Source organism: Desulfuromonas sp., assembly GCF_002868845.1.
In the GTDB taxonomy this organism is placed as follows: domain Bacteria; phylum Desulfobacterota; class Desulfuromonadia; order Desulfuromonadales; family BM501; genus BM501.
In genome coordinates this window covers 40,361-81,010 of the sequence record NZ_PKUB01000026.1, presented here as the reverse complement: position 1 = coordinate 81,010, position 40,650 = coordinate 40,361, and the positions used below count along the sequence as shown (strand labels likewise).

Sequence of the window (40,650 nt, the reverse complement as noted above, 5' to 3'; positions counted from 1 at the left end):
CCGTTGCGCTTGATGAACTCCTTGGTCCCGTCGAGGGGATCGACCAGCCAGAAGCGCTCCCGGTCCTTGCGCTCCTCGTAGGGGATGTCCTTCCCCTCCTCCGAAAGGATCGGGATCTCGGGGAAATGCGCCTGGAGTCCCGCCATGATCGCCTCGTGGGACGCCTTGTCGGCAGCCGTCAGCGGAGACTTGTCGTCCTTGAATTCAACGGCGTGATCGCCGTCGTAGATATCCATGATGGCCGCGCCGGCCTCGCGGGCGATGGCGCAGACCTTCTCAATGTCGATGTTCATACGAATCCTTCGGCTTCGTAGCTTTCAGTTGTCAGTTGCCAGTTCCAGTGGCCAGTTTTGATCTTAAGTTTCTGGGCTTAGGCATTAACCTTTTGGAGTGTGCCGCTGATAGCTGATAGCTGGATACTGATAGCTGATAGCTGGATACTGACAACTGACAGCTGCCCTTACCCCCACAACTCCCGAACAATCTCCTCCGCCAGTTCCTCGGCCGTCTTCTCCCCGGCATCGAGGATGATCTCGGGATTCTCCGGCGCTTCGTAGTCCGAGTCGATCCCGGTGAAGTTCTTCAGCTGGCCGGCGCGGGCCTTCTTGTAGAGCCCCTTGGGGTCGCGCTCCTCGCAGACCTCCAGCGGGGTATTGACGAAGACCTCCACGAACTCTCCCGTCTCCAGCATCTCCCGCGCCATGTCCCGCTCGCTCTTGAAGGGGGAGATGAACGAGACCAGCACGATCAGGCCGGCATCGACGAAAAGTTTGGCGCTCTCGGCGACGCGGCGAATGTTCTCCACCCGGTCGGCGTCGGTGAAGCCGAGATCGCGGTTGAGGCCGTGGCGGATATTGTCGCCGTCGAGGGTATAGGTATGCTTGCCGAGGGAGTGGAGCTTTTTCTCCACCAGGTTGGCGATGGTCGACTTGCCGGCCCCGGAAAGGCCGGTGAACCACAGCACCCGGGGCTTCTGCCCCATCAATTCGGCGCGGGTGTGCTTGTCGATGTCGAGGGACTGCCAGTGGATGTTGGTGGCCCGGCGCAGGGCGAAGTCGATCATGCCGGCGCCGACCGTGGCGTTGCTGAACCGGTCGATCAGGATGAAATTTCCGGTGGCCCGGTTCTCCCGGTAGGGGTCGAAGGAGATCGCCTTGCTGACGCTGATGTTGCAGACCCCGACCTCGTTGAGTTCCAGGGTCTTCCCGGCCTCGCGTTGCAGGGAATTGACGTTGACCTTGTATTTGAGGTCGCTGACCTGGGCGGGGATCGTCGTCGCCCCGGTCTTGATCAGGTAGCTGCGCCCCGGCAGCAGGGCGTCCTCGTGCATCCAGACCAGGTGCGCTTCGAACTGGTCGGCATGGGCCGGCCTCGCCAGGGGGGCGGCGAGCAGATCTCCACGGCTGATATCGATCTCGTCGCTCAAGGTCAGGGTCACCGCCTGGCCCGCGAAGGCCTCCTCCAGGTCGCCGTCCATGGTCACGATCCGCTCGACCCGGCTGGTCTGGCCGGAGGAAGGGACCACGACCTCGTCGCCGGGACGGATGACGCCCGAACCGACCGTGCCGCAGAAACCACGGAAATCGAGGTCCGGCCGGTTGACCCACTGCACCGGCATGCGGAACGGCTTTTCGCAGGCGTCATTGGCCACCTCGACGGTCTCAAGGTAGGCCAAGAGGGTGGGACCGTGATACCAGGGGGTCCGGGCGCTGGGCTCGATGATGTTGTCGCCCTTGAGCGCCGAGATGGGGACACTGGTGATCTTCTCGAAACCGAGATCGGCGGCGAAGGCTTCGTACTCCTCCTTGATGGCCTCGAAGCGCTCGGCGGAATAGTCGACCAAGTCCATCTTGTTGATCGCCAGCACGACGTTGCGGATTCCCACCAGCGACACGAGGTAGCTGTGCCGCTTGGTCTGGGTCAACACCCCTTTGCGGCCATCGATCAGGATAACAGCGACCCCGGCGGTTGACGCCCCGGTGACCATGTTGCGGGTGTACTGCTCGTGGCCGGGGGTATCGGCGACAATGAATTTGCGCTTGTCGGTGGAAAAGAAGCGGTAGGCGACGTCGATGGTGATCCCCTGCTCCCGCTCGGCCTGCAGGCCGTCGAGCAGCAGAGCGTAGTCGATGTCATCCCCCTGGGTGCCGACCCGCTTGCTGTCGGCCTTGAGGGCGGCGAGCTGGTCCTCGAAGACCAGCTTGGAATCCCACAGCAGGCGCCCGATCAGGGTGCTTTTGCCGTCGTCCACGCTGCCGCAGGTGATGAAGCGCAGCATCCCCTTCTCTTCCTGGGCCTTGAGGTAGGCGTGTATATCTTCAGCGATCAATTCAGATTGATGAGCCATTTTGAAATCTCCGATTTCAAAAGCTTTAAGCTGCAAGCTCTAAGCTGTAAGTTTAAATCAATTTATTAAGGCAAAAAAGGCCAGTGGAGAAGGGAGGTTTAATCCCGCAGCTTTTTGACTAGCCCCATGAGCATGGCGCTGATCTCTTTGGTTTCCCTAACCCACTTTCTGCCAACATCCTCTGGTATGTAGCCAATTGTTATTCCAATATATGCCTGGGTTCGTAATTCTGCGCAAGACCCATTGGCTATATGCAAAAACCTGATCTTGTCATTCGCTGTCGGCCGCACCATCCCTTCAGAGATGTTACTGGCAACCGAAAGCGAGGATCTTGTAATTTGGTCCTTAAAACCGAAATCCTTTAGTTCTCGTAGGGTTTGATAAATTTCTACGGAAATCCGGCACGCTCGCTTCCAGACTTCCAACTTCTCAAAATCCATCCGCCCCTACCTTCTCTTCCAGCTTAAAGCTTTCAGCTTCCAGCTGCAAAAGAAGCAGGAAGGTTATTCTAAAAATATCCTTCCTGCTTCTTCTTCTCCATCGATCCCGCCTGATCATGGTCGATCAGTCGGCCCTGCCGCTCGGAAGTGCGGGTCAGGAGCATCTCCTGGATGATCTCCGGCAGGGTGGCGGCGGTCGACTCCACGGCGGCGGTAAGCGGGTAGCACCCCAGGGTCCGGAACCTGACCGATTTCATCTCCACCTTTTCCCCGGGATGAAGCTTCATGCGATCGTCATCGACCATGATCAGCATCCCGTCACGCTCCACCACCGGTCGCTTTTTGGAGTAATAAAGGGGCACGATGGGAATCTCTTCCAGGTAGATGTACTGCCAGATATCGAGTTCGGTCCAGTTGGAGAGGGGGAAGGCGCGGATGCTTTCGCCCTGCTTGACCTTGGCGTTGTAAAGGTTCCACAGCTCGGGGCGCTGACTCTTGGGGTCCCAGCGGTGGTTGGCGGTGCGGAAGGAATAGATGCGCTCCTTGGCGCGGGACTTCTCCTCATCCCGCCGCGCCCCGCCGAACGCCGCGTCGAACTTGTACTTTTCAAGGGCCTGCTTGAGCCCCTCGGTCTTCATCACGTCCGTGTACAGGGCGGAGCCGTGGGTGAAGGGCGACATCCCCTGCTTGGCCCCCTCCTGGTTTGTGTAGATCAAAAGGTCCAAGCCGTGCTCGGCCGCCATGCGGTCGCGAAATTCGATCATCTCGCGGAACTTCCAGGTGGTATCCACGTGCATCAGCGGGAAGGGGGGCTTGGAGGGATAAAAAGCCTTCCGCGCCAGGTGCAGCATGACGGAGGAGTCTTTGCCGATGGAATAGAGCATCACCGGGTTTTCGAACTCGGCGGCCACTTCGCGAATGATGTGAATACTTTCCGCCTCGAGCTGACGGAGATGGGTCATGTCCTGAATCATTGTCATCACTGTCCGGAGAAAAAGTTTTAGGTTTTATGTCTGAGGTTTTAGGTGTTTAAGAACCTGGTTTTCACGGATCAATCCCGAGGTTTCTCGGCATTATCCGTGTTCATCCGTTCGAATTCGCGTCCCAACGGGTTTCAACGTTTCCCCTTGAGGCCTTTATCGCCAGATGGCATTCAGAGGGATTCCGTACGGCTTGGGACACTATTTGCCTTGATTAATCACATTCTTTTTCAGGAAGGATACTATTTTCTGGGCCGCCTCGTCCATGCCTATCTCATCGACCTCGATGACAACCTCGGGCGACCTCGGCTCTTCGTAATCCACGTCCACCCCGTGGAAATCCCGATAGATGCCCTCCCGGGCTTTTTGATAATGCCCCTTGGTGTCGCGCCTCTCGCAGGCCTCCGGGGTCGTCTTCAGGTAGACCTCCACGTAATTCTTCGCCACCCCTCGAACGAATTCCCGGCTCTCCCGGTAGGGCGAAACGAAGGAGGCGACGACGATGACGCCGTTCTTCTCCAGCATGGCGCAGAGGTGTCCCGCCCTCTTGACGTGCTCGTTGACATCTTCGCGGGCAAAGCCGGTCTCCGGGAAGAGGGGCCTCACATCGAGACTGTCCAGCCGCTCCGCCTTGAGCTTGTCCTTGAGCAGTTGCCGGTAGACGCGATCGGCAAGCTCCTTCTTGCCCGAGGCGGGCAGCCCCGTGAACCAGAGGATAAAGGACGGGATCTCCTTCTTCCCATAGCCAATCCGGTGCCACATCCGCTCATGGATGAAATAGAGCCCCATCTTGGCGACGACCTCGAGGAGGCCGACGGTAATGGCGAGAGTCAACTTGCCGGTGAAGATAAGAACGATGACCGCCGTGGTGATCGTCGCCCAGGTGCGCCAGGAAATCGCCTTGAGAATGGAACGTCCCTTGGTTTCGTACTGCATGGTCGTTGGCCTCAGAAAACCCAGAAAAGGAGATGTCTTACCGCTGTCATCAGATTTGATCAGACTCGATCCGTGGCCCAAACATGCCTATTCGAAATACTCGGCGTCCCGGAAATGCGGAGCCGCCCCATCCTTACCGGACAGCAGCGGTTCGCCGACGAAGGGCCACTCAATGGCCAGGTCCGGATCGTTCCAGAGGATCGCTCGCTCATGCTCCGGGGCGTAATAATCGGTCGTCTTGTAGAGAAACTCGGCAAAATCCGAAAGGACCAGAAAACCGTGAGCAAAGCCTTCCGGCACCCAAAGGTGGCGCTTGTTCTCCGCCGACAGATGAATACCGACCCACTTGCCAAAGGTCGAAGAACTTCTCCTGACATCGACGGCCACATCGAAAACTTCGCCGGCGACGACCCGCATATACTTGCCCTGAGGTTGCCGAATCTGGTAGTGCAGGCCCCTCAGAACGCCCTTGGCTGAACGCGAGTGGTTGTCCTGAACGAAACAGGAGTCCAGACCGGTGGCCTCCCGCCAGGCACGCTCGTTGAAGCTTTCAAAGAAAAAACCGCGATCGTCTCCAAACACCTTCGGCTCGACGATCAGCACTTCGGGAATTTCAGTGGGAATAATATTCATAGCTTAAAGTCCGTGACTGGTGACTTTGATAGAGTTTAGAAACTTACAGCTGACAACTGACAGCTTATAGCTGCCCTTTAGACCCCATCCTTCACGACCCTTTCAAGGTATTCCCGGTAGCTCGACTTCGGGGTGTCCTGGATGATCGCCTTCATCTTCTCCTTATCGATGAATCCCATGTACAGGGCGATCTCCTCCAGGCAGGCGATTTTCAGCCACTGCCGAGCCTCCAGGGTGCCGATGAAATGGCTCGCTTCGAGCAGGCTCATGTGGGTCCCGGTGTCGAGCCAGGCGATGCCCCGGCCCAATTTCTCCACCCGCAGATCCCCTGTCGCCAGGTAGGAGAGGTTGAGGTCGGTGATCTCCAACTCCCCCCGGGCCGAGGGCGTGAGTGCCTTGGTCCGCTCCACAACCGTCCCGTCGTAGATGTAGAGTCCGGGGACGGCATAGTGGGATTTCGGGATTTCGGGTTTTTCCTCGATACTCAGGACTTTACCCGACGCGTCGAACTCCACCACGCCGTAACGCTCCGGGTCCTGGACCGGATAGCCGAACACCCGGGCGCCGCCGTCGAATTCCTGGCCAATCCTGTCGAAACGCATTTTCCCGTAGAACAGGTTGTCTCCGAGAATCAGCGCCACCGGGTCGTTGCCGACAAAGTCCTCGCCGACCAGGAACGCCTGGGCAATTCCCTTGGGCTCGGGCTGCACCGCATAGGACAGGCGGATGCCGAACCGGCTTCCGTCGCCAAGCAGGGCCTCGAACCGCGGCGTGTCGTGCGGGGTGGAGATGATCAGGATGTCGTTGATCCCGGCCATCATCAGGGTCGACAGGGGATAGTAGATCATCGGCTTGTCGTAGACCGGCTGCAGCTGCTTGCTCGCCACCAGGGTCAGGGGGTAAAGACGGGTCCCCGCTCCACCGGCGAGAATTATTCCCTTCTTAATCATTTCAGTCTCCTCCTTCTTATGGGACACGGATTACACGGATGCACACGGATAAATCAAAAAAACGGAGGTTGCTAAAGCCTGTGAGATCTATTCCTGATCCGTGTCAATCTGTGTTCGTCCGTGTCCAAAAGCATTTATTTTAGAGAATTGTACAATACTTTGCGTTTTATCTCAGGTGTTGGCCCAAAGTTCAACAAAAGTCCTACCTCAACATCGGTTGCCTTAAGATAATTCAGCAATTGTGCTTCGTGCTCCCGAAGGACATTTTTAACCGCCTTTATCTCCACGATTACTTTGTCCCCAACCAAAATATCAGCAAAATATTGGCCGACAATATTCCCCTCATAAGAAACATTAATCCCCGATTGAGCAACAGCCATAACATCAGATTTTTGCAACTCAAGCATCAAGGCATTTTCGTAAACCTTCTCCAAAAATCCATAACCAAGTGTATTATAAACGTTGTAGAACAAACAAATAATCTGGTCCGTTAGTTCTTTGTGTTTCATAAAGTCATTTATTTCTGGGACACGGATTCACACGGATCCACACGGATAATGCTTGAAATCCTCTGGCTTGATTCAAGATTTCAAAAATCCGTGTTCATCAGATTTGATCCGTGTCCCATTCAAGGCTTATTGCCGGTTTGAAATGTATTTCTTCAAGCTCTCACGCCACTCCGGTATGGCAGCCCCCGTCGCCTGCATATATTTGTTTTTCGAAAAAACAGAGAAAGCGGGCCGCGCCGCCGGCAAGGGATACTCCTCGGTGCGGATCGGCAGGATTCTTTGACAGGCGATCTCCTCGCCGGATTGTTTCAGTTCCTCGACGATCGCCTCGGCAAAGTCGTACCAACTGCAGGAGCCGGCGTTGGAGAAATGGTAGATGCCGTAAGGCGGTGACGGGTGACGGGTAACGAGTGACGACTTTTGCCCTGACTCCTTACTCGTCACTTGCAACTCGTCACCGCCCTTAAAGTCATTCGTCACCGTCTTCAACAAGTTGAAGACTCCTTCCGCCAAATCCTCCGTGTAGGTCGGCGTGCCGACCTGGTCGGCGACGATGCGCAACTCCTCGCGTTCCATCGCCAGGCGGACGATGGTCTCGACGAAGTTCTTGCCGCCGGGCCCATAAAGCCAGCTGGTGCGCAGGATGAAATATTCCTCCAGGCCGCTCTCCAGGATGGCCCTCTCCCCGGCGAGCTTGGAGCGGCCGTAGGCCGACTGGGGGGAAACGGGATCATCCTCCGTATAGGGCTCCATCTTCCGCCCGTCAAAAACGTAGTCGGTCGAGACGTGGAGCAACGCCGCACCAAGCGCCTTCGCCGCCTCGGCCAGGTAGCCCGGCCCGTCCCCGTTGACCCGGGTGGCCGCCTCCTCCTCCGTTTCGCAGCCGTCAACGTTGGTGAAAGCGGCGCAGTTGACGATCAGCTCCGGCTCCAGCGCGGTCATCGCCGCCAGCACCTGCTCCCGGTTTGTCAGGTCGAACTCCGGCAGATCATAGCCGAACACGTCATACTCCGCCGGCGCAATCCTTCGCACCGCCTGGGCGAGCATGCCGTTGGAGCCGATGAGGGCGAGTTTGGCGGGTGACGCGTTACGCGTCACGAGTCCCCCCCTCCATACTGCTTTTCATAATACTCCCGATACGATCCGTCCAGCACCGCAGCCACCCAATCCGAATGCTCCAAATACCACTCGACAGTTTTTCGGATCCCCTCCTCAAAGGTCATCGAAGGCTCCCAGCCCAACTCCTCCTTGATCTTCGTGGCATCGATCGCATAGCGCCGGTCGTGGCCGGCCCGGTCCTTAACGAAGGTGATCAGGGAGCGACGCGGCTCACCGTTTTCGAGAGGAGACGCCTTCTCGTCGAGCAGGTCGCAGAGAGTCTGGACGATCTCGATGTTCTGCTTCTCGTTGTTGCCGCCGATGTTGTAGGTCTCGCCGGCCTTGCCCTTCTCCAAAACGGCCAGGATCGCCTCGCAGTGGTCCACCACGTAGAGCCAGTCGCGCACGTTCCTGCCGTCGCCGTAGACGGGAAGGCTTTTCCCATTGAGGGCGTTGTTCAAAATCAGGGGGATGAGCTTTTCCGGTAACTGGAAGGGACCGTAGTTGTTGGAGCAGTTGGTGATCAGCACCGGCAAGCCGTAGGTATGGAAATAGGCGCTGGCCAGGTGATCCGAAGAGGCCTTGCTTGCCGAATAGGGGGAACGGGGATCGTAGGGGGTGGTCTCCTTGAAGAGACCCGTCTCCCCAAGGGATCCGTAGACCTCGTCGGTGGAGACGTGAAGAAAGCGGTGACGAGTGACGGGTGACGAGTGACCAGTTTTTGAATCATCTTTACTCGTGACTCGTGACTCGTCATCCGTCACTGGCTGCCATGCATTTTTGGCAGCCTCCAACAACGTGAAGGTTCCATTGATATTTGTGCGGATGAACTCCCCCGGTCCGGTGATGCTGCGATCGACGTGCGACTCGGCGGCGAAGTGGATTACCGTGTCAATCTGCTCTTCTTCAAAAAGCCTGGCGACCAGTTCAGCGTCGCAAATATCCCCCTGGACAAAGCGATAGCGAGGGTCGCTCTCAATATCCGAGAGATTGTTGGGGTTACCGGCATAGGTCAACTTGTCCAGGTTGACCACACGGGAGTTGGGACGTTTTTCCAGGGCGAGGCGCACGAAGTTGGACCCGATAAACCCGGACCCGCCGGTGACAAGAAGAGTTTGCATGTTGATTCCTCAAAAGTGATCTGTTTAATAAACTATGGAGAAATTTTCAACGTACACCATACCCTAAAGACAATAAAGTCTCACCCATTATTGAATGCATCAGATCGATCTCTTCCTCGGCGAAAGCATCTCTCCATCCACCCGTTGAGGCCGCGCGATTGAACTTGCCGGGACCCTTTTCCGAAGTTGGAATATTCTTGAAATCGTGCTTGTCAACTCTTTGGGAGACTTCCTTATCTGAAGCGTCAACACCAATAAATTCAAAAATATTTTTCAGCTCTGCGAAGGTGTCGCTTTTCAGCTTCTCATATTTCACAAGCAATCTCAAATCTTCATCGTGATTTTCAAATGCCTTTTTAACAACCTCCGTTTGGAGCCTCCATGACTTGGAGTAATTTGCGATACTGCTCAGCCTTTTTTGTTTCGTGTCCAAGGTTGGCCTTTGGTTCCATGAACCTTTTCTGTGCAGGTCAACGAGGGAATCAACCACATCCCGGCCATCCCTCAGAAGAAAAATCATCTTGGCATTCGGGAGCGCCTCCATGATTATGTCGGCGGCCTGACTACCGTTGGGTTCCTTAAAGACGATCTTTTTTGAAAAATCGCTGCATTGGGCAAAGGCTCTATACAGGATCATCTTGTTCAAGCCAGCCAACCAATATTTTTTATGTTTATTGGAAAAAAAGTAATCCTCCGTTTCAGCAAACTTGTCGTGAACTCTTTGCAGTGTCATTTCACCCGTAAGAGGATCCTTTATGCTTCGGTTTGTTCCAAGCAAATTCCCGAGATACGGTTCCTGCCAATTGGCGATGCCCTTATGGTCTTTGAGAAGCCGCTGCCCGAGCCAGGTCGACCCGGTCCTCGGGGAGCCGAAGATGCCGACAATGTTTTTCTCCAGAAGTTGTTCCCCTGCCCCGTCCAATTCGGGGATGGTGAAAAGAACCCTCGGCGGACGTTTTTTCAAATCGTCAAAAGTCTCAGGCAGGCCCTCGACCTGCCGAAGACAATTCTCCGACAAATCGGGGAGGGCCAATGACAAGTCAGACTTATCAGCCCCTTCGACATTCCCCCGATAGCCCAGCACGGCCTTGTGAGCCATCTCGGGAACGGAGAAGACGAGAGAGTATTTTTTCGATTTTCCACTGAAATCGTCGACCCACTTGATAAATCTCTTTATTTCTTTGCCCGCCTCATCGAGGATGCAAACGCAGAAATAAAAAGAATAAGGACTGCCATTCACCCCTTTTATGCTTAATTTGACAAGGCACTCCTTGCCACCTGAAACTTCAAATCCTGCTGTATTGAAAATATAGTTCTCTTCTTTCGAAACGTTTATTTTTTTCATCAAACAAGACCTTTCAATTCCCCACACGTCTTTGAAGGAAAGTTTTCATATACCAACAGAGCAAAGGCGCGGCCCAGCGAAACAGGGTGTTGGCCATTGCACTGAAACAGAATACCAGTTCAAGATTATTCAGTGTCTCTTTGCGCTTCCAAACCTTGAAATGAATCCGGAACAAACCTGTTGCGGATCTTGTTCTTTGAACAAGTCGCTGCGAAGAGGCGTTCAGCCGGCGAAGCAATGCTGTTTCCGCAAGGGTGTCAATATGTTTCCCATGGGTATGCTTGAAGTGGTAGAGGCCTATGACAAGACACGGTATCGCCTTAAGGCACAACAGAAGTTTCTTAAAGAGTCCTTGGTGTTGTTTTTGAATGTCATAGGCCTCGCGAACATAGTCCTTCGCGACCGAGAAGAGGGACCGACGGCCGAAGTCGGTGTGACCTATGACATTGTTGTCATATTGAACATACTCATAAAGGGGCTCGTCAACATACCGGATGCCGCCATTCCCGGCGGCCATGATGGCCAGCCATTGATCATGAAAAACCTCCCCGTAACGGGGGGGGAAAGGCAGCGCCAGGTCGAGCAGTTCCCGCCTGAAAACCGAGGCCGCTCCCGTGACCGTATTGGCAAGTGTCAGCAGGTCGATGTCCTTCGACTCGTAGTAGTTTTTCCTGTTCCTCCAGTAGGTGTCGCACAACACGTTTCTGTCTTTGTCGACAACCTTCATGTCGCTGTAAACCAGCATGGTCGACGCATCGAATTCCGCAAGACAACTGCTCAGCTTGTGCGGATACCAGATGTCGTCCTGGTCGGCGAGTGCAACGAACTTTGCTTCGGCGGGGGCGAGTTCGAGGCAACGTTCGAAGTTGCCATAAAAGCCCGCGTTCTGATCGTTTTCCACCAGAAAGAACCGGGGGTCGTCTTTGACGGCCTCCTTGATCAAATCCCTGCTGTCTTCCGACGAGTTGTCGTCGCAAATGATGCAGATCCAGTCCTGGTGCTCCTGGCCGATGATGCTGTCTATCTGCCTTTTGAAGTAGGGGCCGTCCGGATTGTAGGTCGCCATGCAAATGGCCAGGAGGTTGTCCTGGTCGATATGCGGCGGAATCTCGAAGGTTCGGACTTCCTTGGCATAGGGACCGATGGAAACGGTTCCGATTTTTTCCTTCAGGGAGGAGCCGTCGGCAAAGGCACACTCCAACATGACGGCATGCTCTTCGGCGGCCTCGACGGGGCCGACAACGACGGGGATGGAGAAACCCGGGAAAAGGGTCTGAAAAGACTTTTCTTTCGCGAAGAAGGAGGTCCTGACGTCGGGGCGGTACAACTCGACATCTTTGGAGGCGAACGTTTTGCCACCGACCCTGATTCGGATATAGCTGATCCTCGATCCGCCGGCAACCCAACCCTCTACCAGGTAACGATTGATATTCTTCGGGGCCAGCTTATCGGGCAAACTGTTTTCGATTTTGAATTGAATCATAGCAAGGTCTTTTTCGGAGTAGCCTTCAAACGCTCTCGTTCCCCTTTTGGGTCAGGCGTTGTGCCGCGCCAGGGCGGCCGGCGTGTAGACGATCTTCATCCCCAGCACTTGACGGACGTAATCGCACAGAATGCGCTCCGGCGAGACGGGGCAATCGCCGTCGGCGGCCAGCCCGCCGCACCGGTCCCAGACCTCCCGCTTGATGTAGACGCAGGAGAAGGGGGCATAGTCCAACTCCACCCGCTCCCCGTCGTGAAACGTCCCGACCCGGGCGACGTTGCGATGGCGAAGCGACAGGCTGACGTCGCAGGGCAAGGCGTCCAGCGTGTCGGGCACATGCATCCCGGCATCGGCATGACCGGCGGGCACTACGATCTGCGGGACCGAAATCGCGACGTCGGGCGATGCATAGACAGCGGCCTGCAGCGCCTCGACCGCTCCCCGTCCCGGAAGAGATCCGGCGCCCAGGAACAGGATATCCGCCCCGGGCCGCGCCAGCGCCGCTCCCTGGTTGGCCGCAGACGGAAAGTCGCAGTCGAGGTCACTGAAAACCAGCCCGACCCCCATCGGCCGCAGGCTCTCGAGGTAGTCCCGCACGGGGGCGGAGGAACCGTTGTCCACGACGATCAACTCCACGTCGGCCCGGGAATAGGTCCCACAGAGATCGTCCACAAGGGCGTGCAGGGGCTCGAGGCCCTCGCGGTTCACGACGACGACCGCCACGGGCCCTGCCAGGGGGGCAGGCGGATCGACGGCGACCGGTTCGGCCAGCCTCTTGGTCATGACCTCGAGCGCCGGGGCAAGGGTCTCGGTCCGGGTGATGGTATTGTCGGCCCGGTCGTGAAAGTAGTTCGATTGCAGCACCGGCACCGACACCATGGGACACGAACGCGAGATGCGCAGGATCAGCTCCCAATCGACAAGCCTCGTCAGGGTCTCGCAGAACCCCCCGCCGGCCCGCTCCAGCGCCGAACTTCGGTGCATAAAGCAATTCAGGTCGATGTAATTGTGGTTGCGCAGGAGCGACTTGTTGTAGCTGCCGAAACGCACCGCGACCGGCTCCGGCTCTTCTGAGCGGCAGATATACTGTCCGCTGTAGGCGGCCTCGATTTCGGGCGATTGCAGGAAGGCGCCGACCATCGCCCCGAGGTAGTCGGGCAGCCAGGTATTGTCCGAATCGAGATAGGCGATCAACGCGCCCTTTGCGAGGGCGATTCCCCGGTTGCGCGCCGCCGAGACGCCCCGGCGCTCCGGGCACCTCTCGACCCGCACCCTCGGGTCGGCGGCATGGGGCAACGCCGCCGAAACCGTTCCGTCCGTGCTGCCGTCATCGACCACGATCAGCTCGAAACGGCCATAGCTCTGTAGCAATACCGACGCAATGGCCTCGGCGATGACCGTCTCGCGGTTGAAGGCCGGCATGACGACCGAAACGAGGGGCGCCTCACTGTCGGGGCAGCTCAGTGCGCGCTCGGCCAGCTGGGCGCCGATCCGGCCCATGACTGCGAAACTGCAGAGGTCATCCTCCGAGAAGGGGGCCTTGACGAGAGGCTGCAGCAGGCTGTGGCGGAGAAATTCCGAAAAATTCCGATAAGGTTTCCTGTCGAAACCGTCCCTCTCCCTCCCTGCCGGGCCGGTCGCCCGCCCCTCGTCCCTGCCGTGGCGCAGGTAATGAAGCAAGGGGTTCATCCCCGCACTGGCCACATCGGGATACCGCCCCCAATACCCGCAGGTGCTGAAGCCCGGTCCCGGGTCGTAGCCGAGGGCCGCGCCGTTTTCCAGGTAGTGCGAAACGGGATCAACCCCGGCCATGGCCGCATCAGGATAGTGGTTCAGATACCAGTCCTCGCGGAACAGGCCGCTCTCGGCAACCTCTGCCCGATCAACGCTGGACACGCCCCTGCCAGCGGTCGTCGATGCGGACTCCGGGGGTTTCTTTCGGAATGGGTTGAAAAGCAACGGGACGAGAACCTCCGCTTTATTGCCGGGACCGCCAGTGCAAAGGTGACAAAGACCGAGGAACCGGCCAATCCCAACTCTTGTATTTTACTCCAACCGGGTCAGGATATCCCACCCCTGCCGGGCGCCGTCCCTGCAGCCCGGGTCACGGCGGGCAGATAGGCGCGGGTGTTGTCGTGAACGGCTGGGTCAACGCTGACTTCATCGACCGGCCACCAGCGGTAGCGCTCATGCTGGGCTCGAGGCAGTCCGTTCAACGACTCTTTGTCCAGCCTCAGATGGTACCCCAGGACAACGTAATGGGTGCTCGGCCCCCCGTCAGGGGCGGCACTGAACACGCTGTCGGCATAGAGGTGTTCATAGACACCCAGGAAGGACGCCTCGCTGCGCCTGCGGCAAAAGCCCAGCTCGTCCTCGGTCAGCCGCTCAAAGGCGCCGTCCAGGGTCTCGTCCTTCAGCACCCTTCCACCCGGCACGAACCAGCATCCCTGTGCCGGGCGGTTGACCCTTCGCCCCAGCAGAATCTCCCCCCCGGGGTTCTGAACCACCAGGTCGATCGATATCAGAGGGGTGCTGGCCACCACCGTGCGAAAGGTGTCCGGGTCGAGAAACACCGTCACGCCCTGAAATCGTGCCGATGGTCCAGGAACCACTGATAGGCATTTCTCAACCCATCCTCAAGGCCGGTCGACGCTTGCCAACCCAGGACTTTGAGGCGGGAAACATCCATCAACTTGCGCGGGGTTCCGTCCGGTTTCGACGTATCGAAGACCAACCGCCCCGAGTAGCCGACAACGCCCTTGACCGTTTCGGCCAGCTCCCTGATGGTGACGTCCACCCCCGTGCCGAGGTTGACAAAATTGGGCTTCGGGTAGCTGCACAGTTCGGCGTCCAGAACGTCATCGGGCAGGGTCAGCACATGCAGGCATCCGTCAGCCATGTCGTCGACGTAGATGAATTCCCGCATCGGCGTTCCGGTGCCCCAGACCACCACCTCCGGCAGCCCCGCCTCCTTCGCCTCATGGAAACGGCGGATGAGCGCCGGCAGGACGTGGGAATTTTCCGGATGGAAATTGTCCCCGGGGCCGTAGAGGTTGGTCGGCATCATCGCCACGAAGCGCGTGCCGTACTGGCGGTTGTACGACTCGCACATCTTCAGCCCGGCGATCTTGGCGATGGCGTACGGCTCGTTGGTCGGCTCGAGCAGGCCGGTGAGCAGGTGCTCCTCCTTCATCGGCTGGGGGGCGAGCTTGGGATAGATGCACGACGAGCCGAGAAAGAGCAGCCGCTTGACCCCGTTCAGGTAGGCCTGGTGGATGACGTTGTTCTGGATCATCAGGTTCAGGTAAATGAACTCGGCAGGGTAGGTGTTGTTGGCATGGATCCCACCGACCTTGGCCGCGGCGAGAATGACGTACTCCGGCTTCTCCTGCTCGAAAAACCCCTGGACCGCCGCGCTGTCGGTCAGGTCGAGCTCGTCGATCTCGGGGGTGACGAGGTTCGTATAGCCGCCTTTCTCCAAACGACGAACGAGGGCAGAACCGACCAGGCCGTTGGAACCGGCGACAAAAATCTTGGAATTTGTATTCATCATATTAACCGCAAAGGCGCAAAGAGCGCAAAGAAGGATTACAGATTGTGGACGATACGCCTGATGCCATCCCGCATCAGCGGGACATTAAAATTCAGGAGAAGTCCGAGCTTAAGCTCGGACATCTTGAGATAAGTCAACATTTGAGCTTCATGGATAGGCTCAATTTTATGCACTGCTTTAAGTTCTATGATCACTACATCTTCAACCACCAAATCAAGGCGATACCCGCAATCGAGAAGAAAGCCCTTGTAGGTCACCGGAAGCGCCCGTTGGCGATCGACGCTTAGCCCCAGAATTTGAAGTTCCCGGAAAAGGCATTCTTCATATGCTGACTCGAGCAACCCTGGCCCAAGAGCCCTGTGAACCTCAATTGCAGCAATAAGAATTTTGTTGGAAATCTGGTCTTCGAACTTCATTCCGGTCACCGCCCGTTCGCCTCGCTCACTCAAGACGCAAAGTTCGCAAAGAAATCATAGGCAAGGCCTTCTGATTTAAGCCAAAAACATGGATTTTCTGTTTATTCCACTGCGTTCTTTGCGCCTTTGCGGTGGCAATAGATACAGATTTACCGCCCGTTCACTTCGTTCACTCAAGGCGCAAAGTTCGCAAGGAGACCACAGGCAACGTCTTCTGGTTTACACCAAAAACATGACCCTTCCGTTTCTCCCTGCGTTCTTTGCGGCTTTGCGGTGACAATGGATACAAATTCACCGCCCGTTCACTTCGTTCACTCAAGGCGCAAAGTTCGCAAGGAGACCACAGGCAACGTCTTCTGGTTTACACCAAAAACATGACCCTCCCGATTCTCCCTTTGCGTTCTTTGCGGCTTTGCGGTGACAATGGATATAAATTCACCGCCCGTTCGCTTCGTTCACTTAAGGCGCAAAGTTCGCAAGGAAACCATAGACAAGGTCTTCTGGTTTACACCAAAAACGTGGACCTTCCGTTTCACCCTTTGCGTTCTTTGCGACTCTGCGGTGAACTGTCCCTATTCATGGTAATCAAAAGTCTGAAAGCCATGAGTCTTGCACAACTCGTCCCGCTGGGCCGCTTCCAAGTCCGACCGGACCATCTCGCTCACCAGCTCCTCGAAAGTGGTCTTGGGCACCCATCCCAATTTTTCCTTGGCCTTGGTCGGGTCCCCGAGGAGGGTTTCGACCTCGGTGGGGCGGAAATAGCGCGGATCGACACGGACGATCACATCCCCCTTGTGCAGGTGGCCCGTGCCGCCCCCTTCGGTCTTCGTCCCGTGGGCGTCCACGCTCTCGACGATGCCGACTTCATCGACCCCTTCGCCTTCCCAACGCATGGTGATGCCGAGCTCCTTGGCGGCCGAATTGACAAAGTCGCGCACCGAGTACTGCACACCGGTGGCGATGACGAAGTCCTCGGGCTGCTCCTGCTGCAGCATCAGCCACTGCATCTCCACGTAGTCGCGGGCGTGGCCCCAGTCACGCAGCGAGTCCATGTTCCCCAGGTAAAGGCAGTCCTGCAGACCGAGAGCGAGTCGCGCCACCGCGCGGGAGATCTTGCGGGTCACGAAGGTCTCGCCGCGGATCGGCGACTCGTGATTGAACAGGATGCCGTTGCAGGCGTAGATCCCGTAGGCCTCGCGGTAGTTGACCGTGATCCAGTAGCCGTAGATCTTGGCCACCGCGTAGGGGGAGCGGGGGTAGAAAGGCGTCGTCTCCTTCTGCGGCACTTCCTGCACCAGCCCGTAGAGCTCGGAGGTGGAGGCCTGGTAGAACCGGGTCTTCTTCTCGAGCCCGAGGATGCGGATGGCCTCGAGGATGCGCAGGGTGCCGATGCCGTCGGCGTTGGCGGTGTACTCGGGGGTATCGAAGGAGACCGCCACGTGGGACATGGCCGCCAGGTTGTAGATCTCGTCGGGCTGCACCTGCTGAACGATGCGGATTAGGTTGGTGGAGTCGGTCAGGTCGCCGTAATGGAGGATCAGGTTGCGGTTCTCCACGTGCGGATCCTGGTAGAGGTGATCGATCCGGTCGGTGTTGAAGAGCGATGCCCGGCGCTTGATGCCGTGGACGACGTATCCCTTCTTCAGCAGGAACTCGGCGAGGTAGGCACCGTCCTGGCCGGTAATTCCGGTAATCAATGCAACTTTGTTAGACATTGTTCAATCCTCCAGATCGAAAAAAGTTATTAAAGAAAAACTATGTCCCTCAAAAACATACGAATCGCGACGAACGGAACTTGCAAAAAAAAGCTACCCCGGCAACATTGGCGCCAACACTTCCAACTTCGGCACCTATTTTTTTGCACCCTCGTACAATTCCAGATCAATTTCATGCTTTTTTTCTAGTTCCAAAAGTATTTCCTTTGGAATATCTTCGACTTTAAAAAGCCTTCCCGCTCCGGCATGTGTCTTTGATGTATTCTGTACTTCAACATTGCCCATGATAAGGTTATGTTTTTCGGCAAAATACTCCTTGAACCCATCGATAGAATTTTCCATCGAGAACACTTTGAATTTTTCCAGTATTTTTTTCGGAGAATCAAAACAATCCGTTTTTAAGTACTCAAACTGATAGTTCCCCGGTTGATACTTTACGAAATTGCCTAAAGGCGTCTTTTTCATTTCCTCATGATGAGGATGTTCGGCATTGTAATATAAATAGTTATACAGACTAACAATTCTTTCAAAGGGGTGACGCACGGAAGTTATTATGTCGACGACCCCTTTTTCAAAAAGGCTTTCCCCAAATCTGTTTTCCATGAAAGAACCTACGGGGAGGTGGCCCACTACTGCAGAAATCTCTCTAAAACTGGACTCCTCAAGCCCCTTGAACCCTTCGACATCGACATCCGCACCAAAATTTGGCCAAACCTTTATACAACCTTGCTGCCCAAAGGCTTTATAAAAAATTTGTTTCAACGTCGTGCCACCGGCCTTTGGGATATGTGAAAAGAAAGTAATCATATGCTTCTCCTCAATTAATACAATGACGAACTATAAATCTATTACGCTCAGGCTATTTTAAAAACTACTCAACATTCCAATGAGCACAAATTAAAGACTACAGGCTTCGAGATCAACACTCAGAAATCCATTGTTTTCGTTACTGTTATCTTTGATTTTGATAGGAGGGTGAGGCCAACGGTTTGCTTTGAAAAATTCAAGCTTTGCATTCTTGGACTTTGGTGTAGATACAGAAATCTTCACGTAATCCCCGGCCATGGCAAGGTCATATATTGGCAGATACTTGCGCTTTCCGTTCAAGGAAAAACCTATGCGGTACTTTGGATTTTTGTCGACACGAAAAACCAAATTGATCGCTTGCTTTTTTGGATCAATCTCGCGGCACTTAACTCCGCCCAGAGTAACGACATCCTCAAATTGAACTTCATTCTGGATCAGGTTCGAACCTTCAAGGAACTCCTTTGCCGAATCCTGATCGATGATGTCATAAGCAATGCCTTTCGAGGGTGAAAAGGCAATGGATTCGTTGACGAATTCGACTGGCATGCCGTCTTTCAAATAGTCGTAATAGGACTTCAGGCCGCTCCCGCTAGCCATCTCAACCACTTCACCACCCGGAGAACTCACATCGTAGAGCCTCCACATAATTCTCGGCCCACTGGCCAATTTCGAACTGGTGGTGCTCAGCAACAACTTCACCCTCTCCAAGCCGGCCTTCTTGTCTTTCGCGAAGACAAAAAGCGGTTTATCGGGATCGATGCCTCGCATCCTTTTGCTCCAACTGAATTTGGAGAAAAGATCCGCGGGAAATTGATCCTTCCCAATCATCCCCCGTAGGTCCTCGCGGTTAAATATCCAGATAAAAATACCCGAATTGGAGACCGTCAATCCCTGATTGAAGGCGGAGAACCCTCCCAACGTCACGATCTGGGAGTTGGGCGGAAAGGAATACTGGCCGAGATTGGACCTGAGAAGATGGATGTCCTTTTCGTACTTGGTGTATGCGTGGCTCGTTTTGACGTATCTATACCCCCCCGTGAAACAGATCAACAAGACGGCTAGAACCCAATAGACAGGCTTGTGCTTAAGGAAAAAGGTGAAGGGGTATAAAATGGCTCCGGCGACAAAAAGGGTGCCGGTCAGCATCAGAAGGGAAACACCAAAATTGGCGACATAGGAATAGGTGTCAATCCTGAAATCGGGAGACACCGTCAGATAAACAGCAATGTTTGACACGACCCACAAAGCAGGCCAAAGAGCGACAAGAACGCCATAATACAGGTTGTTTACGTTTTTGAAATGATCCGGCTTTTCGACAAACCTCCTGTGAAAAAACAAAAGGACCAGCACGCCGACCAGCATCAGAGATGGCACAACGATTTCAACATATGGAAATGTTTTAGGCAGAGGAGTACAGACCTCGAAAAACCGATGCAGCCTTTTGACAAAAACCGCCTTTTCAAAAGCGACCGGTGCCTTCGAGCCAAGGTGGGCCTGTTTATAAACTTGCCATGCCCCGAAGGAGACGAAAAAACCGAGGCATACAGATAGATAATACTTATTTGCCCTCACAAAGAAGAGGCAAAACAGGAGAACATTTGGAATGAGGAAAATTCCTGCTGACGAAAAGTTAAGGCCAGCCACAAACAGCAATAAGGACAAAAGAGACAAGAAGACAAATTTCACCTTCTCAGCGAAAATGGCATATCTCAACAATATCAGACAGGACAGGGTCGGGATCAAGCTCCAAACGGCATAAGTATTGTTGAGCCCAATCGGTATACCTATAAGACTCGGAAGAATGTTTGGCACAACGGCAGAGGCAAAAGAGACTGATTTTCGAATGCCAAATATTTTGTTGTAAATGATATAGAATAGAACAGATGAGAGAGCTAAAATGCAGACATATATTATTCTCGCGAATGGCACCCCGAGATAAAACAAAGAAAACGAATAGAAATAATCCTTCAGAGGGACCAGAAATGCGGTCTTTGCTCTCCAATCCTGGTAAATCGAGTCGGTCGCCGCACGGTAAATCCATGTCTGGTCATCATGCCAAAGCAGGTCCACAAAGGGAATGTGCGCGTTAAAAACAACAACCGAGAAAAACACGGAGAAAAGCAAGAGCGTTTCGCTCTTGCTTGAATTTTCCTTAATTTTTCCAGACGAACACATCGTTTATTCCTTCAGCCTCTTGATTGTAACCGAATTTCTATATTTTGCTAAAAACGACCTTTGTTTGAAAAAAATCGCCCATTGTGGGGTATTGAGCCACACAGATCGAATTACCGCGGCAGACAGAGGCCACATCCCCGTCTAGGGTCTTTGCCCCCAAAGGGGAAAAGCCCGAACCGGAACCTAATCGATGACCTCAAATTCGGCTACGATCTCCCCAACAATTCGCCGGCGCTCCCTTGCCAAATTCATCGAATTCGAAAACACCCCATGGAGCATAAACTGCGCCTCCAGATACCGATCCAGGAACTCCTTGTCGGGACGGAACCCCTTTAGCCTTTCGATAGCCGCATCGGGGTTCAGGCCATAGAGGTTGACAAACGACCCCGGCGGAACGAGGCGCATAACGCCGTGATCTGCGCTGGCAAAATAGAGAGGTACGCCTTGAACGGCAAAAGCGTCGAAAATCTTCTCCGACACGTAATTCCACTGATGAGTGTTCTCAAGCCCCGAAGCGAAAAAGACTCCCCGATCCAAGGCCGCCAGCTTATCCAGATGCCAATCGGGCAACTGCTGGCGACGGACCGTTTCGCCCCACCCCTGTCCGACCCGGGCGACCCCTGCACCCGCCATCCCTTTCGCCACAAGCGTTCGGTAGCGGCTCAGTCCCCAGACATCGAGGGAAGAGAAATGGACGTCATACTGGGGGTTGTCGCGGTTCTCCGCGTAAAAGGCCGCCCTCAGGGAAGCCTTCCCCCACAGGGCAGTCAAGTCCGACCCTTTCAAATTTCGATTTCTGGAAAAAAGGTAGGAATACCTCGCGAAATAATCATCGGATGTTGTCACGAAGTACGGTATTGATTCGTAATCATATATCGAGGTCGTAAAATGATTGAGCACTACGACGGGATGCTCACGATCACCGAGCAATACTTTTGATTTTTTCGACAGGAACTCTCCGCCCCACACCGTATCCCACAACGGCTCTTCAGACAAAATAACCAATCGCATATCGGGGCGCTTTGAAAGAAGATCGTTGACCTCTTCCATATTTTCGAGCATATCGAGCTTAAAGCTGAAGACGAGAAAATCGGCGTCTTCCGGTTTTGGCGTATATTCGAAATATCTTTGGGCTATTTTTTTATACTCAGGATAGGAGAGCGGCGTGCGATGGGCGCGCTTCCCCATAATATGGATTTTTTTCATGCTTTCCCTCGAAATCATTTCAATTCAACGTCTCTGACCTGAAGCACTCTCTCCAAGTTTTCGACATGTTTGATGTCGCAAGAAGCGAGGGCATGCCTGTAGGCCCTTCGCAGCTCCTTGCTTTGATTGTATTGTTGCACGAATTCACTGCTATTGATCATCAGGCGCGTGCAGCATCCCAGGACAAAAGTCCTCAGCAGCGGTGCATCACCCGCACCCTTATCAAGGACCGCTTGCGCCATGCGAATAAGGTAGTCGTGTGAGGGGGATTGCCGTGACACAGTACGGTCGGCGGCGTCTCCCGACAGAGATATGAACAGTTTCTGGATGTCATAAACAAAGTGGTCCGGGCCATACAACATCCAAAGCTGCCGCAGGGCTTTTCGCTTCCTCTCGAGGAGAGCCTCGTCGCGAGAAAGGGCCTCAAGCCGGTCGGGAAGGGCCAGAATATCCTCCAGCTTCTCCGCGCAAGACACCGTGGCCTCCTCCCACAGAGCCTGGTCCCCCGGAGGGAGGTAGGTGTCTGCGAGGACGACGGGAATCACCCCGGAACCGAAAGACTCCCAAAGCCTGATGGAGTTGGGCCCCGAGCCTGAAGGGCAGAGCGAAAACAGGCTGAGGGCCATCGCATTTTTGAACTGCTGCGAAGCGTCATTGTCGATCAGGTCTTTATCGTCAGCACCCGACCTTTTGAAAATCTGGTGCTGATAGACAACGCCCTCATAATGCCATTTCTCTCTTCCAACGACCAGCCCTCTTTCATCCTGACCAAGGTGTTCAAGTATCAGTTCTCTGGAATTGGTCAGATACCAATCGTTCGCCTTCGCGCCGATGAAGGAGAAAAGGTACTTTTTCTGACTCGGATCGATTTGCGAACCACTGTCGAGAGCCTGCACCGGGAAAAGTGGAAAGGGATGAATCCTGACGTCACTATTCTTGCTTAGAGACTCCTGTCCCTTTACAGCATGGGTCCAAAATATATCCGTGACGCCCAAGTCGATAAAGAGGTCCTGAAAGTCGAGCATCAAAATGTGCTGGCACACGGTCACCACTCTTTTAAACTTCTTCAACTCCGAGCGAAATCCGTAAAGAGTGTCCTTCAAAACTTCCGCGTCGGCGGTCCCATTCGCCAACCGGTCTATCAGGGTCGCCCAGGGAAAGCCGAAATAGACGACGCCGGGCACTTCCGGCAGCAATTCAACCGCCTTGGTGTAGGCCTGCTTCTCCGTTATCGCCGGAAACTGCCAATCGGCATCGTAACCGACAACGGCCGCTTCTGAGTCTTGCGCAGAAGGCGGCCCACTGGAAGCAACTGCCTTATCCGGGGTCTTGGCGCTCTCCTTGGCCGGGGTCTTTGCACTCTGTTTTTCCTCGACGGGCTCGGAGGACTCCTCGTCTTCACCGAACACCCTTTTCACCCAGTACTTCACCTCATAATCGATGGGCCATTGGGCGATGGAGACGGCCTTTGACGCCCAGTGGGTTTGAAGTACCAGCTGCTCCCCCCGGCCGGCATGGCTTAACACCCTCAGGGCCTCCACCCGCTCCTTCACGCTGACAGTCGAATTGATTTCTTCATCGTATTGGTCGCGGCAGGACTGGGAGATTTGTCCCTCCCTTTTAAAGAACTCCCCGAGGGGGAACTGGGTCTGGTAGATGCGGTAGCTTTGCGCAAACGAGCGCCACAGGTTCCAGTCCCCGGCGTACTTGTAGCGACTGAAATCCTCGTAACTGTCGATGGCTTCCCACAAGCTGTTGCGGAAAAAGGTCCCTTCCTGCTGAACAAAGTTCCAGTGTTTTCCGTCACACAGCCCATTCTTTATGGCATCTTGGCAGAAAGGGCGGGGCCCCGTATAAACCCTGACATTGTCGTTGGAGATTGCAGAGGCACCCGTCACCCAGCGCACCTCCTCTGGGTTCAGGTGAGCATCAATGGCCCTGAGAAAGGCAAAAGACCCCGGCAGGAGAAGATCGTCCGAATTGATCCAGGCCATCCAATCATGAGGCCCCATGCGAAACGTCTTGAATCCTCTCACTATTGCGTCGTACATCCCCGAATCGGGCTCTGTCGCATAGGAGAAGAACACCCCCTTGCTCGCCAAGGGGAAAAGGCCGTTATTGACCCTTTCTTCCCAGGCCTTAAGCAAATCGACCGTTCCGTCCGTAGATCCCCCGTCCTGCACATGGTAGTGGACGGTAAAATCACCGGCCTGAAACAGGACACTGGTGATGGTCGCGTCGATAGTCTCGCTGGAATTAAATGACGGTGTAGTTATGAATATTTTTGACATATCGCCTCGCCAATAACAGTTCAGAGCAAAAGGAAGATGCCCTGTCGATGAAATCTCACCAAACACTAAGGGGGGGCAGGCAAACGAGGCAACTTTTCCGCGAACGAACAGGCCTCGTTGCCCAGGCGCCTAGCAGTCCCGTCCCCTCCGGCAATCACCCGGGCCCGAGACCAGGCCTGCATACCAGCACCGAACCGGCTACGCATCGCGACCGCCGGATTCATATCCCAAACGGGACAGCAACTCGACCGAAACCGAAGAGCTGTTCACCTCGGCGAGGAAATCCTCATTGACCTCCCTCCTGGGGCGGGCCTCAATCGTCATCCCCGTCCTGCCGCTGTCCCCTGAAAACCTGAAGACGTCGAAAGTATCCAGGAAGGATTCGGAATAACTCAACTCGAGGCTCTGGCACAGTTCGGCCACGATGGCCGAGGTATCGTTCACGAAATCTTCATATCGAAAGACGGGTACCTCTTCATGCGCATCGAGGAAAGCGTGATAGCGCCGACAATACTCCTCGAATTTTCTGGGGCAATTGGGCCATCCATGACTCTCCAGCGACAAAAAGCTGTCGATCGGATGCCGAACGGTCACAACGGAGAGCACAGGGAAACGGCTTTTGACCATAGAGAGGAGACTTGGCCTCTGGGCGATTTCATCTCCCGCGAGAAAGTGGCTGTGGGAATGGTCCCGCAGGAGGAGCCTCCGTCCTGCCCTTCCGTACTAATCGCGCAACAGGTCCAGATTCTTCAGAAAGAGCTTCACCAGAAGCCCCTCGGGCACCTTTCGATCCCCCTGCCTCAGCAGAGAAACAATATCGGTCGGTGTAAAGGGCGGCTTGTCCGGATTGAACGTCCCCCCCTTGGGCGTCATGGTGCTCAGCGGGTCGATTTCGTTGAGCACCAGAACATTCGGCATCGCGGCCAGGCACTTCGTGATCAGGGTCCCACCCGTGCAGGAAAGGTGGTGGATCGTCCGAATGGGCCCGGCATCCCAAGGCACGCGCTGCCGGCAGAGTCCAATGCACTCTTCAAACAAGCTTGGCCGAACGGTTTCTACCGATGCGGCCTGTCCGCTGCCGGCCCCATTCGCATCGAGCAATCGATATGCGCCGTCGAGAGTATCGGCAAGGTGCTTTAACTCAAGCAGCAGGTTTGGATTCATCTCACCCATCAACTCATTCTCTTCTCTGCCCGCGCCACGCCGGCTCGGAGCGCGACCCTTCCGGGGGTCATTCCTCCCGGTCGGCGTGCTGATCCTGCCGCTCCAACATCTGACTGAAATACTGGGCCGCCGCACGCAATCGTTCTTCGAGTTCGCCCAGAAGATGGTGTTGGCGCTCTTGAGTGGCGATCGCATCTCTGTACCGCTGCTGAAGCTCCTCGAGATCCGACTCGCGCAACAATTGGAGCTTGGTAGCAAGATTTGCAGCCTGGCGCGCCTGCTGGAGCTCCGCCTTGAGCTGCTCTATCCATGCCAGACTGTCGACCGCAAGCTTGTCCTTGTGGACCTGCGCCCCCTCAAGGGACTCGACCTTCTTTTGAAGCTCTTGTGCCAACCGGACCTGTTCTTCCTTTGTGGCATTGGCTTTTTCAAGGAGCACTTGGCGTTCCGCCGCCAGCTTTACCTGCTCGTCCAGGTCCTTGATCAACTTCTCCAACTGCAATTGCACTTCGCTGGGGCGTTTGGCCAGTTTTTCCCTGGCCTTGGTCAGCTCCTCGACCTTTTGCTGCCGCTCGCCCGCCAGTTTGGCCTGCTCATCCCGGGCCTTGGTAAGGAAGGCCACTTCCTCCCGGCATTGAACGACCACCGCCTCCTGGCTCCTCAACGAACCCTCAAGCCCGGCGACCGCCTTGGCGTGCTCTGCGGCCTTTTCGGTGGACCGCTTCTGGAGTTCAGCAACCCGGGTTCGGCTTGAATCCTGCCAGTGCCGCACATAAAGTGCTTGTCCGACCGACGATCGGAGTTCATCTTCCTTCGTTGCGACGCAAAGGTAGCCGGAAGAGGAAAGAAAGCCGTCGACCTCGCCCTTGGTCGCTCCATGCTCCGGCAGGTTTTCCCCGTCGAAAAGGACCCTGGCCACGATGACATCCCACTCGCCAAGATGCTCGCCTGCACCCTGCACAATGGGCAAGGCCGGGATGCAGTCGATAGTTGCCCAGTTGAGCAGGTGGGGAGAGTAATTCAGGCTTGAGAGAAGAGACTCAATGGTCGTTGTCTTGAGGCGGCGCTTTTCACCGAGCTTTACACCTGCCACACGGGCAAAGCTTTCGGAAGGCAGAAGGCTGCACCCGTTGGGTTCAGAGCCGATGTAAAAATCGGCTTCCCCTTCCGAATCACTCAAAAACGCCTTGTGTTCAACCCAGCCCTCACGGCCTTGGACCATTGCGTCCAACGTCTCATCCTGGCCCCCATCCGCCCCGACAAAAAGGACATTGGGGACCCCCCAGTCATCGTACTGGTTTTTCGCCGACCCGGCCCCGGCTCCGGCCCCGACATGCAGCATACCCGTAACAGGCAGCAGACACCTCAGATGCTCGAGCCAGCTGTCAAAGGAAATTTCTATATGCATTCAATCGACCCATTTGGGGTTTGTTAAGAGAATGTTGTCGACTTGGCGGCCAACCCCTGGCATTTCAGGACGTGCTCCTCCAACTCTTTCTGAACCTGGTGGAGTTGAAGCAGCAGCATCTCGTTCTCCTTCCTCAACTCCCGACATGTTCCTTCCATCTCCGCCGATCTGGTCTGGTTTTCGGCCAAAGTGGAAGAAGGGGAGGTCTGTCCCCTGTTGACAGTCGCCCCTTTGCTGGGTTCCCTTGCCACCTCGTCGAAGGGGCTCCGGTCTTCCCAGGGCCTCTGACTCTGAAGCGTAGGGCGACCTTCTCTCCTTCCCCATTTAACGTAGTGATGAAGCGGATTCAGGCCCGCATTTTTCACATCGGGGTGGGCCTGCAAATAGCCGGTGGTCGAAAACATGGGGCTCGGATCCCTGCCGATGAACGCTCCTATTCTCAGGTAGTGTTCCACCGGATCCATGGACAACAATGCAACGTCCGGATATTGCTCCAAGTACCAGTCCTCGTCAAACAGCCGGGATTTCTTGATGAGGGAAATGGCTTCGGTGTTCTGGTTCATGACTTTTATCAGCTCCTTAACTTGGACCGAGAAGCGAAGCGGCCTTCTTCTTTCCCAAACTGGATGTAATGCGCAAGCGGGTTGATTCCGGATTCGGATACGTCGGGGTATTGTTCCAAATAACCCTCCGTATCAAAGTCCGGCCCGGGGTCTCTCCCTTCAGAAGCACCGAAACAAATATAATGTTTTATCGGGTCCAACCCTTTTTCAGCGACATCCGGATAGTGCTCCAGGTACCAAGGTTTGTCGAACAGGTCGGATTCTTCGATAATAGCCATTTGCTTTTTTATGCTCTTTGCCCTTTTATAAGCCCGAAGGGGAAAGGTGATATTGCTCTCCTGGGACTCTTTCGACTCGCCTGTTTCTTCCTTTTGCTCCTCGGGGATCTGGCCATCGAAAACCGGTTCAACGGCGCCGGACTCCAGCAGTTTGGTCAGGGCGGCAAGTTCCTTGAAGCGATCCTCCAGCTTTTTTACAAGAACATTTTTTTCGTTCCTGAGCTTGTTGTTTTCGGCTTCCATTTGGGACAGGGACGCCTCGCTCTGTTTCTGAAGATCCCCGGCATGGTTCCTGGCATCAGCCAATTTCCCCTCTGTGACCGTGAGTGTTTTGACTCTCATCTTCAGTTCACTATCCAGCTTGCCTGCAAACTGTTGCTGAACAGCCAGCTTTTTTCTCGTCTCCTGCAGACTGGACTCTCGTTGTTCCAATCGGTTCTTCAAAGATGCAAGTTCTTTACGGAGGCCCTCATTACTGCCGCTCAGGACCTGCTTTTCAGCCAATCCCGCCTCGAGGCGCCGAACCTGCTCCTTCATTTCCCGCTGAAGCTCTTCCTGAGCATGCTTCAGGGCAGAAAGCTCCCGCTCCCGGGCGACTGACTGCTGATGTAAGGCCATATACTTTTTTTGTATTTCCTTCTCGGAGGCATTGGCCGACGCGATTTCCTCTTCGCGCGCCTGAATCTCCGCCAGCGCCGCATCGAGACGTTGCCCCTGCTCTTTCAGGGCCTCCCGGCTTTCATCCCTTTTGGCAACCTCCCCCGCATGCGTTTTCTTCAAAACAGCGAACTCCCGCTGGCGAGCAATCAACTGCTGGTGCAGGGCCATGCATTTTTGCTGGAGATCCTTCGATGCGGCGTTGGCCGCATCGATTTCCTCGTCGCGCGCCGCCAGGTCTTGAGTCAGCTGCGCTACCTTATCGGCGAGGGCTTGCTCGTTGGCTTGGGCACTGCAAAGCGCATCCGCCTGGGAGGCTTGGTTGGCCTTAACCCGCTCGACTTCGGCCACGGCCTCTTCCTGTTGGGCGTCACGCCGGGCAATCTCTGATTTCAGCCCTTTCAATTCGTCTGTGAGCTCAGCAATCTGGCGGTCCTTCTCCTTTATGAGTCCGTCAGTTTCCCTTCGTTCCGTGACCCGCCCGGAGAACCCACTCGGTTGACGGCCGTTATCGGCCCCGGCGCTGGCCATGGTTTCGATGTGCTTCTGCTGCCGGGTTACCTCCCCTTTGAGCTCCGTGCGGATCTCCTGCAGCAGATTGACCCGCTCGGCCAGCCGCCCCCGCTCGATTTCGTGCTGGGCCAACTGTTTATGCATTTGGGCGCTCGTATCAGCCAGCTCCCTGGAGCGGGCGCCGAGATCGGTCCTCGTCTCATCGAGGGTCTGCCTGATTTCGTCCAGCTCCTTTTGCCGCTTATCCACCTCCGCCCTGAGCAGGCGGGCATGCTCCTGCTGCTGACCGACCCGGAAGGTGTCTGCGCAGGCCCGCCCCAGCCTGGAGAAGACGTCGTTTACGGCTCGCAGGGCGGACTGACTTTCAGTCGCCCGAAAGAGCCCCTGAACCAGGCCGGACTGGTCGGAGCCAATACTGAGGATCCCCAGGCCGCGACCATGGACGAACTCGAAAGCGGGGTACTTCTTTTTCAGTTCCTTGAAAAACAGAGACACGCCGGACGAGCCCTCGCCCACATGGGTGTCATGCAAGAGCACCACGGCCCGATCAGAAAGTTTCGGCAACCAGCTTTCGAAGTCGTGGCGGACGGCTTCGAGACTCTGAGACCCGCCAATGTGCAACAGGTCGATCGAGCCATCGGAAAAGTGGGGCAACGCCCCGTCGAACGTGCTGCGTACAAGACGGGAAAAGCCGGAGTATTGCACATCGTTGTACGCCTGCACCTGGCGGAAAACGCTTTCGTCGTCGCCACCGGTCTGTTCTTCACCCTTCCAGGGGTCAATGGCGAAACAGCGGGTGTCAAGCCCGAGTTTTTCCACGGCCTGGCAGAATGCGAAGTAAGAGACGCCCGAGCAAGTGCCCAATTCAACAAACACCCCTGGTTTGTGGGCTTCAACAAGCCAGAAGGCTATCGGGATTTGCTCCAGCCATGCGGAATCTTGAAGGTAAGCCGGCCGCCAGAACATGGAGCGCTGGGCAAGCGGTTGAATGGCATGAATGGCATGGCGGGAATTCGGCAACTCAAGAGTCCTGTCTCTGGCATCCGTACTGTTTACCTGGCTCACAACATCCCCCTGTCATGAAAATACACATTGAAAGCATCCTAATCGTTATACGTATATCGGTCTTTGGACTTTCAACACAACACAGCCACGAAAAACTAAACTACGCAGATCTGTCTACTTACCATTTTTTGCATTTAAGCCCTCTATGAACTCACCATACTGGTCGGAGACCGTTTTGACATCGCCCTCACTTTTCACGACTCCATCTTCCAGCCACAGCGCCCGGTCACACAATCTGTTGACCTCTGCAGCACTATGAGAAACGAAAACAACCGTCTGCTCGCTTTCAATTTTCTTAAGCATTACTTTTTCAGCCTTCTTTTTGAAATGCGCATCCCCAACACTGAGCACCTCATCGAGCAGCAACACATCCACTTCGGTCTCTATCGCCGTGGCGAAACTCAGCCTGGCGCGCATGCCCGCCGAATAGGTCTTGACCGGTTGATCGAAGAACTCCCTAAGTTCGGAGAATTTGTGGATGCCCGGCAACGCGGCAAGGGCTTGCTTTCGGCTCGATCCCTGGAGCATGGCGCTTAACAGAGCATTATCACGACCCGTGAGATCCGGCCGAAAACCGAGCCCAAGAATCAACAGGGCGCGCCTGACTTGTTTATCGCAGACGATAGTCCCTGATGTCGGCTTGATGATGCCTGCCAGGAGGCGCAGCAGAGTGCTCTTGCCACAGCCGTTGCGCCCCAGAATTCCGAGGGTTTCCCCCCGCTTGAGTTCAAAGGAAACGCCTTTCAGGGCCGTGTGTTCGAATCTTTTGAACAAGCCCGAACGACTCCTGTAGCGAAGCGCCAGATCATGTGCTTCAAGAATGTTCTTCGACAGAGTGCTCAAGAGTTCACAACCCGCGCTGCTATGATTCTGCTCATCTTGTGTAAAACGATATGCATAATGAGCAAAGCGACCGCAATCACACCAGCGAGAACCGCCATGTGCTCCAGGTCATACACGGTCCGGCCCATCAATACCTGTCGGTATGCATCGATCAGGAAAGCGAGTGGATTGCAGGCAAACAACAGGTCGCGGGTCGCAGGATCGGCAATGTCATTCACGTCCCAGAAAAGGCCTGATGAGAACATCAGAAACAGCATCCCCATATTGATGACCATTCTAAAGTCACCATAAAAACTAACGCATAAAGCTCCCAGCAGGGAACATGCCAGGATCAGGGCATACTGAACGATGACGACAGGAGCCAACCAGAGCCAATTGAGTTCCGGACGGAACCCATAGAACGTGACCACGCCAAACAGAACAAGAAACACCACCCACTGCTTATACATTGCTTCTTGAACAGAGGCGTAGGGGAACAGGGCTTTGGGCATCTCAACCTGGTTGATCAACCCTTTATTCTGAACAATGCTATTGGAAGCGGAGACCACACCCTTCTGGAACCACAGGTATGGGATTTTCCCGCAGATCAGGAACAGCAGAAAATCGTCCCGCCCCCTACCGAGCAAAACCTCAAAGACAAGGTAATAGATAAGAACAAAGAGCAATGGTTCGATAACCCACCAAAGGTAACTCAGAACAAACTTTGAGGCCTCGGCCTTCAATGCCATCCTGGCTTGCGTGTTGACTAGTGAGAAAAAGTGAAACAGGTTCATGATGACAAACTTTGCTCTGTTTATTAAGCAGTTATGGCAACCCCTAAAAGGAATAAAACCATGTAAAATCAACCCTCATTTTAAACCACCCTTCCTCCAAACCGCAAGGCTCTTTTCCCCATGCCATCCCGCGGTTTCGCGGCAGAGAAATAATCATCGTCGAACCGGTTTTCGGAAACATTCGCGAAACCCTAGCCCAGACGTTTCTCTTTGCGGAACCGGGAGAAGGTCAACGGCCAGTGAAAACTGATGACGATGCTGCACAACATCTTCAAGACCCAACGATACGGATTGCGGCACAAGATGAGGAAAAGACCAAAGAACGCCGCAGGATAGGCCCTGCCGGTATAAATCAGCGAAATAGCAATAATAAGGTGTTCAGGGTTGAACGGGTGGGTTTGGACTGGGGGGGGGCAAAAGGGATGAGGTTGAATCTGGAAAGATAGTTTTTCTACATCCTCGTTAGGTTTTAAACCAGCCCCTTCCGCAGAATTTGTGAGTAGGGGCGAAAAAACCAGAGCATTGCCCTTCATGACTGGCCAAGAGGGTTTCCCGCCCCTAAGAAACCTCCTGACTCGCCGAGAACAAAGCCGCGTCGGAGAGGCGGCCCTTTCCTTGCCCTAAGAACCCAAACACATGGCCCACCACCCGGTCCTGCTCTTCCCGGGTCAGGTCGAAATAGCAGGGGAGCCGCAGAATGCGCGAGCTCAAATCTTCAGTCAAGGGCAGGTCGCCTTCCTCGTACCCCATCTCCCGACCCATGGGGGAAGTGTGCAGAGGAACATAATGAAAGACAGCGCCAACGCCCTGGTTCTTCAGATATGCGAGCAGTTCGTCCCGCTGCCGTGCCGTCGACAGGAGGAGGTAAAACATGTGGGCGTTGTGGCAGACGTCCCCGGAGCAGAAAGGCAGCCGCGCAAGGCCCTGCTCCTGCAGGGGGCCGAACTTTTGGGAATAATATCCGACAATGGACAACCGTTTGCTGGTGATGGCTTCGGCCTCTTCCAGCTGGGCATAGAGAAATGCGGCGATCATCTCCGACGGCAGGTAGGAAGAGCCCACATCGACCCAGGTGTATTTGTCTACCTCGCCCCGGAAGAACTGACTTCGGTTGGTCCCCTTCTCACGGATTATTTCGGCCCGTTCGAGGAAACGGTCATCATTGATGACCAAAGCTCCGCCCTCTCCACTGATGAAATTCTTTGTTTCATGAAAACTGTAGGTACCCAGATGACCTATTGTCCCAAGGTAACGGCCCTTGTAGGTGGCATTGACCCCCTGGGCTGCATCCTCGATGACCAGCAGATTGTGCCTTTCGGCGATCTCCATGATGGTGTCCATCTCACACCCGACACCCGCATAGTGGACGGGCACAATTGCCTTGGTGCGATCGGTGATGGCCGCTTCGATGAGAGTTTCGTCGATATTCAAAGTGTCTTTGCGGATGTCAACAAACTTGATGCTTGCACCTCGCAAAACAAAAGCGTTGGCCGTGGAGACAAAGGTGTAAGAGGGCATAATAACCTCGTCCCCGGGGCCAATATCGGCGAGGATTGCGCACATCTCAAGTGCGGCGGTACAAGAGGTCGACAGAAGGACCTTGCGCGCGCCAAACCTTTCCTCCATCCATCGATGGCAAAGTTTTGTAAACCGGCCGTCTCCTGCCAGATTGCCCTCTAGGACCGCCTGGGAGATGTAGAAGAGTTCCTTGCCCACAACAAACGGTTTATTAAAAGGGATCGCCATATATCTAACCCAACCCTTGAGATGTCATGAAAAATGCGAAAACTATAAAAACCAAATGATCACAAATTGAAAACAAGAACCCCAATAAGGATTAAAACAGAGCCAAATTGCATCTTTCTTGAAAAGGGGTCACCAAGAAAGACAAAACCGGACAGCGGAACAAGAAAAAAGGTGACAGAATTCCATGCGGTAACTGTCTTAAGTGGCAATTTTTGCATGGCAAAAACGACAAGAACAATGACAACTAGAAATATCAAGTAGCCAAAAAATGTGTGCCAGTTAAAAAAAACATCGACCGCCTTTTGCTTTTTTTTTGAGCCAAGCCTCAATAGCATTTGAGATACTATCGTAAAAGCAACTGCCAACCCTAAGCTGATTTCGTGGCCAAACTCAAGTAACATCTATTTATGCTACCGTTCTTTTCTTCACCGACATAACCAGAATGCCGCAAACGATAAAGAAAGCCCCACCCAAATTCTGCAATGATATTGTTTCCCCAAAAAGGAGCCATGCGGCCAACAGGTTAAAAACAATCACCAAGCTCATGAAAGGGTATGCAAGAGTAATGGGCATCCGCCTCAGAACCAGAGACCACATGACGGCCTGCAATGCCAGCATGACGATTTCCGAAAAAAGCCAGGGGTTGAAAAGAATCCCCCAAAGGCCCTCGCCAAGACTGGTCAAGGCCGCCTGCTTCGCGCATATCGATGCAAGGGATCTGAAAATTAGAGACAAAAAAAGGAGATGCATATTCGATAGCCGTCAGGGCTAAACATTGATTGTCAAAAGTAAAACGGTCTCTTTTTGGGTCACCCGGACCAATTCCTCTATCGCTCCGACCCGCTCCAGAACCTTCTTCGCTTGCTTAAGGGTCGGCGGTGAAACAAACTTGTCGTTAACCACCACAATGCTGCGGCCCTCCTTCCGGGCATTCTCAGCCGCATCGACAATCTCGCGACTGTCGGCGATCTCCCTGTCCGTCTGCGTATAAATCTCGTTGGCAACGTCAATCTGCCGGGGAGTCATGACCAGCATCCCCGCCATACCAATATCCCGCGCCCTCGAAGCAAAGGTCTCCAGCCCGGCCAAATCGTGAACACGCACGTACGGAGTATCGATCGGCTCCACCCCAGCGGCCCGGGATGCCATGGCCACCATGCTGCGCGGGGTGTGCAGGGGCATGTCCAATTCGGCATAGCGGGCCTGCATATCCGCCATGTAATCTTCGCATCCAAACAGCAGACCCACCACACGATCGGACGCAGTAGCTATCTCGTATGCATTGAGGACCGCAAGGGGCGTCTCAATGAGGACGATCAGAGAAAAGTGGCCTTTCGGCAGTTCGAGATTGCTCTCAATCAAACTGAGCTGGGCGTCAAATTTCTTTATGTCGTCCGCCGTGTGAGCCATCGGGTAAACGAAACCATGCAGCTCCTCACAGGCCACACCGTCAAGGTCGCGCAACGTAAGCCCCGAACTGATTGGATTGATCCGCACGAAAACGGTCCTGTTTTCAAAAAGCCCCTCCCCCAAAAAGCCGCGAATACTCTGACGCGCAGCCTCTTTCTGGTCGTGGGGCACGGCGTCCTCCAGGTCCAGAACGACACAGTCGGCGCCGGAGGAGGCAGCCTTGTGAACCATCTTTTCGACATGCCCGGGAAGAAAAAGCAACGTGCGCAGCACCCAGTCCCCATCATATGGTTTGGCCATAACGAACTCCTATATAAAAGTACGGGTTCTCATTTGCTTAAAGGCAGCAAAATCCGGCGCCGAAAGGTCAGAATCTTTTCTTCTCTCTGGTTAAAGGCACGGGTCTCAACATAAAGGACCCCACGATCGGATTTGGTTTTAGAGGGGATGACATCAAGGACCTCCGTTTCCGCCCGGATGGTATCGCCGATAAAAACGGGGCCGTTGTGAACCACCTTTTCGTACTCGAGATTTGCTATCGCAGCGCCCGAGATCTCCGGGACGGTCATCCCAACGACCGTGCTGAGCACGTAAGTTCCAACCACGAGCAACTTCCCGTGCTGGGTCCCCCCAGCATAGACCGCGTCACTGTGGACTGGATGATGGTTTAGTGTCAGCAGGCAAAACAGATTGTTGTCGCTCTCAGTGACCGTCTTATGCGGCCAATGGTCGAGAGTCTCACCAACGGTGAACTGATCAAGGGTGCGTCGATAGGGAAGGCGGCTCATCTTTATTACTCCTGATTGACTATCTTTCGAAGACCTACTTAACCGAACCAATGACCTTGGCTGGGTTTCCGGCAACTATCGCGTAATCTTCGACAGGCTTGGTAACCACTGCCCCCATTCCCACGATAGCGAATTTCCCAATGCGCAGATCCTCCCTGATACACGAGTTAAGCCCTATATGGGCGCCCGTGTCGATATCTATCCTGCCACCGATAACAGAATGTGCCGCAACCGTGGCATAATCGCCGACCGTTGAATCATGCCCCACAAAACCATTGGTATAGACGTGAACAAAATTCCCAATTTTGGGACCGAAGGAGGTGCTCGCATTGGCACAGATCATCGTCCCGAACCCGATTTCCGTGGAGGGATCAATGTGCGCCCTGGGGTGTACTACCGTGGCATTTGCCTCAAGGGGGATGTTTAAAGATTTGAACTTATCAACTCTCTGTTCTTTGTTTTTTGCATTAAAGTGAAGGGTGTAGTGTATATGGTAACCTTTGTTGACGTAGTCCAGAATAGCGTCTGTAGGCCCAATCACCTTGTACTTCCCCAGGCAATTGCCCGGATCAACGATATCGTTCAAAAACCCTTCAATGATCCATTCATTTGTGAGACTGTTTACTTCCTGAAAAACAGACATGGCAATTTCACCACTGCCATGTCCCCCAACAACAATCAGCCTCTTTTTCACTTCAAAACCTCTTTGACCGTAAATTGCTTGTGCCCAGAAACTTCTTTTAAAATTCTGGACAAATATTCACCAAACACAAATAAAATCACAAGAATGATAGAATTAAAAAGGGACATCAAGACGATTAGGCTTGTCCATCCAGCAGGGGCCTGCCCTAAAAGCAATTTCTTTACAACGAAAATCATTCCTACCAGAAACGAAAGACAGGAAACGGCCAGACCCAGGACACTAATAGCCTTCAAAGGGAGAGATGAATAGTTGATAATCAAGTTATATGAAAGAGAAATCAACTTACCCAAAGTGTAGTTTGATTCTCCGTATTTTCTTTTTTCATGCTGGATATACACATTTGCAACTTTGCTGGTTACAGACATCAACATCCCGGAAATATAAGGATATATTGTTCTCGTGTTTTTTATTTGATCAACAACCTCTTTCCTAATAACTCTAAAACTAGAAAATTTTAAATCATCTTTTATGTTAAATACGTTGTGATTTATTTTTCTTATCAGATAACTCCCGAAATTTTTATACGACTTGTCTTTCTTGTCCCGATAACAACCGAATACAGCATCGTACCCTTCTGCCAATTTTTCATATAGTTTAGGGATTTCCTCTGGAGGGTTCTGAAGATCATCGTCAATCGTGACAACATAGTCCCCCTCACAGTATCCAAACCCGCAAAGGAGGGCATTTTGCTGGCCATAGTTTTTAAAAAAATCGACAATTTTTATGTTTATATTTTCACGATATATTTTCTCTAAAATTTCATAGCTTCTATCGTGGCTGCAATCGTTTACAAAAATCACTTCAAAATCATTACCCATACCCTTAAAGACAGACCTAAGCCGAGCGTACAATTCTTCAAGTGATTTTTCACTATTATAGACTGGAATAACTACTGAAAATTTCATAGAATTCATCCACAAGCAACGACAAGTTGCTTTAAAAACTCACGACCTTGATAAAAAAACTAAAGCAATCCGCCCACTCGCCCAAAAGGAGTTTTCCATTATCAATTCATCCACCCCAGATAGCGATTGGGGCAAACAACAAAGGATTCTTATTGTTTGCCCCAATGAACACAATCTACTTTTTTCGAAAACAAGACATGTCAACAAGACCAAGGACTAGACAACCGGACACAACCGCCTAAGTCATTAACAAAACAAAATAAACATAGCTTTGTTGCTTCAAAAAAGTAAAGGGATTCACACCTCCAGGGTTAACTTTCTTGCCCTGGCATTGTTTAACTGACTCGCCTTTGCAGCTACCCGGTTTGCAAAATCCGCCAATCTAGATTTCAGCCCACGGGTGACCAATCAAACCTGATGTTTCGCCTTGACTTACCGGCATTGACCGACCTTGAACAACCCACTCTTTTTTACCAGACGGGTTTCCATTGCAGAGCGCCGCTAACCATAACACAGACCTCCACGACATCATCCGTTTCGCCCTGAGTCACCCAAAAGGTCCCCCGTGCACTGGGGTCACAAGTCGGTTTGCTGGCATCAACAGGATTCAACCGCATCCCACCATCGACTTCAAGTTCAGCCGCCGGAGCGCTCGTCCCGATCCCAACATTTCCCGAGCTTCTCAGGGTCATCGTCGGTGAAGATGCATTTGTTCCTTTTGTGAAAAATTGCAGCGCGCCATTAGTGTCACTTCCATCACGACGCGCATAAATCCTTGCCATAGTTCCTTGAGTATAGCCAGACGAAGAGGTATTATCCTGAACACTCAGCAAAATCCCCCCCCCGAACCCATCCTGCATGTTTCCACTGGTTTTTGTCCGCAGGCTATACCCGCTGGCTATGCCTGAATACCCATCAAACGATCCTCCGGTAAGAGAGGTTGTTCGGGCAAAAAACCCAACCGGAAAAGTACTTCCCCTAGTCACCACGGGAACCGTGAGACTGGCAGGTTCACCAATGCCCATATTCCCCTTGGCATTGATGTTCATGACAGTTGTCCCAGAGGAATTCTCAAGAGAGAACTTTGTGGACTCTTCGCTCTCGCCTTGTGCCTGGCTCAGCGTCATTGAGAGACCGTCTACTCTCCCTTCGGACGTGACCTTAAAAGTGGTATTTCCAAGATCGTCCTCGATCACAACACGATCACTTTCCAAGGCCACGACGACGGATCCTGCCGAAACCACGGCATAAACTAGCACCGCCAAAAACAAACACAATCCGATCTTTTTGCCCGACCCAAGCTTTTCCATTAGAGCCTCCCTCTTTCTCACCTAATGTTGGTTTTTGGCACTAACTACTCATTGCCCACGGCCAGTCTGCAATCAACCTGACCATCAAGCACCAACTTGCCTTACGTCGAAAAAATGGACCTAAAAAATGGACCTATTATGGAAGATTTTATCAGGTGTCATGAATCAGATCACCCTCCCTGCCCTATCAGACACTGCAATCCATTGATTCAACCCGACCAGGCCCAAGTGCCAACATTAGACACGAAAGAAACTGAAAGCAAAAAAACAAAACAACGGAAACCAACCTGACACCCCTTATCTCCAGAAAAAGAGGGCAAAAACCACCTGCACGACATTATTTTAATCCGTTCCAAGGCCCCATTGCAAGCTTTCTTATACATATTGCGCTGAAAAGGCCAAACCCTGCTGCTGCCGAAATTCTTCCAACCTTTCACCGGAGGGGAATTGACCTGGCTGACATGTCGTCCCTGGCGTCCATGGTAAGCTTGAGCCATCTCAAACAGCAACAATCCATCAATCGCATCACAAAAAGCCCCTACTGGAAAGAGAAAAAAGCCCTCGCAGAGAAAAGTCTTTGAGGGCTCAAATCAAAAACATGCATTTATTTAACTACTGAACGATAGATTTCCAAAGAAACGCCCCCCCAAACTTTCCGCAAACCTCAACGGCATCATCGCTTAGTCCGCCATTGACAAAACGAACTGTACCACGGGTCGAGTCGTCACATGTTGTTTGCTCAGGGTCTGCCCCAATCTTTATCGCACCATTCACATCCAACATCTGAACTGGAGCGGTTGTCCCAATACCGACATGGCCAGAATTTCTCAAGGTCATCGTCGGTGCGTCCGCATTATCTCCTGTGGTGAAAAACTGAAGGGCACCATTGCTGTCGCCTCCGTCACGCCGCGCGTAAATCCTCGCCATAACTCCGGCGGTGTAAGAACTGGACGAGGTATTGTCCTGCGAACTCAGCACAATTCCGCCGCCAAAACCGTCCCCCATGTTGCCACTGGTTTTAGTGCGCAGGCTGTACCCACTAGCGATTCCGCTTTTACTGGATAGTGCCCCGCCGGTAAGACTCGTAGTGCGAACAAATGATCCCACGGGGAAGCCACTGGAAACGGTCTCCATTGCCGCCCCGGGGGAATCCGTACCAATGCCAACATTGCCGATATCGTAGGAGATGTCACTTCCAGTCATGGTCCACTGACTGGAACCGCTTCCACAATCCCCCCAAGTCCCATCATCCTTGAGACAGTTACCTAACTGAGAGGTCGGTCCAGGCACCAGACCGTTCATACCGGTGGAAAATGCCACAACGCCAGCCTTTGCATCAAGAGCTGTTTTCAGGTCGACCTGGTCGGATAGGGATCCAGTGATCCCCCCCCATGAACCACCCGACGGCAAGTTGGTCAACTGCGAGCCATCACCAATAAAAGTGGTGGCTTTGACGTTTCCACTAACGTCCAGCATCTGGGTTGGATCCACGGTGCCGATGCCAACGTAACCCGAATTCCTCAAGGTCATAGTCGGTGAATCCGCATTATATCCTGTGGTGAAAAACTGAAGGGCACCATTGCTGTCGCCCCCGTCACGCCGCGCGTAAAGCCTCGCCATAACTCCGGAGGTGTAAGAACTGGACGAGGTATTATCCTGAGAACTCAGCACAATTCCGCCGCCAAAACCGTCCCCCATGTTGCCACTGGTTTTGGTCCGCAGGCTGTACCCGCTAGAGATTCCGCTTTTACTGGATAGTGGTCCGCCGGTAAGACTCGTAGTGCGAACAAATGATCCCACCGGGAAGCCACTGGAAACGGTCTCCATCGCCGCCCCGGGTGTATCGGTGCCGATTCCAACCGCTCCACTTGCCTGGACGACGAATTTACTGTTTCCTGCTGCATCTTTTATATCCAGCTTATTCGTGGTCGTCGCTTCGGTGGCGCCCTGCTGAACAGTCAAAACCGCCCCATCAGCCTGCTCGGCAATCTTCGCCAAAACCTCAGCCTGGGTCGCAACCCCGCTTTCACCGGGAAGGCCCTGNGCCGTCGTTACCAGATGCGCCGTCGGCGCCGGGAAGACCCTGCTCGCCCTGAGGACCAACGGGACCCTCTACACCATCAGCACCATCAGCACCATCAGCACCATCAGCACCATCAGCACCATCGGCACCATCAGCACCTTTAGCCGCCAGCATTCCCCATTCATCAGGACTGGTGTCGGGAAAAGCGCCGATGCTTTGAGCAAGGGCGATATATGAGTTACCGTTGTAAAGAACACCGGCATTGGCCGAATAGGAAACCCCTTCGTTCCAATCGCCAAGCCAACTGAGGCCGACCTCACCCTGGGGGCCTTGCGGACCGATGGGGCCCTGGTCGCCGGTATCACCTTTGGCGCCGGTCAGGCCGACGGGGCCTTGGGGACCAACTTCACCCTGGATCCCTTGCGGACCCTGAGCTCCGGTATCACCAGTGTCGCCTTTGGCGCCGGTCGCGCCAGTCAGGCCAATCGGGCCTTGA

The 40,650-nt window shown here is 53.9% G+C and carries 38 protein-coding genes; 1 reads left to right on the top strand and 37 read right to left on the bottom strand.

Annotated features, from left to right (window positions below; translation table 11 throughout):
• The 37 genes from C0617_RS08275 to C0617_RS08095 form a co-directional block, all read right to left on the bottom strand.
• The coding region (locus C0617_RS08275; protein WP_291316546.1) for an inositol monophosphatase family protein at positions 1-293 on the bottom strand (293 nt) is incomplete at its 3' end.
• 167 nt (positions 294-460) lie between these two features.
• On the bottom strand, positions 461-2,347 hold the full coding sequence (cysN, locus tag C0617_RS08270; protein WP_291316545.1) for a sulfate adenylyltransferase subunit CysN: 1,887 nt from the start codon (positions 2,345-2,347) through the stop codon (positions 461-463).
• A gap of 98 nt (positions 2,348-2,445) precedes the next feature.
• Complete coding sequence (locus tag C0617_RS08265) at positions 2,446-2,787, bottom strand: four helix bundle protein (RefSeq protein ID WP_291316544.1); 342 nt, start codon at positions 2,785-2,787, stop codon at positions 2,446-2,448.
• Between the two features lie 68 nt (positions 2,788-2,855).
• Positions 2,856-3,761 (bottom strand): sulfate adenylyltransferase subunit CysD, encoded by a 906-nt coding sequence (cysD, locus tag C0617_RS08260; RefSeq protein WP_291316543.1) that lies wholly within the window; start codon positions 3,759-3,761, stop codon positions 2,856-2,858.
• 207 nt (positions 3,762-3,968) lie between these two features.
• Positions 3,969-4,703: an adenylyl-sulfate kinase gene (cysC, locus tag C0617_RS08255; protein WP_291316542.1), complete on the bottom strand. Its 735-nt coding sequence runs from the start codon at positions 4,701-4,703 to the stop codon at positions 3,969-3,971.
• 87 nt (positions 4,704-4,790) lie between these two features.
• A complete protein-coding gene (gene rfbC / locus C0617_RS08250; protein ID WP_291316541.1) occupies positions 4,791-5,336 on the bottom strand; it encodes a dTDP-4-dehydrorhamnose 3,5-epimerase in 546 nt (181 codons plus the stop codon).
• 77 nt (positions 5,337-5,413) lie between these two features.
• Positions 5,414-6,286, bottom strand: coding sequence for a glucose-1-phosphate thymidylyltransferase RfbA (rfbA, locus tag C0617_RS08245; protein ID WP_291316540.1), 873 nt, complete (start codon positions 6,284-6,286; stop codon positions 5,414-5,416).
• A gap of 134 nt (positions 6,287-6,420) precedes the next feature.
• The gene (locus C0617_RS08240; protein ID WP_291316539.1) at positions 6,421-6,795 is read right to left on the bottom strand and encodes a GxxExxY protein; all 375 of its coding nucleotides are present in this window, start codon (positions 6,793-6,795) and stop codon (positions 6,421-6,423) included.
• Between the two features lie 126 nt (positions 6,796-6,921).
• Entirely contained in the window at positions 6,922-7,893 is a 972-nt protein-coding gene (gene rfbD, locus C0617_RS08235; RefSeq protein WP_291316538.1) for a dTDP-4-dehydrorhamnose reductase, read from the bottom strand.
• Positions 7,890-9,014, bottom strand: coding sequence for a dTDP-glucose 4,6-dehydratase (rfbB, locus tag C0617_RS08230; RefSeq protein WP_291316537.1), 1,125 nt, complete (start codon positions 9,012-9,014; stop codon positions 7,890-7,892). The genes rfbD and rfbB overlap by 4 nt, the downstream gene beginning before the upstream one ends.
• A gap of 46 nt (positions 9,015-9,060) precedes the next feature.
• Entirely contained in the window at positions 9,061-10,359 is a 1,299-nt protein-coding gene (locus C0617_RS08225; protein WP_291316536.1) for a sulfotransferase, read from the bottom strand.
• A 13-nt stretch (positions 10,360-10,372) separates the two neighbouring features.
• Complete coding sequence (locus tag C0617_RS08220; RefSeq protein ID WP_291316535.1) at positions 10,373-11,842, bottom strand: glycosyltransferase family 2 protein; 1,470 nt, start codon at positions 11,840-11,842, stop codon at positions 10,373-10,375.
• Between the two features lie 51 nt (positions 11,843-11,893).
• Positions 11,894-13,738, bottom strand: a complete 1,845-nt coding sequence (locus C0617_RS08215) for a glycosyltransferase family 2 protein (protein WP_291316534.1) — start codon at positions 13,736-13,738, stop codon at positions 11,894-11,896.
• Between the two features lie 164 nt (positions 13,739-13,902).
• The gene (locus C0617_RS08210) at positions 13,903-14,421 is read right to left on the bottom strand and encodes a GDP-mannose mannosyl hydrolase (RefSeq protein ID WP_291316533.1); all 519 of its coding nucleotides are present in this window, start codon (positions 14,419-14,421) and stop codon (positions 13,903-13,905) included.
• Positions 14,418-15,392 (bottom strand): GDP-L-fucose synthase, encoded by a 975-nt coding sequence (locus C0617_RS08205; RefSeq protein ID WP_298036031.1) that lies wholly within the window; start codon positions 15,390-15,392, stop codon positions 14,418-14,420. The genes C0617_RS08210 and C0617_RS08205 overlap by 4 nt, the downstream gene beginning before the upstream one ends.
• Positions 15,393-15,430: 38 nt before the next feature.
• Positions 15,431-15,811, bottom strand: a complete 381-nt coding sequence (locus C0617_RS08200; protein ID WP_291316531.1) for a GxxExxY protein — start codon at positions 15,809-15,811, stop codon at positions 15,431-15,433.
• A gap of 572 nt (positions 15,812-16,383) precedes the next feature.
• Positions 16,384-17,526 (bottom strand): GDP-mannose 4,6-dehydratase, encoded by a 1,143-nt coding sequence (gene gmd / locus C0617_RS08195; RefSeq protein ID WP_291316530.1) that lies wholly within the window; start codon positions 17,524-17,526, stop codon positions 16,384-16,386.
• Positions 17,527-17,661: 135 nt separating this feature from the next.
• The gene (locus C0617_RS08190; protein ID WP_291316548.1) at positions 17,662-18,348 is read right to left on the bottom strand and encodes a sulfotransferase family 2 domain-containing protein; all 687 of its coding nucleotides are present in this window, start codon (positions 18,346-18,348) and stop codon (positions 17,662-17,664) included.
• Positions 18,349-18,423: 75 nt separating this feature from the next.
• Positions 18,424-20,508, bottom strand: a complete 2,085-nt coding sequence (locus C0617_RS08185) for a hypothetical protein (protein ID WP_291316529.1) — start codon at positions 20,506-20,508, stop codon at positions 18,424-18,426.
• Between the two features lie 183 nt (positions 20,509-20,691).
• A complete protein-coding gene (locus C0617_RS08180) occupies positions 20,692-21,714 on the bottom strand; it encodes a glycosyltransferase family 10 (protein ID WP_291316528.1) in 1,023 nt (340 codons plus the stop codon).
• 14 nt (positions 21,715-21,728) lie between these two features.
• On the bottom strand, positions 21,729-24,005 hold the full coding sequence (locus tag C0617_RS08175) for an exostosin family protein (RefSeq protein ID WP_291316527.1): 2,277 nt from the start codon (positions 24,003-24,005) through the stop codon (positions 21,729-21,731).
• 198 nt (positions 24,006-24,203) lie between these two features.
• Positions 24,204-24,449 carry a hypothetical protein gene (locus C0617_RS08170; RefSeq protein ID WP_291316526.1) on the bottom strand — a complete coding sequence of 82 codons (246 nt, stop codon included), beginning with the start codon at positions 24,447-24,449 and terminating at the stop codon, positions 24,204-24,206.
• A gap of 279 nt (positions 24,450-24,728) precedes the next feature.
• Positions 24,729-25,178, bottom strand: coding sequence for a hypothetical protein (locus C0617_RS08165; protein WP_291316525.1), 450 nt, complete (start codon positions 25,176-25,178; stop codon positions 24,729-24,731).
• 58 nt (positions 25,179-25,236) lie between these two features.
• Positions 25,237-26,400 (bottom strand): hypothetical protein, encoded by a 1,164-nt coding sequence (locus C0617_RS08160; RefSeq protein ID WP_291316524.1) that lies wholly within the window; start codon positions 26,398-26,400, stop codon positions 25,237-25,239.
• 200 nt (positions 26,401-26,600) lie between these two features.
• A complete protein-coding gene (locus C0617_RS08155; RefSeq protein WP_291316523.1) occupies positions 26,601-27,140 on the bottom strand; it encodes a hypothetical protein in 540 nt (179 codons plus the stop codon).
• An 8-nt stretch (positions 27,141-27,148) separates the two neighbouring features.
• Positions 27,149-29,653, bottom strand: coding sequence for a class I SAM-dependent methyltransferase (locus C0617_RS08150; protein WP_291316522.1), 2,505 nt, complete (start codon positions 29,651-29,653; stop codon positions 27,149-27,151).
• Between the two features lie 114 nt (positions 29,654-29,767).
• Positions 29,768-30,427, bottom strand: coding sequence for an ABC transporter ATP-binding protein (locus C0617_RS08145; RefSeq protein ID WP_291316521.1), 660 nt, complete (start codon positions 30,425-30,427; stop codon positions 29,768-29,770).
• A 65-nt stretch (positions 30,428-30,492) separates the two neighbouring features.
• Complete coding sequence (locus C0617_RS08140) at positions 30,493-31,269, bottom strand: ABC transporter permease (protein ID WP_291316520.1); 777 nt, start codon at positions 31,267-31,269, stop codon at positions 30,493-30,495.
• Positions 31,270-31,460: 191 nt separating this feature from the next.
• Complete coding sequence (locus C0617_RS08135) at positions 31,461-31,802, bottom strand: hypothetical protein (protein WP_291316519.1); 342 nt, start codon at positions 31,800-31,802, stop codon at positions 31,461-31,463.
• A 25-nt stretch (positions 31,803-31,827) separates the two neighbouring features.
• Entirely contained in the window at positions 31,828-33,015 is a 1,188-nt protein-coding gene (rffA, locus tag C0617_RS08130; protein ID WP_291316518.1) for a dTDP-4-amino-4,6-dideoxygalactose transaminase, read from the bottom strand.
• A 59-nt stretch (positions 33,016-33,074) separates the two neighbouring features.
• Positions 33,075-33,416 carry a hypothetical protein gene (locus C0617_RS08125; RefSeq protein ID WP_291316517.1) on the bottom strand — a complete coding sequence of 114 codons (342 nt, stop codon included), beginning with the start codon at positions 33,414-33,416 and terminating at the stop codon, positions 33,075-33,077.
• Positions 33,417-33,420: 4 nt separating this feature from the next.
• Positions 33,421-33,699: an EamA family transporter gene (locus C0617_RS08120; RefSeq protein WP_291316516.1), complete on the bottom strand. Its 279-nt coding sequence runs from the start codon at positions 33,697-33,699 to the stop codon at positions 33,421-33,423.
• Between the two features lie 84 nt (positions 33,700-33,783).
• Complete coding sequence (locus C0617_RS08115; RefSeq protein ID WP_291316515.1) at positions 33,784-34,725, bottom strand: CoA ester lyase; 942 nt, start codon at positions 34,723-34,725, stop codon at positions 33,784-33,786.
• Positions 34,726-34,754: 29 nt separating this feature from the next.
• Positions 34,755-35,213: a MaoC family dehydratase gene (locus C0617_RS08110; protein ID WP_291316514.1), complete on the bottom strand. Its 459-nt coding sequence runs from the start codon at positions 35,211-35,213 to the stop codon at positions 34,755-34,757.
• A 34-nt stretch (positions 35,214-35,247) separates the two neighbouring features.
• On the bottom strand, positions 35,248-35,907 hold the full coding sequence (locus C0617_RS08105; RefSeq protein ID WP_291316513.1) for a hypothetical protein: 660 nt from the start codon (positions 35,905-35,907) through the stop codon (positions 35,248-35,250).
• Positions 35,904-36,821 carry a glycosyltransferase family 2 protein gene (locus C0617_RS08100; RefSeq protein ID WP_291316512.1) on the bottom strand — a complete coding sequence of 306 codons (918 nt, stop codon included), beginning with the start codon at positions 36,819-36,821 and terminating at the stop codon, positions 35,904-35,906. Before C0617_RS08100 ends, C0617_RS08105 begins: the two co-directional genes overlap by 4 nt.
• 470 nt (positions 36,822-37,291) lie before the next feature.
• Positions 37,292-38,131 carry a hypothetical protein gene (locus C0617_RS08095; RefSeq protein ID WP_291316511.1) on the bottom strand — a complete coding sequence of 280 codons (840 nt, stop codon included), beginning with the start codon at positions 38,129-38,131 and terminating at the stop codon, positions 37,292-37,294.
• A gap of 2,044 nt (positions 38,132-40,175) precedes the next feature.
• On the opposite strand from C0617_RS08095, the gene C0617_RS08090 reads away from it, so the two are divergent.
• Positions 40,176-40,391 (top strand): hypothetical protein (locus C0617_RS08090; protein ID WP_291316510.1); only part of this gene is annotated, 216 nt, incomplete at its 5' end.
• Between the last annotated feature and the right edge of the window lie 259 nt (positions 40,392-40,650).

Bases quoted from the DNA above. Each gene is read 5' to 3' on its own strand.
- cysN (WP_291316545.1), bottom strand. From the start codon at position 2,347: ATGGCTCATCAATCTGAATTGATCGCTGAAGATATACACGCCTACCTC.
- C0617_RS08265 (WP_291316544.1), bottom strand. From the start codon at position 2,787: ATGGATTTTGAGAAGTTGGAAGTCTGGAAGCGAGCGTGCCGGATTTCC.
- cysD (WP_291316543.1), bottom strand. From the start codon at position 3,761: ATGATTCAGGACATGACCCATCTCCGTCAGCTCGAGGCGGAAAGTATT.
- cysC (WP_291316542.1), bottom strand. From the start codon at position 4,703: ATGCAGTACGAAACCAAGGGACGTTCCATTCTCAAGGCGATTTCCTGG.
- rfbC (WP_291316541.1), bottom strand. From the start codon at position 5,336: ATGAATATTATTCCCACTGAAATTCCCGAAGTGCTGATCGTCGAGCCG.
- rfbA (WP_291316540.1), bottom strand. From the start codon at position 6,286: ATGATTAAGAAGGGAATAATTCTCGCCGGTGGAGCGGGGACCCGTCTT.
- C0617_RS08240 (WP_291316539.1), bottom strand. From the start codon at position 6,795: ATGAAACACAAAGAACTAACGGACCAGATTATTTGTTTGTTCTACAAC.
- rfbB (WP_291316537.1), bottom strand. From the start codon at position 9,014: ATGCAAACTCTTCTTGTCACCGGCGGGTCCGGGTTTATCGGGTCCAAC.
- C0617_RS08225 (WP_291316536.1), bottom strand. From the start codon at position 10,359: ATGAAAAAAATAAACGTTTCGAAAGAAGAGAACTATATTTTCAATACA.
- C0617_RS08220 (WP_291316535.1), bottom strand. From the start codon at position 11,842: ATGATTCAATTCAAAATCGAAAACAGTTTGCCCGATAAGCTGGCCCCG.
- C0617_RS08205 (WP_298036031.1), bottom strand. From the start codon at position 15,392: ATGAATACAAATTCCAAGATTTTTGTCGCCGGTTCCAACGGCCTGGTC.
- C0617_RS08200 (WP_291316531.1), bottom strand. From the start codon at position 15,811: ATGAAGTTCGAAGACCAGATTTCCAACAAAATTCTTATTGCTGCAATT.
- gmd (WP_291316530.1), bottom strand. From the start codon at position 17,526: ATGTCTAACAAAGTTGCATTGATTACCGGAATTACCGGCCAGGACGGT.
- C0617_RS08185 (WP_291316529.1), bottom strand. From the start codon at position 20,508: ATGTGTTCGTCTGGAAAAATTAAGGAAAATTCAAGCAAGAGCGAAACG.
- C0617_RS08180 (WP_291316528.1), bottom strand. From the start codon at position 21,714: ATGAAAAAAATCCATATTATGGGGAAGCGCGCCCATCGCACGCCGCTC.
- C0617_RS08175 (WP_291316527.1), bottom strand. From the start codon at position 24,005: ATGTCAAAAATATTCATAACTACACCGTCATTTAATTCCAGCGAGACT.
- C0617_RS08165 (WP_291316525.1), bottom strand. From the start codon at position 25,178: ATGGGTGAGATGAATCCAAACCTGCTGCTTGAGTTAAAGCACCTTGCC.
- C0617_RS08155 (WP_291316523.1), bottom strand. From the start codon at position 27,140: ATGAACCAGAACACCGAAGCCATTTCCCTCATCAAGAAATCCCGGCTG.
- C0617_RS08140 (WP_291316520.1), bottom strand. From the start codon at position 31,269: ATGAACCTGTTTCACTTTTTCTCACTAGTCAACACGCAAGCCAGGATG.
- C0617_RS08135 (WP_291316519.1), bottom strand. From the start codon at position 31,802: ATGAAGGGCAATGCTCTGGTTTTTTCGCCCCTACTCACAAATTCTGCG.
- rffA (WP_291316518.1), bottom strand. From the start codon at position 33,015: ATGGCGATCCCTTTTAATAAACCGTTTGTTGTGGGCAAGGAACTCTTC.
- C0617_RS08125 (WP_291316517.1), bottom strand. From the start codon at position 33,416: ATGTTACTTGAGTTTGGCCACGAAATCAGCTTAGGGTTGGCAGTTGCT.
- C0617_RS08115 (WP_291316515.1), bottom strand. From the start codon at position 34,725: ATGGCCAAACCATATGATGGGGACTGGGTGCTGCGCACGTTGCTTTTT.
- C0617_RS08110 (WP_291316514.1), bottom strand. From the start codon at position 35,213: ATGAGCCGCCTTCCCTATCGACGCACCCTTGATCAGTTCACCGTTGGT.
- C0617_RS08100 (WP_291316512.1), bottom strand. From the start codon at position 36,821: ATGAAATTTTCAGTAGTTATTCCAGTCTATAATAGTGAAAAATCACTT.
- C0617_RS08095 (WP_291316511.1), bottom strand. From the start codon at position 38,131: ATGGAAAAGCTTGGGTCGGGCAAAAAGATCGGATTGTGTTTGTTTTTG.